This window comes from Rhodococcus sp. SJ-2, from assembly GCF_053750035.1.
Genome location: NZ_CM132340.1, coordinates 3,769,232 through 3,826,902 on the forward strand (window position 1 = coordinate 3,769,232; position 57,671 = coordinate 3,826,902).

Sequence of the window (57,671 nt, forward strand, 5' to 3'; positions counted from 1 at the left end):
GATGCGATCAGGTGCGGAAGAAATGCCTTGGTACCGTTGACGACTCCCCAGAAGTCGACGTCCACGACGCGCTCGAAGTCCTTGAACTCCGTGCGCTCGAACTCGCCGTGGTATGCGACACCGGCGTTGTTGTAGACCTGATTGACCACACCGAAGCGTTCGACGACCTTGTCTGCGTAGTCCATTACCTTTTCGCGCTGCGTGACGTCCAGGTGATCCGCAAGGACCTCGGCCCCGAGATCGCGCGCGCGACGCGCAGTTTCTTCCAGCCCTACGGTGTCGACATCGGACACGGCCAGCCGGGCGCCCTTCGCCGCGAGATTCAGCGCGAGGGCACGTCCGATTCCGGAGCCGGCGCCGGTGATGACGACGACCCTGCCGGTGAATTCACTCATTTTGCTGCGACCTCTCGGGTGGTGTCGGCTTCTGCGGTCTGTGCGGGGGTGAGTGCCGGGAGATCGGCAGTGGCGACGCTGCGGTACGCCTCGAGATCGAATTTCTTCGTCATGCTGCGGAATTCGAAGGTGAATCCCGGCCATACCGTGGTGTTGTTGCCGTGCTTGTCGAGATACCAGCTCGCGCAGCCGCCGGTGTTCCACACGCTCGATGCGAGAGCGTGCTGGAGGGTGCGGTTGTAGTCGGCCTGCGCGTCGTCGCGCACCTCGACGGTGCCGATACGGTGCTGGTCGATGGTGCGGATGGCGTCGACGAGGTAGTTGAGCTGCGATTCGATCATGTACACCATCGAAGTGTGACCGAGGCCGGTATTGGGACCGACGAGGAAGAACATGTTGGGGAATCCGGCGACGGTCGTGCCCTTGTATCCCTGCATGCCGCTGTCGTCGAACACCTCGGCGAGCGAACGGCCGTCCTTGCCGTGGATACCGGCGAACGTGGGGGAATCGGTGACGTGGAAACCGGTCGCGACGACAATCGCATCCACCTTGCGGGTGGTGCCGTCGTCGGTGACGACGCCGTCTGCCGTCACCTCGCTGATTCCAGCGGTGACAAGGTCGACGTTCGGCCGAGCGAGCGCCGGGTAATAGGCGTTGGAGATGAGCATGCGCTTGCAGCCGATCTTGAAGGTCGGGGTGACCTTGCGGCGCAGCACCGGGTCCGAGATCTGCCGGCGGATCTGGGCGCGTGCCGCGACTTCGAGGGGTTTCATGAACATCGGCGCCTTGGCGAGACCGACGACCTGTGTCTCGCGCGTCAGGTATTGGACGGCGCGGGAGAGGCGCTGGAAGCCCGGCACGTAGCGGAATGCGAATCGCTCGGCCTTGGTGTATTCGCGATCGGCGCGGGGGAGGATCCACGGTGCGGTGCGCTGGTAGACGTCGAGATGCGAGACCTTCCCGGCTATCGCGGGAATGATCTGGATGGCGGATGCTCCGGTACCGATCACGGCCACTCGCTTGCCCGCGAGGTCGGCGTCGTGGTTCCAGCGCGCCGAGTGGAAGATCTCTCCCTCGAAGCTGTCGATGCCTTTGATGTCGGGCAGTGACGGCTCGCACAGCGCGCCGACCGCAGAAACGAGGATCTTCGCGCTGAATGCGCCCTTGGTGGTCTCGACATCCCACCGAAAGGTCGTGGTGTTCCAGGTGGCGGACTGCACGTCGCAGCCGAAGACCGTGCGGCGGCGCACGTCGTATTTGTCGGCGACGGAGGCGATGTACGCCTGGATCTCGGGCTGGGGGGAGAACGAGCGGGTCCAGCCGGGATTGAGGGCGAAGGAGTACGAGTACAGGTTCGAGGGCACGTCGCATGCGGCGCCGGGGTAGGTGTTGTCGCGCCAGGTGCCGCCCACCTCGTTTCCGCGTTCGAGGACGAGGAAATCCTTGTCGGCGCGGGTCAGCTTGATGGCGGCGCCGAGTCCGGCGAATCCGCTGCCGATGATCAGTGTGTCGACCAGGCGAGGGTTCGGGTCGGCGGCGGTATTGTCTGTAACCGGAAGACTCATGTAACTCAGCGTAGGCACTTGTTGAGCGCGGGTCAATAGTCTTGTTGACTCTAATTCAGTAGAACTGATTGCATGGAAGCCGTGAAAGGCACCGACACCAAACGAAGAAGGCTCGGACCGGCAGAACGCCGCGCCCAGCTGATCGACCTCGGGATGCGGATGCTTGCGCAGCGTCCGCTCGACCAGATCTCCGTCGAGGACATCGCCGACGAAGCAGGAGTGTCGCGCGGGCTGCTCTTCCACTACTTTTCGTCCAAGCACGAGTTCCACGTCGAACTCGTCCGACACATCAGCCGCGACATGCTCGAATGCACTGCGCCCGACGAGACCCTCGAGCCCTTCGACATGCTGCGCGGCACCATCGTCGCCTACGCCGACTACGTGACCGAGCGGCGCGACACCTACGTGTCGATGCTGCGCGGAACCGCGAGCGGAGACCCGGACATGCGCGAGGTCTTCGAACAGACGCGCACCGCCATGGTCGAGCGAACACTTCGATATCTGCCGGCCATCGGGATCGAGGCCGGTCCCGCGGTCCGCCTCGCCGTACGCGGCTGGGTCGCCTTCGTCGAAGACATCACCATCGCGTGGCTCCGGGAGCCCGCCATCGACCGCGACCAGTTCATCGAACTTGCGGTCGGCGCACTTCCCGCCGTCACCTACGCGGCGGTCACGCTCGGTGGAACGGCGCGAGCCGGGTCGCTCGTCCCGAAGGACGAACCGACCCGGCTCGCATGAGAACCGTCATGCCCTGATCGAGCACGAACGGGGCTTGATCACAGTTCGAACGGCTACCTTCCCGTCGCTTCGCGCGCCCCTGTCAGCGCTCGAAAGCCTTGTCGAGGATTTCCTGCTGCTCGACCGCGTGCACCTTGCTCGAACCCGACGACGGCGCCGACATCGCGCGACGCGACACCCGCTTCACACCGGAAAGATGATCGGGAAGAAGCTCGGGCAGAGCGAGACCCAGGAACGGCCATGCACCCTGGTTGGCCGGCTCCTCCTGGACCCAGAAGAACTCGGACGCATTCGGGTACTTGTCGAGAGTTTCGGCGATCCGGCGACGCGGCACCGGGTACAGCTGCTCGACGCGGACGATCGCGATGTCGTCGCGGCCTTCCTTCTGCTTCTTCGCGAGCAGTTCCCAGTAGATCTTGCCCGAGGTCAGCAGCACGCGTGTGACCGTGGACCGATCCGCCGTCTCGTTCTCGTAGGGGATCTCTTCGAGGATCGAGCGGAACTTGCCCTGCGTGAAGTCCTCGACGTTGCTGACCGCAGCTTTGTTGCGCAGCATCGACTTCGGTGTGAAGACCACCAGCGGGCGGCGGATGCCGTCGAGGTGATGGCGACGCAGCAGGTGGAAGTAGCTCGCCGGGGTGGACGGGACTGCCACCGTCATCGAGCCCTCGGCGCACAGCTGCAGCCAGCGCTCGATACGACCGGAGGTGTGGTCGGGGCCCTGACCCTCATGGCCGTGCGGCAGGAGCATGACGACGTCGGAGAGCTGACCCCACTTGGCCTCACCGGACGAGATGAACTCGTCGATGATCGACTGTGCGCCGTTGACGAAGTCGCCGAACTGCGCCTCCCACAGCACCAGAGCCTCGGGGTTGCCCACCGAGTAGCCGTACTCGAAGCCCACGCCCGCGAACTCGGTCAGCGCCGAGTCGTACACCATGAAGCGGCCACCGTTACCGGAATTCGCAGCGAGCTCCGCGAGCGGGTTGTACTCCTCGCCGGTCTTGCGGTCGATGAGCACCGAGTGGCGCTGCGTGAACGTGCCGCGCCGTGAGTCCTGTCCGGCCAGGCGCACGAGTGCACCCTGCTCGGCGAGCGACCCGAATGCGAGGAGCTCGGCGTATGCCCAGTCGATGTGGCCCTCGCGGGACATCTCGCGACGCTTCTCGATCACCGGCTTGACACGCGGGTGCACGCTGAAGCCCTCGGGAACATTGACGAACGCATCGCCGATGCGGTCGAGGACCCCCTGGTCGACGGCCGTAGTCAGACGCGGTGCGGGCGTCTGGTCGAGCTCGACGGACTCGGACGGTTCCGGCTGGAACTTCTCGAGTTCGCGGACTTCGTTGAACACCCGCTCCAACTGACCCTGGTAGTCGCGCAGTGCGTCTTCGGCTTCCTTGAGCGAGATGTCGCCGCGGCCGATGAGGGCCTCGGTGTAGCTCTTACGGACGCTGCGCTTGGTATCGATCACGTCGTACATGGCCGGCTGAGTCATCGACGGGTCGTCGCCCTCGTTGTGGCCGCGACGGCGGTAGCAGATCATGTCGATCACGACGTCCTTGTGGAACGTCTCGCGGAAGTCCACGGCGAGCTGCGCAACCCACACGCAGGCCTCGGGATCGTCACCGTTGACGTGGAAGATCGGTGCGCCGATCATCTTGGCGACGTCGGTGCAGTACTCGGACGAACGCGAGTGCTCCGGCGCGGTGGTGAAGCCGACCTGGTTGTTGACCACGATGTGCACGGTGCCGCCGGTGCGGTACCCGCGCAGCAGCGCGAGGTTCAGCGTCTCGGCGACCACGCCCTGGCCTGCGAACGCGGCGTCGCCGTGCAGCAGCAGAGGCAGGACCGTGAAGCCGCTCTCACCCTTGTCGAGGATGTCCTGCTTCGCGCGGACGAGTCCCTCGAGAACCGGGTTGACCGCTTCGAGGTGCGACGGGTTGGCGGTGAGCGAGACCTTGATGTCGTTCTCGCCGAACATCTGGATGTAGGTGCCTTCGGCGCCGAGGTGGTACTTGACGTCGCCGGAGCCGTGGGCGGCCGACGGGTTCAGGTTGCCCTCGAACTCCGTGAAGATCTTCGAGTAGGGCTTACCGACGATGTTGGCGAGCACATTCAGGCGACCACGGTGCGGCATCGCGATGGCGACCTCGTCGAGCTGGTGCTCGGCGGCCTGATCGATGATGCTATCCATCATCGGGATGACCGACTCGGCGCCCTCGAGCGAGAACCGCTTCTGACCGACGTATTTGGTCTGAAGGAACGTCTCGAACGCCTCGGCGGCGTTGAGACGACTCAGGATGTACTTCTGCTGCGCGACCGTCGGCTTGACGTGGTGCGCCTCCACCCGCTCTTGCAGCCACTGCTGCTGTTCGGGCTCGAGGATGTGCGTGTACTCGATGCCGATGTGGCGGCAGTACGCGTCGCGCAGCACCGACAGCACGTCGCGCAGCTTCATCCGCTGCTGGCCGTGGAAACCGCCGACGTTGAACTCACGGTCGAGATCCCACAGGGTCAGGTCGTGAGTGGTGACGTCGAGGTCGGGGTGCGAACGGAACTTGTCGCGGACGAACTGCAGTGGATCGGTGTCGGCCATCAGGTGACCGCGGTTGCGGTACGCCGCGATCAGCTCGAGCACGCGGGTGTGCTTGTCGACGAGACCTTCCGGCACGTCCTTGCGCCAGCGAACCGGCTCGTAAGGAATGTGCAGCGTGTGGAAGATCTCGTCGTAGAACTCGTCGGAGATCAGCAGCTGATGGATCTGGCGGAGGAATTCGCCCGACTCGGCGCCCTGGATGACGCGGTGGTCGTACGTCGAGGTCAGGGTCAGCAGCTTGCCGATGCCCATTTCTGCGATGCGCTCATCGGACGCGCCCTGGAACTCGGCGGGGTACTCCATCGCACCGGCACCGATGATCGCGCCCTGGCCGTTCATCAGGCGCGGAACCGAGTGCACGGTACCGATGCCGCCCGGGTTGGTCAGCGAGATAGTGACACCGGAGAAGTCCTCACCGGTGAGCTTGCCGTCGCGGGCACGCCGGACGATGTCCTCGTATGCCGAGTAGAACTGCGCGAAGTTCATCGTCTCGCAGTTGCGGATAGCAGCGACGACGAGTGAACGCTGCCCGTTCTTGCCGGGCAGGTCGATGGCGAGGCCGAGGTTTGTGTGCGCAGGCGTGACGAGGTTCGGTTTGCCGTCGATCTCGGCGTAGTGGTTGTTCATGTTCGGGTACGCCTGGATCGCCTGGACGATGGCGTAGCCGAGCAGATGGGTGAACGACACCTTGCCGCCGCGCGTACGCGCGAGGTGGTTGTTGATGACGATCCGGTTGTCGAACATCAGCTTCGCCGGGACGGCGCGGACGCTGGTGGCGGTGGGGATCGACAGCGAGGCGTTCATGTTCTTCGCGACCGCACCGGCAGCACCGCGGAGAACCTTCTTCTCCTCGGTCGCGGGAGCAGTGGAAGGTGCGGCAGCAGCCTTGGGTGCCGGCTTTGCTGCGGCAGGCTTGGCAGCCGGGGCTGCAGGCGCAGCCTTGGCCGGTGCGGCCTTGGGCGCTGCGGTCTTGGGAGCGGAGCCGGCCGAAGCAGTCGTGGCGGGTGCGGACTTCACCGGAGCGGGCTTCTCGGGTGCCGTGGTGTCGGATCCGTTAACACCTCCTGCAACCGCTGCCTCCGGCGAGTAATCGGTCAGGAACTCGTGCCAGCTCGCATCCACGGACGACGGATCGTCCTGGAAACGCTGGTACATCTCGTCAACCAACCACTGGTTCTGTCCGAACTGTGATGTAGAGCTGCTGCTCACGGCAGTTGTTCGCCTCGTTTCTTTCTTCGGTACCCGATCGGAGCGCCTGTGGTTATGAGGCTAGCGCTTGGCATGTGACGATTCGAACCGATCGTTCATGCGCGAGAGCCACCTCACAATCTCGAGTCGACGGGGTCTCCATCGATGACGGTTCTCGCCCGCCGATTATTCCCTGTTACGTGCATCGCCGCAGCACTGACCCCGTTACAAATGCGAGCTGTGAGGGCTCGCAACCGGTTCGACCTTCTGCTCGGGCGTGTCGGTTGCAGCGTCAGGGACATCGGGGACGAGCGCTCCTGTCGCGAGCCGCCACAATGTGGTGTACAGACCACCCGCGCGATGCAGCGTCTCGTGCGGGCCGCTCTCGACCACTGCGCCACCGTCGATCACCACCACCAGATCGGCGCGAGCCGCGGTCGCCAGTCGGTGCGCGACGATCACCGCCGTCCGCGACCGGGCAAGCGAAGCACCGGCGTCGAGCACGGCCTGCTCGGTAGCCGGATCCAACGTGGCGGTCGCTTCGTCGAGCAACAGCAGATCGGGGTCGACGAGTTCGGCCCGGGCCAACGCGATCAATTGACGCTGACCGGCCGACAGGCCCTGCCCACGCTCACCGACGGGGTGCAGCATCCCTTGGTCGAGACCGGCGATCATGTCGAGGGCGCCCACCGCGCGTGCTGCGGATTCGATGGCGGAGCGGTCGGCGTCGGGTCGGCCGTACGCGATGTTGCTCGCCACCGTCCCGGTGAACAGATGTGCCTCCTGCGGCACGACGCCGAGCCGGCCCCGATACTCGGGTAGCCGGTATTCGCGCAGATCCGTCCCGTCGACCCGCACCGTGCCGGTCGTGGGGTCGTAGAAGCGGGCGAGCAGTTTGACGATCGTCGACTTCCCGGCGCCGGTGCGTCCGACCAAGGCGACCGTCGATCCCGGTGGGAATCTCAGGTCGACGTCGGCGAGCGCGTCGGTGTCGGCACCGCTGTAACGGAACCCCACACCGTCGAGACGAACGTCGCCGCGCAGATGCCCGGATACCTCGACGGTGCCCGCCGGGCCGGACTCGAGGGAGCTCTCGGTGGCCAGCAGATCGCCGATCCGTCGCAACCCGACGCGTGCCTGCTGGTAACCGTCGAACACCTGCGACAACTGCTGGATGGGTCCGAACAGCAGGTTGAGGTACAGGACGAACGCGATCAGGACGCCCGCGGTCGTGGCGCCGGACGAGACCTCGCGGGCACCCACGAACACGACGGCAGCCAACGCCAGATCCGACAGGAACGTGATGAACGGGAAGAACAGGGAGATCGCTCGCTGCGAACGCATGCGGCTGCGGCGGTACGCGTCGGCGCGCTGAGCGAACCGGCGTGCGGAGGTCTCCTCGCGACGGTACGCCTGCGCTGCACGGAGGCCCGTGATGTTCTCCTGGAAATCCGCGTTGACCAGGGATATTCGTTCCCGCGATATCGCGTAGGCCGCGCCCGAGATCTTTCGGAACCACAGTGTGGCCGCCACCAGCACCGGGATGACGCCGAGCACCACCAGCGCGAGCGTGACGTCGGTGATCAGCAAGGCCACCGAGATGCCCAGCAGTGTCAGCATGCTCACCACCGCGGTCGAGAGACCGGTCTGGATGAACTGCGACAGCGCGTCGACGTCGGTCGTCATCCGGGTCATGATCCGGCCCGACAGTTCGCGCTCGTAGTAGTCGAGGCCCAGTCGCTGCAGGTGTGCGTAGCTGCGTACCCGCAACCCGAACAGCACGCGTTCCCCGGCGCGGGCGGTGAGCACCGTCAGAACGGCAACCGTGGCCCATCCGAGCAGTGCGAGTCCCACACCCACCGCTGCCGCGAACCACAGCATGCCGGGATCGCCCGGCGTGACGCCGCGGTCGACGGCGAACCGCACGATCGACGGAAACGCGATGTTGATCGCGGACTCCACGGCAAGGCACACGATCACCGCCGCGAGCAGCCAGCGTACGGGGCGCAGCGTCCGTAGCAGCCGGAACTGCGGGTCGGGTCTGCGCAACGCACGTGACTGCAGGTCGGGGTCTGCGCCGGGTTGCTCGGTGGCCGGTGGCAATGCCGCCACAGCTGCGCGGAGTTCGGGGGTGGGCGCGACCGCGCCGAGCGCGCCGCTCATGGGGCCGCCCCCGCCGCGGCCACCACCGGGGCCGCGGCTTGCCGGGGTGACCGCAGCCTGCCTGCTCGGCGAATCGTCGTCGGACGAGGTCTGTGTCTCGGGCCACAGTGCGCGCACGCATGGGGAAACCCTCTGCTCGGGCGACGGGGCTCGTTCGGGGTCGACATCCGGTGCCGCACCCGTCAGCAAGCGGCGGAACACCGGGCTGCGCCGATCGAGTTCGTCGACGGTCCCGATATCGACGATCCTGCCGCCGTCGAGCACCGCGACACGGTCGGCGAGCGTCAGTGTCGAGCGGCGGTGCGCGAGCACCAGGGTGGTGCGGTCGGGTTGCTCGCGGAGCGCGGCGTAGATTGCGGCCTCGGTCTCGGCATCCACCGCGGATGTCGCATCGTCGAGGATCAGCACCCGGGGAGCCAGCAGCAGCGCCCTGGCCAGCGCGACACGCTGCCGTTGCCCACCCGAGAGCGTGAGACCGCGTTCGCCGACCACGGTGTCGTACCCGTCCGGCAGGGAGTCGATGAACTCGTCGGCGCGTGCCGCGACCGCCGCAGCGCGGATCTCCTCGTCGGTGGCATCGGGCCTGCCCAGCGCGATATTCGTCGCGATGGTGTCCGAGAACAGGAACGGCTCGTCGAACACGAGGCTCACCGCTTCACGTAGCCGGTCGGCGCGTAGGGCGGCCACATCGATGTCGCTGCCGTCCGACGTCAGGCATACCGTGCCTGCCGAAGGCGCATAGAAGCGCGGTGCGAGCAGCGACAGCGCGGTCTTGCCCGACCCGGCGGGACCGACGATCGCGACGGTCTCGCCGGGTAGCACCTCGAGGTCCATCCCACCCAGAACATCTCGACCCTCGCCGAAACCGAAGGTGACGCCGCGGAACGCGAGTCCGAGAGGTCCGTCGGGCAGCGGTACGGGATGCGGGGGATCAGCCACACCGGGCTCGGTGTCGATCACCTCGTACACCCTCTCGACCGCGGCACGCGAGAGCTGCGCCATGATCACGACCTGAGCCAAAGTACGGGTCGTTGCGCTCATCGTGGCGACATACGCGGTGAACGCGACGAAAGTGCCGACGGTGATCGTGCCCTGCAACGTGAGCCAGCCGCCGAGCGCGATCGTCGCGACCAGACCGAGTTGCGGGATCGCTCCCATCGGCGCGGCGAACCGCGCGTTGATCCGTGCCGCCCGCATACGCTCGGAGTACAGGATCCGGCCGTGGTCCTCGAGCTGGTCGACGGCGCGGTCCTCCTGGCCGAAGCCCTTGACCACCCGGACGCCGGTGACGGTTTCCTCGACGTGCTGCGCGAGGTCGGCGGCACGTTGCTGCGCTGACCATGTCGCGGCGAACACCTTCGGGCGGACCACGCGCACGATGGTCACGATGACGGGCACGGTGGCGACGGCGATCAGTGTGAGCAGCGGCGAGAGTGACGTCATGATCACCAGGGCCAGCACGAGCTGCAGCAATGCACCCGCCGACATCGGGACCATGGCAAGCAGACCTTGAATGAGCTGAAGGTCGGTGATCGAGCGCGACACCACCTGCCCGGTGCGGATTCGGTCCTGGCCGTGGCCGTCGAGCCGTTGCAGTGATCCGAGCAGGCGTAGCCGCAGGTCGTGTTGGACGTCCAGGGAGAGCCTGCCCGCCAGCATCCGCCGCCCGTACTGGCATCCGAATCGGACTGCCGCACCAAGCGCGATTGCGGCGGCCGCGAGCCCGATCAGGTTCGGGACCGACGTGAATTCGGTGGCCTCACCGGTGGCACTGTCGAGTGCGAGCTTGGTGAGCAATGGAAAGGCGATATCGATCAGGGCGGCGATCGCCGTGAGCGCGAGTGCTCCGATCGCCGTTCGCCGGTGGCGCATGCACTCTGCGCCGAGGCGACGGACCCAACCCTGATCGTGTGTGTCGTGTGGCATTTCTCCCGACACTAGCGCCGGCGTACGACAGCGACGCTCAGGTGAGATCGCGACTACGGGTGCGCCACCAGCCGAGCCCGCAGATCAACGCGGACCAGAAGATCAGAACGAGCGGGGCCAGCGGCCACGCCACCGGCATCTCGGTTTCGCCGGACAGGTCCACGACACCGAAGAGGGTGTACCAGGTGATCTGGGCCGGAAGGAATTGCGCGACGCCGCCGAGACCCATGCCGTGGAGCACGAGGGAGACGGTCAGCTCACCGAACGGGACCCACGCACAGACCGCGAGGACACTGCCCACCATCGAGCCGGTGAGCAATCCCAGACCTGAACCGATGAGCGCCCACAACACCGCGCAGAGCAACCCGGAGCCGAGGACACTCGCGATGCTGCCCAGGTCGGTGCCCGAGAAGCCGCCGCCGAACATGAGGATTGTCAGGGCCGACACGACCTCGGCGATCACGCAGTACAGGAGACCGAACAATGCTGCGGTCGTGTACTTCGAGGCGATCACCAGGTCGCGCCCGCGGGTGGTGAGGAAGGTGGTGATCACGGTGCGGTGCTGGTATTCACCACCGGAGTTGACGACCCCGAACAGCGCGGCGAACAGGAACACCAGGGCGAGGGCGAACGAGATCCCCACCGCCGCTGCGGCGGCCTCGGCGAACCCGGGCCCGAGGATGTCCTCGACCTGACGCATCACCGGGAGCGTGAGTGCACCGCAGAACACTCCCACCACCAGCGGTGCGATACCCAGAATCCACCAGTACCGCAGGCCGAGCACCTTGCGGAACTCGGCTGTCAACAATGCGGTCACGAGTGCCCTCCGGGTCCGGTCGGTGGATGCTGTACGTGCGGTCGGCCTTGGAAGTTCTGGCCGTCGGGTGGCGCGGCCATGTACTGACCGGACGTCATGGCGAGGAAGACCTGTTCGAGGTCGACATGCTCGACGCTCGTGCCGAACAGCGTGACGCCGTGTCCACTCGCCAGAGCGGCGATGCGTTCGGGTTCGACCCCCACGACGGCCAGCCGGCCGTCGGGCTGGATCTGCGCATCGGTGAAACCGGCCGCCGCGAGTGCCGTCGCCAGCTTCACGGGATCGGAGACCGCGACGAGCACGCGCGACCGGTAGGCGTTGCGAAGCTCCGCCATACTGCTCTGCATCACGAGTGACCCGCGGCTGATGATCACGAGGTGGTCGGCCATCTGCTCGACCTCCCGCAGAATGTGGCTCGAGATCAGGACGGTGCCGCCCTTCCTCGCGAACGTCACGAGAAAATCGCGAAGCCACGCCATTCCTTCGGGGTCGAGACCGTTGGCAGGTTCGTCGAGAACCAGGTAGCGCGGCTGGCCGAGGAGCGCGGTCGCCAATGCGAGCCTCTGGCGCATCCCGAGCGAGAACTCACCGACCCGCTGTCGCGCTGCGGAGGTCAACCCGACGAGGTCGAGCATCCGGGCTGCCCGTTCGTCGGGGACACCCATTGCCGCGCAGTATGCCTTCAGATGTGTCATTGCGGTGTGCTTCGGATGCGCACTGCGCGCATCGAGCACCGCACCTACGATCTGAGCGGGCTGTTCGAGCCGGTCGAACGGCACACCGTCGATGTATGCTGCGCCGGCGGTGGGCTTCACCAGCCCCGTCAGCATGCTGAGGGTCGTTGTCTTGCCCGAGCCGTTCGGGCCGAGAAATCCGGTGATGGACCCTCGGGGGACAGTGAAGCTCAGGTTCGACACGGCAGTGACATTGCGGAAGGTCTTGGTCAGGCCGTCCACCACGATCCCGGGAGGGGGCCCGCTTGCCTGTGCCGTGAAATGAGGCTGCCGGTGCGGCGTGTTCGCCGACGATGCTGTCACAGAAATGTTCCCCCGGTTACCTCTCGCGGTTGTGTCGTCGCGAGCATACGTGCAGGGAGTTTCGTCGCGAGTACCTCAGGTTTCCAACTGCGGTGCCGGGTGAGGCGGTAGCACGCTCTGCTCGGCAGGCCACGTCGCGGGAGGTGCTCCGAAGGCCTCACGGGCGTTGATGATCGTGCGCTTGCCGATCGTCCGGTTGCCTGCACCACCGATTGCAGCCCCGATACCGGCGGGCACGAGCTTGCCGAGGAGAAGCGCTCCCCGCTTGGCCGCGTACTTCCGGACGAATTTCTTCACGAGAGTGTTGTTCATCAGCTTGAGTTGTTTGCTGCCGACCTGGCCTGTCAGCGCCTTCGGCCAGTTCTTCAGCGACGTTCCGGTGGCCGCCGCGACGATCTCCTTGCCGGAATCACCGAGGGCGACCGCGAGCACCAGCGCGCGGCGCTGGTTGTGGTCATGGGGTTCGATTCCGTGCACCGCCGCGACAGCAAGGGTGAGCAGCGCTGAGGCTTCGAGGAAGAACACCGACTCCGCGCCGATCGCGCCGATGGCGGCGATGGTGCCGATACCGGGGAAAGCGGCGGTTGCGCCCGCTGCGGCACCACTCCCGGTGATGGTGGTGAGGAACTGCTTTTCGAGCCGCGCAATGATCTGCGCGGGCGACTCGTCGGGATGCGCGCGACGCAGCAACCCGACGTACTTCGCCACTGCGGGGCCTTGCAGCCGGCTGCCGTTGTCGAGCAGTGTGATGAGTGCACGTTCGATCGTGCCCCCCTCCAGGGGCTCACCGTTCTTGTCGACGGCGCCGCGCTTTCCACTCATTTCGATCCTTGTCGTGTGTCCGTCGGTGGCTACTCTGGAGATCGTGGCCCGGTCGTCAACTGTTGTCGGCATTTCCGAGGGCGCCAGGCGGCGGCCTGCTCCGTTGCTGCAACCCTACGTGCGTTGGTACGAAGGATATCGGCTGACGGGATTTCCGCCTGCGCATCATCTGGGCTTGTCGTCGCCGGATCTCACCGTCGTCCTCAGCCTCGACCGTCCCGTCGACATCACCAGGGCAGCCGCGCCGGGCCAGCCACCGGGCCGGTTCACCGCATTGGCGAGCGGTCTGGCCACCTCGGCGGTGACGATCGCGCATGACGGCAATCAGCACGGAATCCAGCTCGCGCTGACGCCCGCAGGAGCCCGCGCCCTGCTCGGCGTTCCGACATCCGCACTCGGTGCGTGGGTGGTCGACCTCGAGGATCTGTTGGGTCCCGACGCGCGGGAACTGCACGAGCGGATCGCAGCGACACCCCGGTGGCCGGAACGCTTCGCGATCCTCGACCGCATTCTCACCCGACGACTGGCAGGTGCCTACGATGCCGCGAAGATGGATGCGCGTGTGGCGCACGCCTGGGAGCAACTCGTGACCCACCCCGGCGCCGCGGTACGAGAGGTGGCCGACGAAGTCGGATGGAGCCGCCGCTATCTCACTGCGCGCTTCACCGCGGAATTGGGTGTCACGCCGAAAGAATCCGCGCGTATCGCCAGATTCGACCGATCGAAGGCGATGTTGCGCAGGCCCGAAGTACGTCTGCCGGATGTAGCAGTTCGCTGCGGGTTCTACGATCAGGCCCATCTCGCCCGCGAATGGCGTGAGTTCGCGGGTGTTCCGCCGTCGCGCTGGAGACAGGACGAGGTGTTCCCATTCGTCCAAGACTCCGACGCCCCTCCCGAAGAAGACTCTGTCCCATGACCAATACAGCAGCAGACCCGCATCGCACCGATACCGGCACCCACGCCCCGAACGTATGGCCGTGTCTGGCGTACACCGACGCGAGGGCCGCGATCGGCTTCCTCGTCGACATCCTCGGCTTCACCGAATCCGCATGCTACGGGGAAGGCAGCACCGTGGACCACGCAGAGTTGACGTGGCCGTACGGCGGCGGAATCATGCTCGGCTCCGCCGGCCGCGACACTCCCCTCGACCAACACGCCGACGCGGGATCGGTGTATCTCGTCGTGCCCGACCACGCCGTCGCCGATGCTCTCTACGACAAGGTCCGCACCTCGGCCGCGACCATCACCGTGGAGTTGCGCGACGAGGACTACGGTTCGCACGGTTTCTCGTGCCGCGACCCGCAGGGCGTGAACTGGAGCATCGGTACCTATGCGGGGCACGGATTCGGCGACTGACGATCACAGGCGACTGATAGTCACAGTGGAGTGTGATCCGACGGCACGGTCTCCTCTGCACGCGGCGGAGGAGGCGGTGTGCCGTCACCGAACGGCCGGCCGCCGAGCGCTTCCCGGCCGTGCGGCGTCAGCCAGCCCGACAGGTCGGGACCCTTCGGCACGATCTGTGTGGGATTCACATCGGTGTGCACGATGTAATAGTGCTGCTTGATCTGCACGAAATCTGTCGTGTCGCCGAACCCTGGCGTCTGGAACAGGTCGCGCGCGTAGCCCCACAGTGAAGGGAACGCGGTGAGTGGATTCCGGTTGCACTTGAAATGGCCGTGATAGACGGGATCGAACCGCGCGAGAGTCGTGAACAACCGGACGTCGGCCTCGGTGATCGTGTCGCCCACCAGATAGCGCTGGTCGGTGAGCCGCTCCTCCAGCCAATCGAGCCGGGCGAACAACCGGTCGAACGCGGCGTCGTACTTGTCCTGTGAACCGGCGAACCCGCACCGGTAGACGCCGTTGTTGACATCGCGGTACACAAGTTCGGCGACCTCGTCGATCTCGCTTCGCAGCGATTCCGGGTACAGGTCCGGTGCACCGTCGCGGTGGAACGCGGTCCACTCGGTCGAGAAGTCCAGTGTGATCTGTGCGTAGTCGTTCGTCACGACCTTGCCGGTCGGTACGTCGACGATGGCGGGCACTGTGATGCCCCTGGGGTAGTCGGGCTGTCGCGCGAAGTACGCCTCTTGGAGGCGTTCGATGCCCAGTACCGGGTCGACACCGCCGGGATCGAGGTCGAAGGTCCAGCTGCGCTGGTCGTGGGTCGGGCCGCACAACCCCAGCGACAGCGCGTCCTCCAGACCGAGCAGTCGTCGCACGATCAATGTGCGGTTGGCCCACGGACAGGCACGTGCCGCGACAAGACGGTAGCGGTCCGCTTCGACGGGGTATCCGTCGCGGCCGTCGGCGGTGATCCGCGTCGAGATGTAGTTGGTGTCGCGGGTGAACTCGGCACCCGGCGCGACGTAGCCGGCCTGCGTCGAGGATGTGTTGTCTGTGGCCTTGCTGGTCATGACACTCCCTGGAATCGAATTGGTCGCCGGGTCCGAACCGGTTACCGCGCCGACAGATGCACTGTGATGAGAGTGCCCCATTCGACGTACCCCGACACTGCCGCGAGCCCACGCGCCGAAAAATTGTCGCGGCGAGCTCGCCACAGAGGGATGAGGCCTGCATCGAGTGCGTCGTGCGTACACAGCGTCGCGACGGTGGCGCCGAGTCCCAGACGTCGATTCTCCGGTGTCGTGAGAACCCGCACATCAGCAAGAAGAGACTGAAGTTCGCGGTAGCTCGCGGCGGCGAGCGGCTGGTGGTCGTCGTCGAGCAGGACGAATGCACGATCGGGTACTGCGCCGCCGAGTTCGGTGCTGTCGTCGGGCGGACAGCGTCGAACCAGCTCGGCGAGGTCCGCCGGGGCGTGCGAGATCAAGGGGTCCTCGACGCGTATCGCATCCGCCCACTCCGGACACAGACCGAGCACTTCGGTGCGGGCCGCGTAACCCCGGGCTGCGACGCGCACGGTGCGCTCTTCTGCGGGCAGAGGGAGGGCGGTGACGGCGGACAGGGCGGGTTCGGGGCCCACCACCGCGACAGTGTTGCCGATGCTGAGCACTCGGACCGTAGTGGCCGTATCGTCCACTTTCGCCACGAGGACACCGGGCGAGAGGGCGTCGTCGGCGAGTCCGAGTTCGCGGCACCACGCGAGGGCCGCGATGCTCGAGAGATGGGGGTCCACGCGGATACCGTATCCCCAGACCGGGGAGAGGATGTGTTGTGAGATCAGGGGACGAGCCCGCCGTACCCGACGCTCACTGGGCGGCGCTCACCGCATTGTGCCTGGGCTTCTTCATGATTCTGGTCGACAGCACGATCGTGTCGGTGGCGAATCCGGCGATCATGCGGGCCCTGGACGCCGATCTCGAGAGCGTTGTCTGGGTCACCAGCGCCTATCTGCTCGCGTTTGCGGTGCCGCTGATGATCACCGGCCGTCTCGGCGATCGATTCGGGCAGCGCCGAATCTACTTGTCGGGTCTGGTGGTGTTCACCTTTGCGTCGCTGTGGTGCGGGATGTCGTCTTCGATCGAGGCGCTGATCACGGCGCGTGTGCTGCAGGGGTTCGGGGCCGCGCTGATGTCTCCGCAGACCATGGCGGTGATCACCCGTGTTTTTCCGTCGGACCGTCGCGGCATGGCGATGGGGATCTGGGGTGCGATCGGTGGAGTCGCAACTCTCGTCGGGCCGCTCGCGGGTGGAGTGCTCGTCGACGGGTTCGGCTGGGAATGGATCTTCTTCGTCAACATTCCGATCGGACTGGCAGGTTTCGTGCTGGCTCTCCGATTCGTGCCCGCCCTCCCGACTCAGGCCCACCGATTCGATGTGCCGGGGGTGGTGCTCAGCGGAGTCGGGATGTTCTTCCTGGTGTTCGGACTTCAGGGGGCTGGTGGGGAGCACCCGTGGTCGTCGAATGTGTGGACGAGTGTCGGCATCGGCGTCGTATTCCTGGTGATCTTCGTGTGGCATCAGTCGCTGGGGCGGGACGAACCGCTCGTGCCGCTGACGCTGTTCCGCGATCGGAATTTTGCACTTGCCAACATCGGGATTGCGTCGATCGGCTTCGCGATCACCGCCTTCATGCTTCCGCTGATGTTCTATGCGCAGGATGTCCGGGGGCTCGATCCCACCGAGTCGGCGTTGCTCATGGTTCCGATGGCAGTGTTGAGCGGTGCGTTCGCACCGTTCGTCGGACGCCTCGTCGATCGGGTGCACCCGCGGTATGTCGCGGGTCCCGGTTTCGCGCTGCTGGCCGTTGCGTTCTTGTGGCTCTCGCTGGCAATGACTCCGGACGCACACCTGTGGCAGTTGCTGATGCCGATCGGGCTGACCGGTTTCGCATCGGCGGGCATCTGGTCGACGCTGTCGACGACCGCCACCCGCAACCTCGATCCCCGGCTGGCGGGCGCAGGTTCCGGCGTCTACAACGCCACCCGGCAGTTGGGCGCGGTCCTCGGCAGCGCGGCGATGGCAGCAGTGATGGCTGCGTCGTTGTCTGGACGCGGTCTGGGAAACGGGTTGTCGCAGTTACACAGCATCGGTGAACTGCCCGGCTCGTTACGCGAGGCATATGCGGTGTCGATGGCGCACTCGATATGGCTTCCTGCGGCGGCATTGACGCTGGGTTTCCTCGCTTCGGCGTGCTTCGCACGTCCCCCGCGGACGGAGATCCGGAGTACATCGGAACGCAGTTCTCCGGCCAGAATGTGACCCACGCCATATAGTGCAGACACGGACGGTGTTGGGAGGTGGCAATGTCGCTGGCAGTCGTCGGGATATCCACAGGAGCGGATTGGCTGCGAAGTGAGCGCGCGATGCACCGTTCCGGAGGGATTCTGCACTACGACGATCTCGAACCGTGCCTTGCCGAAATGCTCGATCGCAGTGCGTTGCGGTATTCGCAACGTGTCGCTGCGGTGGACGGGGACGGACGCGCGATCACCTACCGCGACTTGTGGACCGAAGCGGCGAAGGTGGCGGGAGGGCTCCTCGATCAGGGCGTCGGTCCCGCCGACCGAGTCCTGGTGCATCATCGGAACGGCTTCGAGTGGCTCCGCGCATTCCTCGGGGTCGTACTCGCCGGTGGTGTGCCGGTCCTACCGGATCCCACGTGCAGCGACACCGAGATCGACTGGATGGCATTCGACAGCGGAGCGCTGCTCATCCTGGATGGTCCCCTCCCCGAAGGAGTTCCGTTCCTCGACGGCGGTGCCTCTCCCGACGAGCTCGCGCTGCTCTACTACGTCCGAGGCTGTGGCGGTGACCTGCGCGGCGTGGAACTGACCAACAGGAACGTTCTTTCGACGATCGAGGCCGTCGGACACGCCATGGACCTGGTGGACGAGCCCGGGCGTACGGTGATCACCGCGCCGCTGTCCACGGCGGTGGGATGCAGCGTGCAGTTACTCCCGACCCTCGCGTTCGGAGGGACCGTCGTCGCGGCTGGCGCGCGGGGGACCCGCGTGCCGTGGCGGCACCTTCGTGCGTCGTTCCCCGCTTCACGTTGTATCCGTGGGTGGGGCGTCGCGGAGACCGGTGGGATCGGTCTGCTACTTCCGTCGGAACATCGCCGCGGCCATCCGCGCAGTGTCGGTGTGCCTTTCGGTGGAATCGAGGTCGCGTTGCTCGGTCCCGAGGCCGAGAAGGGGAGGGGAGAACTGTTGTGTCGCGGACCGAGCGTCGCCCGCGGCTACTGGAACAACCCGGCAGCAACTGCCGAGATGTTCGACGACGGCTGGTTTCGCACCGGCGACCAGGTGTCCATCGACGCTGCAGGCTTCGTCAACCCTGTCGCAGTACGGGTGTCGTGACGTACGACCTCAGGTCGCAGTTCTTGTGATCTGGAGCGCTTCCGCAGGTCAGGTATCATTTCTCGGAGCCGTATGAGGGTGCATTGCCTTCACGGAGAGGCACACACCCGCTTGGAAAGGCAATGGGGCAATGGTCGAGGAAGGCGCGGTGCTGCACGAGCACGGCTTGGCGGAACTGCACGTGCACATCGAGGGAACCCTCGAGCCCGAGTTGATCTTCGCTCTCGCGGAACGCAATCGGATCGAGCTTCCGTACCGGGACCTCGATGATCTGCGCGGGCGATACGAGTTCGGCGACCTCGTGTCGTTCCTCGACCTCTACTACGCCAACATGGAAGTCCTGCGCACCGCCGAAGATTTCGCCGACCTCGCGCGCGCTTACTTCGCGCGGGCGGCGCGGGCGGGTGTCACGCGGGCCGAGTTCTTCTTCGATCCGCAGGCCCACACAGCCCGGGGAGTGGAGTTGCGCGAGGTCGTCGACGGTCTTGCCGACGCCGCTGCCGGTGCGCAGCGCGAGTTCGGGATCGACGCCGCGATGATCGCGTCGATCGTGCGCGATCGCCCGGTGGCCGAGGCGAACGACACCTTCACAGACCTGATGAAGATGCAGGCCCCGATCATCGCCCTCGGACTCGACTCGGCGGAGGTCGGTTACCCACCGTCACTGTTCGAGGACGTGTTCGCCCGTGCCCGCGCGGAAGGGCTGCGCATCACCGCGCATGCCGGCGAGGAGGGGCCGCCGGAGTACGTCCGGCAGGCACTGGATCTACTCGGCGCCGAGCGCATCGACCACGGCATCCGGTCACTCGAGGATCCCGATCTCGTCACACGTCTGGTGGAAGAGCAGATTCCGTTGACGGTGTGCCCGTTGTCGAACGTCCGGTTGCGAGTGGTCGATACGCTTGCCGATCATCCGCTGCGCCGCATGCTCGAAGCGGGATTGTCGGTGAGTGTGAACTCCGACGATCCGGCCTACTTCGGCGGGTATGTGGACGACGCATTCGCCGCTCTGCGAGAGCACCTGGGTTTGACGGACGACGAACGAACGGTCCTGGCGCGTAACTCGATGCGCGCAGCGTTCTTCTGATTCCGATCCGGTCCTACGCACCGAGTACGCGTCGTAGGCAGTCGTTGTCGAACATGCGCTGCGGATCGACGCGGTCGCGCACTGCGAGGACGTCGTCGAATCGGGGATATGCCTCGCTCAGTTCGGCGGCGGTGAGGCTGTGCAGCTTGCCCCAGTGAGGGCGTCCGCCGACGGATCGTGCGATGGCCTCGACTGCCGAGAAGTACTCGCGATGCTCGCCTCGATGGAACTGGTGCACCGCGACATAGGCGGTGGCGCGCCGATGGGCGGTGGACAACCAGACGTCGTCCGCGGCCGCGAATCGCACTTCGATCGGAAACCCGATACGCAGATCGGTGCGGCTCAGCCAGGTGGCGATCTCCTCCAAGACCGCGGGCAGCGCCTCGACCGGTATCGCGTACTCCATCTCCTTGAACCGCACACGCCGCTTCGACGCGAACACCCGGTGGCTCTGATCGGTGTAGGTGCGCTCCGACAGCGCGCGCGCCGACACGGAATTGAGTCCGGGGATCAACGAGGGTGCCCGGGTGCCCAGGTGCTGGAAGGCGTTGAACACACCGTTGGAGAGGATCTCGTCGTCGACGAATCCTCGAATCCGGCCGACGGGGTCGACGGGCGTGGCTCCGGGCAGCCGCGTGTTGGTCTTGGTGAGCACGCCGTCGGTGTGAGGGAACCAGTAGAACTCGAAATGGTCGGCGCGAAGCCTGTCGTCGAGGCTGTCCAGCGTCTCGCTCAGTGAGGACGGCGTCTCGTGGGCACGCAGGCGGAACGCGGAGACGCACTCGAATGTCACGCTGGAGAGAATGCCGAAAGCCCCGATCCCGAGCCGGGATACCTCGAACAGGTCGGGGTTGTGCTCGGGCGAACACTCGACGATCGATCCATCGGCGAGGACCGTGGTCACCGCACGAACCTGCGCTGAGAGGCCGGTGAAATCCGTGCCCGTTCCATGCGTTCCGGTGGAGATCGCTCCCGCGACGGATTGGACGTCGATGTCGCCGAGGTTGGACAACGCAAGACCGAGTGCCCACAGTTCTTCACTCAGCTCGTGCAGGCGCGTCCCCGCCCGTACGCTCACGAGCGCGCCGGTGGCAGTGGGTGAGACCGCCTCGACCCCGGTCATCCGGTCGAGTGAGATCAGAGTGCCGTCGGTGACCGCGACCCCGGTGAACGAATGGCCTGCGCCGACGGCTTTGACCCGCCGGCCGTGTTCGGCGGCGCGCACGATCACTGCTGCGAGTTCGGGCGTGCTGCCCGGTGTGTCGAATCGTTGAGGGCTGGCGTGCTCGTTTCGTGCCCAGTTGTGCCAGGTCGCCATGTCCCCATGATCGACCTGGACACGCGTTCAGGTCAATAACCCGCTCGGGCGCGTGTCCCGAACTACCATCGGGACATGTCGAACCGGTTGCCTGCGGACGAGCGTCGAACCCAACTCGTCGAATCTGCACTGGAACTCGCCGAAGGGGGTGGCGTCGGCGCGGTCACCGTCAGGGCAGTTGCGGAAAATGCCGGGGTGTCGCTGGGCGTGGTGCACTACTGTTTCGACAGCAAGGAAGCCCTCGTCGTCGCGATGGCCGAGAGGCTGATTCAGCAACTTGCCGACACCATGCGCACCGCGTTCGACATCCCCAACGACGAACCGGCGCCGCAGGGCGTTCGCGGTCTGCGGGAACTGCTGTTCAAAGGGCTCAGTGCTGCGTGGCCGTCGATCGAGGCGACTGCAGGCCGTCAACTCCTCACCTACGAGATCACCACCTACTCGCTTCGTCACCGCAATGCGGGCGCGCTCGGTGGCGACATCGCCATGCAGCAGTACCGCATCATGGACGAGCAGGCGCACGCGTTCCTCGCAGCGTGTGCCGAGCAGACCGCGACGATGTGGACGGAGCCGATCGAATCCGTGGCGCGTACCGCGCTCGCACTCATCGACGGCTTCACGCTGCGCTGGCTCGTCGACCGGGAAAGCGATTCGATCGTCAGCGAACTCGACGACATGGCGGCGATCATCGCGGCCCGCGCCGTCGACAGGTCATGACACCCACCTCCACACCGATGGGACAACCATTGAGCACCGCTGTACCCGACAGGACTGTCGTACCCGGCAACACCACTGTTCTCGACCGTCTCGATGCGGCGACGCCGGATCTGGATCCACCCTTCGCAGCACTGGACCTGACGACATTGCGACACAATGCGGACGATCTCGTCCGTCGCGCGTCAGGCACTCCTGTACGGGTCGCGAGTAAGTCGGTGCGTTGCCGGGCTGTGCTCGAGGAGGTCCTCGGTACAGGCCTCACCGCGCAGGGTGGATTCCGCGGGATCATGGCGTACTCGTTGCGGGAAGCGCTGTGGCTCGTCGAACGTGGTGCCCGCGACATCCTGCTCGGATATCCGACCGTCGACCGGGCGGCGCTCGCGGAACTCGCGGCGAACCCCGTCGCGCTCGGATCCGTGGTCCTCATGATCGATGCTCCCGCCCAGTTGGATCTGATCCGAAATTCCATGGGTACCGGAGCTGTCCGGCCGCGGGTGTGTCTCGATGTGGATGCATCGCTGCGTGTCGGCCCGGTACACCTCGGGGTGCGGCGGTCGCCGTTGCGCACCCCCGATCAGGCGGCGGAACTCGCACGGATTGCTACGGCAGGCAATTTCGACGTCGTCGGAGTCATGTTCTACGAGGCGCAGATCGCAGGACTGCCCGATTCGTCGCTGCCCGTCCGGGTGGTCAAGAGAATGTCGGCGAAGGAACTCGCCACACGGCGCGGCGCTGTGGTCGAAGCGGTCCGTGCCGTCTCCGGGGATCTCGAGATCGTCAACAGCGGCGGCACCGGCTCGCTCGAGGTGAGCTCGGCCGACCCAGTGGTCACCGAGGTCACCGCCGGGTCGGGCCTGTACGTACCGACGCTGTTCGACACCTACGACGCCTTCACACCGAATCCTTCCTTGTTCTTCGCACTGTCCGCCGTCCGCAAGCCTGCGCCGTCGATCACCACTCTGTTCGGTGGCGGGTACATCGCGTCGGGACCACCGGGCTCGAGCCGTGTTCCCCGGCCGATCCGGCCCGCAGGCCTGAAGCTTCTACGCAACGAGGGTGCAGGCGAGGTGCAAACGCCGGTGCACGGCCGCTCCGCATCGGATGTCCCGATCGGAGGGCGGGTGTGGTTCAGACATGCGAAGGCGGGAGAGTTGTGCGAGAGATTCGCACATATCCAGGTCGTCGAGGCCGGAGTATGCACTACCGTTCCCACCTACCGCGGTGAGGGGCGGTGCTGGTGAAGGGATGACGGTGGTGAGCGAATAATGCACCCATGCCGTTCTTCGACGGGGCCGCCGGCCGCATCCACTACCGCACCTGGAATATCGACGATGCGTCGGTGGGTGTCGTCTTCGCACACGGATTCAGGCAGCACACCGCCGATTACCACCGGTTCGCGGCGGGGCTCGGTGCCCGCGGTATCGCACTGTGGGGCATCGATTTGGCCGGGCACGGATTGTCCGAGGGTGAACCCGGGGTCCCGGGATCCGTCGAAGCGCACGCAACCGATCTGTTCGAGTTGACGGTGATCGCGGAGGACGCCGGGATACCGCTGGTGCTGATGGGGCATTCGCTCGGCGCTGCCTCGGCGCTCACGCTGCTGCGCACCGAGGCCGACCGATTCCGGGCCGCGGTCCTGTGTGGGCTCCCGCGCTCGGCGACGCGGCCCGAGTTCGCCCGGGCGCTTGCCCGATCCCGTCTGCCCGTCCTCGCCGTACACGGCCTCGACGACCGGCTCGCCCCCGTCGAACCGGTGCGGGCATGGGCCATGGAGGTACCGAATCTGCAGTTCGACGAGTATCCCGATGCGGGGCACGATCTGCTTCATGAACCGGTCCGTCGTGCCGTCACCCGTGATATCGCAGAGTTCGTCCTCGACGTCACCGCGCGGCCCTGAACGCTTCCTTCGGACGAACGAGGGTGCCGTCCATCTCGGCCAGGCGAGTGGACGGCACCCTCGTTCGTGAAGTGCCCTGGATCAGGACGGCAGATCAGGCGTAGATCGCCTCGATAGCCGCGCCGTGCTTGTCGTGGATGATGTTGCGCTTGAGCTTGAGCGTCGGGGTCAGCTCGCCGGTCTCGATCGAGAAGTCGGTCTCGAGGATGCGGTACTTCTTGATCGCCTCGGCCTTCGACACCTTGGCGTTCGTGGCCGCCACGGCCGAGTCGATCTCGGCGATCAGGTCGGGGTTCTTGATCAGGTCTGCGATCGCGGTATCCGCAGGCAGGTTGTGGCGTTCGAGCCAGCCCGGGAGGGTCTCCGAGTCGATGGTGATGAGTGCACCGATGAACGGCTTCGAATCACCGACGACGAGGACCTGGCTGATCAGCGGATGCGCACGCAGGGAATCCTCGAGGATCGCGGGTGCGACGTTCTTGCCGCCTGCCGTGACGAGCAGTTCCTTCTTGCGTCCGGTGATCGAGATGAACCCCTCGGCATCGATCGTGCCGATATCGCCGGTGTGGAACCAGCCGTCGCGGATCGAATCGGCAGTGGCCGCGTCGTTCTGCCAGTAGCCGTCGAAGACCACGGGTCCCTTGAGGAGCAGTTCGCCGTCCTCGGCGATCTTCGCGGAATGCCCGTTGAGGGGCCGCCCCACCGTGCCGACCTTCTGATGTTCCGGGGTGTTCATGACGATGCCGCCCGTGGTCTCGGTCAGACCGTAGCCTTCGAACACCGTGACGCCGATACCGCGGAAGAAGTGACCGAGACGCGCACCGAGAGCGGCGCCGCCCGACACTGCGCGGGTCGCGTTGCCACCGAGTGCATCGCGCAACTTGCCGTAGACGAGCTTGTCGAACACCGCGTGCTTGGCCTTGAGCACGAGGCCGGGGCCACCCGATTCGAGTGCCGTGCTGTACTCGATCGCGGTCTCGGCAGCCTTGTCGAAGATCTTTCCCTTGCCGCCGTCGTACGCCTTCTGCTTCGCGGAGTTGTAGACCTTCTCGAACACGCGCGGAACGGAGAGGATGAAGTTCGGCTTGAAGGCGGCGAACTGGTCGAGCAGTGTCGTCAGATCCGATGTGTGGCCCACCGTGACCTTGTGGTCGAACGACGCGAAGGAGATCAACCTGGCGAATACGTGGGCGAGGGGCAGGAACAGCAGCGTGCGCTGTCCGGGCTCCATCGAATCGGGCAGCCCGAGGTGGGCGGCGGTCGACTCGGCGAAGAAGTGACGATGCTTGAGCTGCACGCCCTTGGGCTTGCCGGTCGTGCCCGAGGTGTAGATGAGGGTGGCAGCGGATTCCGCGTTCACCTGCTTGCGGCGTTCGTCGACCTGCTCGTCGGTGAGTGCAGCGCCGCGCGCGGTGAGTTCCTCGATTGCGCCCTTCGAACCCGAGGCCGGATCGATCTGCAGGAGCTCGCGCACGGTCGGCGCAGCCTCGGCGACCTCGCGAACGACATCGGCCTGCTCGGTGTTCTCGACGACGAGCAGGGATGTTCCCGAGTCTTCGAGGATCCACTTCGACTGGTCGGCTGCGGAGGTCTCGTAGATCGCGACAGTGGCACCGCCCGCGGTCCAGATCGCGTAGTCCAGCAGAACCCATTCGTAGCGGGTGCTCGAGAGGATCGCGACACGGTCGCCCAGCTCGACTCCGGACGCCATCAGGCCTTTCGCAACGGCGCGGACCTCGGCGGCGAACTGGACTGCCGTGACCGGAACCCACTTGCCGTCGATGAGGCGCTCGAACGGCACGAAGTCGGGTGACTCCTTCTCGTGCCGGAACACCGAATCTGCCATCGACACGTCGTCCGGAATCGCGAACGACTGCGGAACGGCAATCTCACCCATCTGTGACCCCTCCATCTTTTTGAACTTGCGGTGTGCATTGCATCACAAAATGTCCGCTTCCGCACCACCCGTGCTGCCGGTTTTGAGAAGTTTCAGAGTTCATTGTGCGTGATCTGCGACACGAAAGCTACCCGCAGGTAGCTTGACGCTCACCTCAGGTTCGGGTCGTTCACGTGTTGTCGCGCAGGACTCCGGCGGCTTCGTCGTCGCTCAACTGATGGAAGTCGGAATAGGCCGCACCCACGGAGTCGTGGTCCTTCGGGACCCATGGGCAGATCACCTCGTCCGCGTCCCGGCCTACCCGGCGCACGGCTTCCGGTGAGGCAATCGGAACGGCGAGCACCACCCGCACGGCACCGGCGGCGCGTGCGGCAATGCATGCGACCGCCGCGGTTGCTCCGGTTGCCATGCCGTCGTCGACGATGACGGCGGTGCGTCCGTCCAGCGCGACACGCTCGCGACCGGAACGCAGCAGTGCACCACGACGTTCCAATTCGATCTGCTCGCGCTCCTGCACGGCTTCGATGGACTCGGTACCGATCCGGGTGAGCCGAACAATCTCATCGTTGAGGACCCGGATGCCACCCTCGGCGATTGCCCCCATGGCAAGTTCGGGTTGCCAGGGCACCCCGAGCTTGCGGACGACGAGGACGTCGAGGGGAGCGCCGAGAGTGCGGGCGACTTCACGGGCCACGGGCAGACCGCCGCGGGGGAGCGCGAGAACGACGGTGTCCGCTCCACGCAGATGCTCGACCGAGCGGGCGAGCCGCCGGCCTGCTTCCACGCGTGAGGAGTACCGCCGCACCACCCCAGTATGAACCCGGCCCGGTGTCGACTCTCCCGTTCGGTCCGGTGCCGACTCTCCCGGTGGGAACGGTGAGCATGCTCCGCCGCTCTACCAGCGGGTAGAGTCCGGGATCGAGGGTCCTCATGAGTGCCGACACACGCCTGCTCGGGGCGTGTTTCGGCACACTCTTGCGTGGGTGTGGCACGGAAACGGCGTGCCATCCGATAAACTGCTGGTCAAATGAGTGAAATCGAAAACGCCCCCGACCAGGAGACCGCATCCCTCACGTTTGCCGATCTCGACATCGACGACCGTGTGCTGAAGGCCCTTTCGGACGTGGGTTATGAGTCCCCGTCGCCGATTCAGGCGGCAACCATCCCACCACTGCTGGAGGGTCGGGACGTCGTCGGTCTCGCTCAGACCGGCACCGGTAAGACCGCCGCGTTCGCAGTGCCCATCCTCTCCCGGATCGACACGTCGAAGAAGCGGCCCCAGGCGCTCGTGCTCGCGCCGACCCGTGAACTCGCGCTGCAGGTCGCAGAGGCTTTCGGGAAGTATTCGTCCCATATCCCGGGGTTGCACGTGCTGCCCATCTACGGCGGCCAGGCCTACGGTGTCCAGCTCTCCGGGCTGCGTCGCGGTGCGCAGGTCATCGTCGGCACCCCCGGTCGTGTGATCGATCACCTCAGTAAGGGCACCCTCGACATCTCGGAGCTCGAGTTCCTCGTTCTCGACGAGGCCGACGAGATGCTCACGATGGGCTTCCAGGAGGACGTCGAGCGGATTCTCGCCGACACCCCCGAGACGAAGCAGGTCGCGTTGTTCTCGGCGACGATGCCAGGTGCGATCCGCCGGCTGTCGAAGCAATACCTGAACGATCCGCAGGAGATCACGGTCAAGTCGAAGACCACGACCTCCTCGAACACCACCCAGCGCTGGGTGCTCGTGTCGCACCAGCGCAAGCTCGATGCGTTGACCCGGATCCTCGAGGTCGAGTCGTTCGAGGCCATGATCATCTTCGTCCGGACGAAGCAGGCCACCGAAGATCTCGCCGAGCGACTCCGCGCCCGGGGCTTCTCCGCCGCGGCCATCAACGGCGACATCGTGCAGGCGCAGCGTGAGCGGACCATCGGTCAGCTCAAGAGCGGTGCGCTCGACATCCTGGTCGCGACCGACGTCGCGGCCCGTGGTCTCGACGTCGAACGCATCAGTCACGTCGTCAACTACGACATTCCTCACGACACCGAGTCGTACGTTCACCGAATCGGACGCACCGGTCGTGCAGGACGCAGCGGCGACGCGTTGCTGTTCGTGGCGCCGCGTGAACGGCACCTGCTCAAGTCGATCGAGCGGGCCACCCGCCAGCCGGTCACCGAGATTCAGCTGCCCAGCGTCGACGACGTCAATGCACAGCGTGTGGCCAAGTTCAACGACTCGATCACCGAGGCGTTGACGTCCGAGCACCTCCAGCTGTTCCGCACGTTCATCGAGGATTACGAGCGCGAACACGATGTTCCGCTGGCCGACATCGCGGCTGCGCTGGCTGTGTTGTCCCGCGACGGCGATTCGTTCCTCATGGAAGAACAACCGGAGCCCATCGCCCCGGCTCGTCGTGAGCGTGAGCCGCGTGAGCGTCCGCCCCGTCGTTTCGACGACGGCCCCAAGGTCGGTCGCGACGGTCAGGAGATGGCGACCTACCGCATCGCAGTGGGTAAGCGGCACCGGGTGCAGCCGGGCGCGATCGTCGGTGCGATCGCCAACGAAGGCGGCCTGCGCCGCGGCGACTTCGGGCATATCAGCATCCGTGCCGATCACAGCCTCGTCGAGCTCCCCAAGGACCTCCCGCAGCAGGCCCTCGAGGCGCTGCGCGCCACCCGGATCTCCGGTGTGCTGATCCAGCTTCAGCGCGACACCGGAGCGCCGGGCGGGCGACCCGCGGCGTATCGCGGTGGTGATCGTCGCGGCGGAGACCGACATGGAAGCGACCGCGGAGACCGCGGGGGCGATCGTCGCGGTGGCCGTAAGGACTACGGCAGCGGCGACTTCACCCACCGCAGCGATCGCGGTGGCCGGGGAGGCTACCGCGACTGAAAGTCGCTCACAGAGAATCGATCACGGCGCCTCCGCCAGCGTATCGGCGGTGGCGCCGTCGATCGATTCCCGGATGATGTCGGCATGACCTGCATGCCGGGCCCACTCTTCGATCTGATGTAGCACCAGGAACCGCACGGTGAACGGCACGCCCTGATCGAGCCAGACCGCAGCCCCCGCGGGAATCGTGACGATGCGGTCGAGGTCGGATTCCGCGCGCAGCTTTTCGGCGAAACGGTCGGCGGTGGCGTCGAGGCGTGCCACCTGGTCGGCGACGGATTCGTCGTCGTCGACCTTCCATCCGGCCATCCACGCTTCGACCGGATCGGTGGTGCGGCTCTGCTCACCGGAGATCCGGTCGATGGTGGCCTCGAGTCCATCGATCAGATGATTCAGCAACGATGCCAGGCTCATCTTCGATGCACTCGGGATGTCGCGTGCCTGTTCTGCGGTCAGCCCGGACAACGATCCACGAAGTCCGGCGAACTGGTTTCCGAGGATTGTCAGCAGCAGTTCGGCTTCTCGTTCGGTTTGTATCGTCATGGGTGAAGTATCGGCGCATTCGCGGACACCTTCGGTCCGGAATCTGCGAACTGGGTTCGATACAGTTCGGCGTAGCGTCCCCCGGCAGCGAGCAACTCCTGGTGCCTGCCGCGTTCGACGATGCGGCCCGCCTCGACCACGAGAATCTCATCGGCCGCCCGGATCGTCGACAAGCGGTGAGCGATCACGACCGAGGTGCGACCCGCGAGTGCCTCCGTGAGTGCTTCCTGCACAGCGGCTTCGGACGTCGAATCCAGATGCGCGGTCGCTTCGTCGAGTATCACCACACGTGGCCTTGCCAGAAGCAGACGCGCAATGGTCAATCGCTGACGTTCACCACCGGAGAGGCGGTAGCCGCGTTCCCCGACGACCGTGTCGAGACCACTCGGCAGACTTCGGATCAGTTCGTCGAGCCGCGCGCGGCGCAAAGCGTCCCACACCTGCTCTTCGGTGGCGTCGGGCCGGGCCAGAAGCAGATTCCCGCGTACCGTGTCGTGGAACAGGTGGCCGTCCTGCGTGACGAGGCCTACCGTGTCCCGGAGAGAATCCGCCGTCAACGTGCGCACGTCCGTGTCGCTGAGCAGCACAGCTCCCGCATCGACGTCGTACAACCGCGGAATCAATTGCGCGATCGTGGATTTCCCCGCCCCGGAGGATCCGACGAGCGCGACCATCTCGCCTGGCTCGACGCGGAACGACACGTCGTGCAGTACCGTCTCACCGCCGCGCGAGTCGAGCACCGCAACTTCTTCGAGCGACGCGAGTGACACCTTGTCGGCCGAGGGATATGCGAACCCCACGTCGCGCAACTCCACTGAGACGGGGCCGTCCGGAACGGGCTTCGCGCCGGGGATCTCGCGGATCAGTGGGGTCAGGTCCAGGATTTCGAAGACACGCTCGAAGCTCACCAGCGCGCTCATCACGTCCATTCGCGCGCTCGCCAGCGCGGTCAGCGGGGCATACAGGCGAGTGAGCAACATGGCCATTGCCACGACCGAACCCGGATCGAGCTGCCCGCGTAGCGCGTAGAAGCCGCCGAGTCCGTAGACCAGAGCCAGCGCGAGAGCGGAGACGAGCGTCAGGGCGGTCACGAACACGGTCTGGAGCATCGCGGTGCGAACCCCGATGTTGCGGACCCGTCGGGCGCGCACCGCGAACTCGGATGATTCGTGGGCGGGACGTCCGAACAGCTTGACCAGCGTGGCGCCCGGTGCCGAGAACCGCTCGGTCATCTGTGTGTTCATCACCGAGTTGTGGTTGGCCGCTTCGCGGCTCAGTTGCGCGAGCCTCGCCCCCATCGTGCGTGCGGGAATGATGAAGATCGGCAACAGCAACAGTGCCAGCAGGGTGATCTGCCACGAGATACCGAACATGACGACAAGGGTGATCACCAGTGTGACGATGTTGCCTGCGACACCGGACAGTGTGTCGCTGAACGCGCGCTGCGCGCCGATTACATCGTTGTTCAGTCGCGACACGAGTGCGCCGGTGCGGGTGCGGGTGAAGAACGCGATCGGCATGCGCTGCACATGGTCGAAAACGGTCGTACGCAGATCGAGAATGAGATCCTCACCGATGCTGGACGACAGCCACCGGTTCACGATGCCCAATCCGGCCTCGACCAGCGCGATCGCCGCGATGACGATCGCCAGCCATACGATCACCGACAATGCGGCATTGTCGACGATCGCGTCGACCACACGTCCCGCGAGAACCGGTGTCGCGACACCCAGTGCCGCGATGAGCACACTCAGAATCAGGTACGCAGAGATGTTGCGTCGGTGTGGTCGCGCGAACGCGCCGATTCTGCGCATCGTTGCGCGCGAGAACGGGCGCCGATCGCTCTCGGCGTGCATCGCGTTGTACATCGCGTTCCACGCCGTGACTTCCATGCTCATGAGTGAATCCTCCTCGGGTCGCGCTCGACGTTAGAACCTCGAGCGCGCTCGAGGTCAAGCGTATGCGCACGTCCTGACGAGCATCCTGCACAGAATCGCGGAAGAGCAGAACAACGTCGTCCGCTGGACCGAATTCGACCGCGGTGGTCATTTCGCGACGATGGACCTGAGCTCCTCGTCGGGGACCTCCGTGAAGCTCAGTTCGCTACGTCGATCACCAGGCGGGTGGGTTCGGTGAGGGCAGTGACCGAGAACGGGGTGTCTGCGGCGGCCACCCCGATGAACGACTGCGTCACGCCCTCGAAGACACCCGATCCGTTGACCTCGACGACGGATCCTCCCGACGGTCCGAGCACCGGATTGGGACCCGAATACGGTTCGACACCGCTGTCGAACGGATACGCCGAACCGTCGATGAGAACCTGAATCACGGCGCTGCCCGCGAGGGGGATCTCGTTACCGCTGCCGTCCTGCACCGCCTGGTCGACGTAGCCGACACGCCAGCCCGGAGTGCCCTGCCCACCCATTTCGTACACGACACGGTCGAAGCCTTCATGCCGGCCGGTGCGGATATCGGTGACGGTGAGTTTCGCGCCGTCGCCTGCGGGGGAGATCTTGTCTGCCGTGTCGGTGGGGATCGTCGACGGAGCATCCGGTGCGTCGACCTCGGTCTCGATGGACACGGCAGGTTCGGGCGCGGGGTCTCCGTTGGCAGTGCACCCCGCGAGAACCAACGCGGCGGCGGTGACGGCGAGGGCGTGACGGGTGCGAAGCATGCGACTCATGATACGGCGTGACATCGCCGGATCGGGGGAGGCGCGGTCAGGCCTTGACGCGGCCGGATGTGAGTCGCACACTTCGACACACGATGATTTCAACACTCGGTGAATTGAGTGGACCATGAACGACACTTCCCCCTCCCTCGCCATCGACATCCATGACCTGCACGTCCGGCGCGGCACCCACCGGGCACTCGAAGACGTGAATGTGAAGATCGCGCGCGGCTCGATCACCGGGTTGCTCGGACCGTCCGGTTGCGGAAAGACGACCCTGATGCGTTCGATAGTCGGCACTCAGATCGTCGAATCCGGCAGTGTCACGGTGCTCGGGCGGCCTGCGGGGTCCGCGGCCCTACGCCGACGTGTCGGGTATGTCACCCAGGCGCCGAGCGTGTATCTCGATCTGTCGGTCACCGAGAATGTCTCCTACTTCGCTGCGCTCTACGGCCGGAGAGGCTCCGCCGTGGCCGACACGATCGCCGCAGTCGGTCTCACCGACCACGCACGCAATGCTGCGAGCGCTCTGTCGGGCGGTCAGCTCGGACGCCTGTCGCTCGCGTGTTCGCTCGTCGGAGCCCCCGAGCTTCTCGTACTCGACGAGCCCACCGTCGGGCTCGATCCGGTCTTGCGTGCTGAACTGTGGGAGCACTTCCGAACCCTGGCGGCGAGTGGCACCACGCTCCTTGTCTCGAGCCACGTCATGGACGAAGCCGACCACTGCGACGAACTCGTCCTGCTCCGGGAGGGCCGGTTGATCGCGCAGCTCACCCCCGGAGAATTGCGTGATCGGACGGGGGAGTCGGGCCTCGAGAACGCCTTCCTCCACCTGATCCGAACCTCGTCGGGAGCATGATCATGAGCGCCGTCATCTACGCCGCCACCACCACCCGCATTCTTCGGCAACTCCGATCCGACCATCGCACGGTGGCCATGATCGTGTTCGTGCCGAGTCTGCTGATGATCCTGCTGTACTTCATGTACCAGAACGCACCCGTCGGGCCGGGCGGCTTCTCGCTGTTCGATCAGATCGCCGTGACCATGCTCGGGATCCTCCCATTCGTCGTGATGTTCCTGGTCACGTCCATTGCGATGCAACGAGAACGAAGTTCGGGCACACTCGAGCGGCTTCTGACCACACCGCTGACGAAACTCGATCTGCTCGCCGGATACGGTAGCGCGTTCTCACTCGCCGCTGCGCTCCAGGCCGGATTGGCGTGCGCCGTGGCGTTCTGGCTGCTCGGTGTCACCAGCGCCGGATCGGTGGCGTGGGTGCTCGTGACAGCCGTACTCGTCGCAGTACTCGGTGTGTCGCTGGGGTTGTTGTGTAGTGCCTTCGCGCGCACCGAATTTCAAGCGGTGCAGTTCATGCCCGTGCTCGTGATCCCGCAGTTCCTGCTGTGCGGTCTGCTCGTCCCGCGCGATCAGCTTCCGGACTGGCTGCGCTGGATCAGCAATGTGCTCCCGCTCAGCTATGCAGTGGAAGCGCTGCAGGAGATCACCAGGAACCCGGGAACGACCGCCGTCATGGTGCGTGACCTCATCGTGGTCGCGGTCTTTGCCGCGGCAGCGCTCGCTCTCGGCGCCGCGACACTGCGCCGCCGGACGCCGTGACCACCGAGTCGCGGGGCACACGGCGTCCGGGACGGCGTCCCGGCACATCCGGTGCCCGCGACCAGATCCTCGGTGCCGCGCGAGAACTGTTTGCCGCCAACGGCTTCGACAAGACCACCGTGCGCGCTGTTGCTGCACGCGCGCGCGTGGATCCTGCACTCGTCCATCACTATTTCGGTACGAAGATCGAGCTGTTCACTGCGGCCATCGAGCTGCCCGTCGATCCCCGCGAAGTCCTCGCGCCGGTGTACGAGACACCGATCGAGGAGCTCGGTCACGCACTTGCCTCAGCTCTGATCGGAGTGTGGGAGTCCCCGTATCGCGACGCGGCGGTGGCGATGTTCCGCGCACAGATCGCAGGTGGCGACACCGGGCTGATCCGGACGTTCCTGCTCGAGGTCGCGCTCGAACCGCTCCTCGGCAGGATCGACATGCCCGAAGGTACCGGCCGGTTGCGGGCCGAATTGGTGGCTACCCAGATGACGGGGGTGATGTTGGTGCGCTACGTCCTCGGGTTCGAGCCGTTGGCTTCGTTGCCGTCCGAGCAACTCATCGAGATCATCGCGCCGACAGTTCAAGGCTATCTCACGGGCGAGCTACCCGACGGCGCCGGATCGGATCACCAGGCCACGGCTCCGTGACGGTCGATGAACATCCCCGCCGGGGACTCGGCGGTACACGCCTCGATGATCGCGTCGGTACCCTCCTCGACCGATTGTGGGCCGGAGAAGCCGTTGAACGCAGTCGCCGTGTAGCCAGGGTCGACGGCCACGACACCCACATGGGGCAGTGCTTTCGCATACATGGTGGTCACCATGTTCAGGGCGGCCTTCGACGACTGATACACGAGGCCGTGGAAGGTCGATTCGATCCGTGCGGGATCATTCGTGACGGCAAACGAACCCATCCCGCTCGACACCATCACCAACCGCGGCGACGGGGACTGTCCGAGCAGCGGCAGGAATGCATGGGTCACGCGGACCGGCCCGAGCAGGTTCACCCCGAACACCGGAAGGAAATCGGTGGGGACGGTGTCGGCGGGTGTAGTGAATCGGCCCGCGATACCGGCGTTGTTGAGCAGAACATCGAGACCGGTGTCGGACTCGGACACCGTCCGGTATGCGGCGGCGACCGAGTCGTCGCTCGTGACATCGAGTTCGACGACGCGGACATCGGCGTCGGGGCTGTCGACTCTGATTTTCCCCGCAACGTCGTAGCCGGCTTCGAGAGTGCGCACGCCCATCCAGACGGTGTGTCCGGCGGTGGCAAGACGACGGCAGGTTTCGGCGCCGAGGCCTCCGTTGGCGCCGGTGACGAGGACTGTGGATGCATGGTGAGTGGTCATGTCATCACGGTCGCCCGATGGTTCGCGTTGTACCAGGGCCGGACGATCGTGGGATCGGCTGTACTACCCATATGCCACGACAAGACGTCATGCTGGATTCCATGGCGATCAACCGCACCGAACTGGCGGCAGTGCTGCGCCATGCTCGCGAACTGATCACGCCGGGCGAGGTCGGTCTGCCGTCAGGTGTGCACCGTCGCACCCCCGGGTTGCGCCGCGAAGAGGTGGCGATGCTCGCGGGGATCAGTGTCGACTACGTCGTCCGACTCGAACAGGGGCGCGGATCGGTTCCGTCAGCGCAGGTGCTCGGAGCACTGGCCAGGGCGCTACGACTCGATCTCGACGGACGCAACCAGTTGTTCCATCTGGCAGGTGTTGCGCCTCCCGGCCCGGGCGCGATCGACATGCATGTGCGGCCCAGTGTGCTGCGCCTGATCGACCGGTTCGCAGACCTGCCTGTCGTGGTGATGAGCGCGAAGGGTGATGTCCTCGCGTGGAACGCGATGGCTTCTGCGCTGCAGGGTGATTGGTCGGCGCTGCCACCGCATCGCCGGAATATCAACAGACTGCGGTTTCTCCCTGATCCAGCGGATCCTCGGATGAGCACGGTCGGCGCAACCGAGGAGGAATTCGAGGCGACGGCGGAGCAATCGGTCGGGAGTCTTCGGTCTGCGGCTGCCCGCTACCCCGACGACACGGGCTTGACCGCGCTCGTGCATGAATTACGGAGCAGGTCGGAGCACTTCGCCGAGTTGTGGGGCAAGGGCACCGTGGGTGGGTGGCGGAATCACACGAAGACGGTGAATCATCCGGCGTTGGGCCCGATCGTTCTCGACTGCGACGCCCTGCACATCCCGGATGTCGACCAATCGGTCATCGTGTATTCGGCTGCACCCGGTACACACGCCGCGGAGTCGCTCGCGTTGCTACGGGTTCTGGGTGTTCACGAATTGTCCTCCAGGTAGACCAGGCCGTTGCCGTCGGGGTCGGCGAAGGAGAACATCGCCGGTACGCCCTCCATCCGGATCAGATCGTCATTGTGCAGGGTGGTCCCGGATGCACGGATCGCGTCGTGTGCGGTTCGAGCGTCGGAAGTACCCAAGCGGATCGCGACCGGGATCTCGCTGTCTCGCGGGAGGAGCAGCAACGAGACGGCCGAACCGGGCGGGGCGACCTCGACCAGCCGTGCTCCAGGCCAGATCTCGATGTCGGTGCGGAGTTCGCACCCCAGTACTTCGGTGTAGAACTTCAGCGCGGCGTCCTGGTCGGCCACCGGAACCGACACGCTCAGCACTTTCGTGGTCATCGTCATGTTCGGGTAGACCGCACGGGAGACCGGAATTCATCACGGCGACAGTCGCCGGATCGGGAACCACCGCTCAGGATGTCTGCTCGCGCACGTAGGCGATGTCGTCGGCGAGTCCGGCCGCGGGTGTCTCGAGGATCACCGGCGCATTCGCCTTCAACGCGACCTCGGTGAGCAACTGCGGGTCGATGGTGCCGTCGGCGAGATTCGCGTGGCGGTCGCGGGCGGAATCGAACTCGTCGCGAGAGTTGTTCAGATGTACGAGATCGATGCGACCGATCAGCGCCCGTACCCGTTCGACGGCGTCGACGAGATCCTCACCTGCCGCCCACGCGTGGCATGTGTCGAGGCAGAACCCGACGTCGTAGTCGCCGATCACATCCCACAGCCGGCCGATCGCGTCGATGTAGCGGGCCATCGCGAAATCCCCGCCGGCGGTGTTCTCGACGAGGATCGGCACCGCGAACCCGCCTTTGTCTTCCTGCCTCTCGAACAGTTTGCGCCAGTTCTGCACACCGGAGGCCACGCTCTCGCCGTCGCGGACGTGCCCGCCGTGCACCACGAGGCCGAACGCGCCGATCTTCGCTGCGGCGTCGGCGTGCTCCGCGACGGCTTTCCGCGACGGCATACGAAGCCTGTTGTTCAGGCTCGCCACGTTGATGACGTACGGCGAGTGCACCACGACGTCGATCTCGGACGCCAGGATCTGCTCTGCACGAGGGTGCTCACCCGGCGTATGCCATTTCTGCGGGTCCGACAGAAACATCTGCACCAGATCCGCGCCGAGCCGTTCGCCCTGGCCGATGGGATCGTCGTCCTGTCGGACATGAGCACCTATCCGCATGCTTTCCAGGCTAGCGCCGAACCGCAGTGCCCCGGGTGATTACGCTTCGGGACGTCCGACCGGGATATCCGCACCCAGGTCGCCGGCCTCGTCGTCGCCGTGACCGCACGTGCAGCCGTCACCGCAGCCGCCGCCACCGCACGGCCCGGCATACGAGATGTCGTCGGCGTCGCAGTCGAGGACACCACCGAATCGCGCTGCGAAATCGTCGTCGAGTTCGTGTGTGAGGTCGTGGATCTCGTCGATCAGGTTGATCAGGTGCTGCGGCGCGAACGGATCGGCGTCGAGGATCGTGGAGACGAGTAGGTGCCCGTCCTGGATGGTGAAACGCAGCCGCGCCCACTCACCCGACAGGTCGGCCAGCTGATCGGCGGCCTTGGAACGGTCGGCGAGCTCACCGAGCAGCGACGACCAGATGTGCAGCTGTGGGCCGTCCTCCGCGACCGTCACATACACACCGAATCCGTGGACAGGAATTGCGATGTCGCCGTCCTCATCGGTTTCCGGCGCGCTGCCGAGCAGCTCGGTGAGCGCACGGATGGCCAAGTCGCGAAGTTGCGTGTACTCCTCGGTCGCGATGGCAAGCGCGCCGTCGATACGGAGCGGCTCGGCGGCGATGGTGCCCTGGCCGTGATCGTGGCCGTCGTGGTTGTGCTCGCTCATGCTGTCCTCGCTCGTGGTGCTCGCGGACCGGCTCGGTCCAGGTGTCGGGTAGAGCGTAGGCGATTGTCGCTGTCGGTGTTCCGGTGAGCAGGACCGGCGGACGCCCGAAAGTTGTGAGGTCTGCTTCCATGCGGGTTCCGAGACAGGGAGGTCGCCGCATGGGCACATTGGCCGGCAAGGTCGCGTTCATCACCGGAGCAGGACAGGGCGTAGGGCAGGGCGTCGCGTTCGCATTGGCGCGGGAAGGAGTCGCCATCGCGGTGACCGGCCGAACGGAGTCGAAACTCGTCGACACGGTCGAGAGCATCCGTGGGTTCGGGGGCGTCGCCGAACCGATCGTGTGCGACATCTCCGATACCGAGCAGATCGGCGCTGCGGTGGAGCAGACCGTGGACAAGCTCGGGGGAGTGGACATCCTTGTCAACAACGCGAGCCTGAACCCGCTCGGACCGGTCCTCGACCTGACGCCCGAACTGATGACGAAGGCCTACGCATCCGGGCCCATTGCATCACTCCACGCGATGCAGGCAGTGCATCCGATCATGAAGCAGCGTGGCGGCGGATCGATCGTCAACATGGTGTCCTCGGCCGCAGTGCGGTGGGACATGAGCGGCTACGGGGGATATGCCTCCGTCAAGGAAGCACTGCGCAGCCTCACGCGGGCCGCCGCCGCCGAATGGGGTGTCGACGGCATCCGGGTCAACGCGGTCGCACCGCACGCCATGTCGCCGGGATTGCAGTGGTGGACCGAGAACCGGCCAGAGGAAGCTGCAGAGTTCATCAAGAGCATCCCGCTGCGTCGTATCGGTGATTGCGAGGAAGACATCGGACGAGCCGTGGTATGGATCGTCGGCGACGACGCCCGCTATCTCACGGGCGCCACCATCCCCCTCGACGGTGGCCAGGCGCGCTGGAGCTGACCTCCCTGATGGGCGCGATCGCAAAATCAGGGGAGTCCCCGATGGTGCGTCGAAGCATGACGGGGAAGGATGGTGCGCATGCCATCGCATTCGGCCCCCGCTGCCCGAGCCCAGAACCTGAAGAAGATCTACGGAACAGGTGAAACCGCTGTTCACGCCCTCGACGGTGTGACCGAGGATTTCGCTGCCGGTGAGTTCACCGCGATCATGGGCCCGTCCGGATCCGGCAAGTCCACCCTGATGCACTGCCTTGCCGGACTCGACAGTGCGACGTCCGGCGCGGTGCTCATCGGCGACACCGACCTCACGACGCTCTCCGACAAAGCCATGACGCAGCTGCGTCGCGACCGCATCGGCTTCGTCTTCCAGGCGTTCAACCTCGTGCCCACACTGACGGCGCTCGAGAACATCACGCTGCCGCTCGACATCGCAGGCCGCAAGGTGGACCGCGAATGGCTCGACACCGTCGTCGGCAGGCTCGGGCTCGGGGACCGTCTCGACCACAAGCCCGGCGAACTGTCCGGGGGCCAGCAACAGCGTGTCGCGTGTGCGCGTGCGCTGGCAGGCAGGCCGGAGATCATCTTCGGCGACGAGCCCACCGGCAACCTCGACTCGCACTCGTCCGGCGAAGTGTTGTCGATCCTGCGTGCCGCGGTCGACGAGTTCGAGCAGACCGTCGTGATCGTCACCCACGATCCGCGGGCAGCCGGATACGCCGACCGCGTCGTATTCCTTTCCGACGGCCGCATCGTCGACGAGATGCGCGACCCGACCGCCGAATCGGTACTCGACCGCATGAAGCAATTCGATACCGCCGCCACCGCCCGCGCAGCGAAGTAGGAGCCGGCGACCATGAGTGGGAATCCCATCCGCAAGGTTGCGCTGCGCAACCTCGCCGCACACAAGGTGCGGCTCGCTCTGACGGTGCTGTCGGTGGTACTCGGCACCGCCTTCATCACCGGGTCGTTCGTGTTCACCGACACCCTCCAACGCACATTCGACGACATCTTCGGTGATGTCGCCAAGGGCGTCGACGTCCGTGTCAGCAGCGAAGAATTCGGCTCGAGCGGTGTCCCCGTCGACGACATCGGCCGGGTGGACGCCCTCGGCGGCGTCGAACGCACGGCGCCGACGATCAGCGGCGGGCTCATCGTGCTCGGCTCCGACGGCGCCGCGATCCAGACCGGTGGCGCACCGGCAGAAGGCTCCGCGTGGTTCCCGCCCGAGGAAACGGTCGGCGAACCCTTGCAGTTCACCGAAGGCACACCGCCTGCTGAAGTCGGGCAGATCGCGCTCAACACGAGCGCGGCCGAACGCGGCGACCTGGCGATCGGCGACGCGACGAAGGTCCTGACCATGTCTCAGGGCATGGTTCCCGTCACGGTGAGCGGAATCTACGACCTCGACACCGACACCGGTGGATACATCGGTGCGCTGTTCACCGAGCAGCAGGCGAGCCAGTTGTTCACCGACGGCAAGCACGTCCAGTTCCTCGACGTCGTCGGCGACGGTTCGATGAGTCCGGAAGCGCTGCGTGACGAGGTCGCTGCCGCGTTGCCCGACATGAAGGTGCAGACCGGCGCCGAAGTCACCGAGGAAACCCAGGATCAGGTGTCCGAAGCATTGAGCTTCCTCAACTACTTCCTGCTCGCCTTCGGCGCCATCGCATTGCTCGTCGGCACGTTCATCATCTACAACACGTTCTCCATGATCGTGGCCCAGCGACTACGCGAACTCGCTTTGCTGCGTGCCATCGGCGCGAGCCGTAAGCAGGTCGGGCGGTCGGTCACTCTCGAAGCGCTCGTCGTCGGTGTCATCGGCAGCGCGATCGGGATCGCAGCCGGTGTTGCGCTCGCGTACGGACTCCGCGCAGCGCTCAATGCCGCGGATCTCGGGCTCCCGTCCGGTCCGCTGCAATTGTCGCCGCGCACCGTGATCGTCGCGCTGCTCGTGGGTGTCATCGTCACCGTCGTCAGTGCCTACGCGCCGGCGCGGCGCGCCATGCACGTGCCGCCGGTTGCCGCGATGCGCGAGGAATCCACCGCATCCGTGGAGTCTCTGAAGATCCGCACGATCGCCGGGGTGGTCGCCGCGGTTGCAGGTGCCGTGCTCGTCGCGGTCGGCGCGCAACGCGCCGGAGGCGGCGCCGCCGCAACTGTCGGTCTGGGCGCGTTCGCGCTCATCCTCGCCGTACTGTTCGCGGCACCTGCCTTGTCGCGACCCGTCGTGAAGGTTCTCGGTGCGGTGTTCGCGCGGCCCTTCGGCGCGGTCGGGCGCTTGGCCCGTACCAACGCGACCCGTAACCCGCGTCGCACCGCTGCGACTGCCTTCGCCCTGACACTCGGCCTGATGCTCGTGTCCGTCATCGGTGTGTTCGGCTCGTCCGCGAAAGCAAGCGTCGACGCGCTCGTCGACACCGGCGTGAAATCCGAGTTCGTGCTCACCGGGCCACCGATGTTCGGACTGCCGATCGCGGCCGAGGACGCCGCACGCGGTGTCGACGGGGTCGTGGAAGTGGTGTCCTCGCACGGCGTGCAAGCGACGATCGACGATGAGCCCGCGTACGGGACAGCGGTGACGGGTGGTTCCATCCAGGACGTCCTCACACTGGAGATGAAGGAGGGCACCGACGCCGTCACGGGCAACCAGATGGTCGTGTCGGAGAGCGCCGCGTCGGACAACGGCTGGCAGCTCGGCACCACGGTGCCGCTCACGAGCAAGGACGGCGAGACGGTCGATACCAGCGTCGTCGGGATCTATGCGGACAATCAACTCATCGGTCCGTGGATCGTCTCGACGGAACTGTACGAACAGTTCACCCCGGTGGCGTCGCGATCGGCGCAGGTCGTGCTCGTCAACACCGCAGCCGGAGCCGATCCGGAGTCCATCCGGACGGGACTCGAGGACGCCACCAAGGACCTCGTCATCGTCCAGGTGATGGACCGCGAGCAGTTCAAGGGGCAACAGGCCCAGCAGATCGACATGCTCCTCGCGATCCTCTACGGACTGCTCGCACTCGCTGTCGTCATCGCGATCCTCGGCATCGTCAACACACTCGCATTGTCGGTCGTCGAGAGGCGACGCGAGATCGGCATGCTGCGCGCTGTCGGAATGCAACGTGCACAGGTCAGACGCACCATTTACATCGAGTCGTTGCTCATTGCGGTGTTCGGCGCCGTCGTCGGTCTCGTGCTGGGGCTGGTATTCGGCTGGGCATTCGTGAGCACCCTCGCCGATCAGGGACTCGACCGGATCTCGGTGCCCTGGGGCCAGGTCGTGGGCATGCTCATCGGTTCCGGCGTGGTGGGCGTGCTGGCCGCGCTGTGGCCGGGACACCGAGCCGCGAAGACCCCGCCGCTGGAGGCCATCGCCGATGTATAGCGAAAGGTTGTCCACAGGCAACTGATTCATCCACAGATACCGGCCCGGGGACCCCTCCCCGGGCCGGTAGTCGTATGTGCCCCCTATGCTTTCGCAACAGGGGGTGGAAACGACATGAATCTGCGCGATCTGGCAGGGTGGGATCCGGACGCATTGGAAAGTCTCGGAACCCACCTCGGCGAGAGTGCCGAGGAACTGGACCGCATCGCCGGTGATATCCGCCGAGTTGTCACGCTCGGGGGTGCCTGGACCGGTGACGCCGCGGACGCCGCGGTGATCTCATCGCAGTCGTTCATCGATGCGGTTGGCGTTCAGTCTGATTCGTACCGCAGAGTGATTGCGTGCGCAGCCTGGGTGGTTCCGCAACTGCGCGCTCTGCATGCCGAACTCGTGGCGGCATACGCCTGGGCGGACGAACGCGGCCTCGTCATCGGATTGGACGGTGCACTCACCGAGGTGCCAGGTCGTGCCGGAGTTGCACCCGACGCAGACCGCAATATACTGCGGGCGAAACTCGACGCCCTGCTTCTTCGCGCACAAAAACTCGCCGATGAAGCGGCATCTATGCTCTCGCGGGTCTTTCCGGAGGAAGGCTCGGTATCCGCAACGGAATTCGTCCATGTCTCGACAAGATTCCCCGAGATCGGGCCAGTGCCCGGTCCCGGAGCCGATCCGGAACAGGTCGCCGCCTGGTGGAACGGCCTCACTCCCTCCGACCGCGCCGTGCTGCTCACCGAATACCCGGAACGGATCGGCGGTCTCGACGGAGTACCCGCCGAAGTCCGCGACCTCGCGAACCGAGCCCTGCTCGGAATCGAACGTGAACGATTGACGGGCGTTGCCCTGAAACTTCAAGACGAGCTGGCGGGCAATCTGTTCGGTGGTTTACTCTCCAATGCCGATGCGGGGCTCGAGCAGACCCTGAACAAACTCGACGCACTCGATGCGATAGACCGCACACTCGCACTGGACGATCGTCGGCTGCTTGCGCTCGACATGTCCGGTCGCGAGGCGATGGCCGCGGTTGCGGTCGGCGACATCGATACCGCCGACCACATCGCAGTTTTCACCCCGGGCGCAGGATCGACCGTGCAAGGCAATCTCCACGGCTACGACCAGCAGGTGTCCGGTCTGCGCGACGAAGCGCAACGAGAACTCGGGCGTGTCGACCGAGGGTCCGAGTCCGTCGCAGCGGTCACCTGGATGAACTACCAGGCACCGCATTTCGGTTGGGGCCTCGCATTCACCGAACGCAGTCCTGTCTCGGATCTGTCTGCGACGCTGGCCGCACCGCGCTTGGCGACCTTCCTCGACGGACTCGACGCATCTCGCCCCGACTCGCCACCGAACGTGACTACGATCGGTCATTCGTACGGAGCGCTCGTGACGAGTCTTGCGTTGCAGCAGGGCGCGGAGGCCGGCAGGGCGGTCTTCGTCGGCGCTGCCGGACTCGGCACCTCCGACCTCGACACACTCGGCATGGCTCCGGGGTCGATGTACTTGATCGAAGCGGACGAGGACCTCATCGCCGATACCGGAATCTTCGGTGGGGATCCCAGTCGAATCCCGGGTTTGACCCGTCTGTCCAGCGATGCGGGAGAAGACCTTTCGGGAGACCCGCGTACCGCCTCTGTAGGGCACAGCTCCTATCTGACGCCCGGTTCCATGAGTACCTACAACATCGCGGTCGTCATCGCAGGCACCGCCGACGAACGGGGTGTCCGATGAGCGAGATTTCTGTTCTCCACGTATGCATTGCTGCAGCGGCGCTGCTGACAACGACCGGATGCGCGACAGCGAGCCCCCGCGCTGTCCCCGAGCCGGTCGCCGATGACAGCGGCGCCGCGGTCGAGTACTACCTCCAAGTCCAGCACGACGTCATGGATGCACTTTCCGAGGAGTTCCCCGACCTCGAATTCTCCGAGAAGTACGCGCGCACGAACGCGGGGTGCACCCTCGCCGACGGCACACACGGGATGTCGGTGCATCTGCCTATTCAGGGGAGCTCGCAGCCCGTGCCCGTCGCCGATCTGCAGCGCGCCGCGGACCTGTTCGAACGCACCGCCGCCCGCGCGGGCTTCCACGGACGCCACGTCCTTCCACCCGACACAGGCTTCTCGATGCGGATGTTCGCAGCCGACGGCTCCTACATCACCTTCGGCAGCTATGTGGCAGCGATCGTCGGACTGACCGTCGGGTGTTACCGGATCTGAGGGTCGAGTTCGGCTAGGCTCGTGCAGTCCGTGTCGATCTTGGCGAAGAGGCGGTGACGATGCGCCCTGTGCTCGGCGTAGCCGTCGATGACGGTGAAGTCTCCGCGGTTCTTGTCGACGCCGACGTTCCGCAGCTCGGCCCCTTCGATTCGCAGCGCTGGGCAGCCGAACCGGAGGGATCGGCGGCCGACGCCGTCGCGCGGGCCGTGACCTCGATGGCGCAGCGGGCCGAGAACGCATCGCTGACTGTCGGCATGATCGGTCTCGTCGAGTTGCCGGACGCTGCCGCCGACACCGATTCGGTCGCGAATGCTGTCCGCGCGGTGAGCGAGGCACCCGTCGAAGTGGTCCCACTCGACGTCGCACGCCTCGCATACTTGGCGGGCGCACCCGAACTCACCGGCACACCTGTCCTGGCACTCCACACCCGTACCGGCGGTGTCGAGTCCGTGTCGATCGTCGACACCCGACCCCGGACGGTGCTCTCGTCGGTCGTGCGCGGCGACGACCTCACCGGCGCACCCGACGCCCTGCCCGACACCGTGGATGAAGCACTTGCCAGGGCCGGCGTCTCCCCGGCAGCGCTGGTATTCCTCGACCTGCGCCCCGGCGACGCGGTGCCGGCCCGGGAACTCTCCACGATCCTCGGTGTTCCGTTCGTGACTCCGCACGGTGTGCCGTGGCACCGCGCGACGGGAGCCGCCCTTGTCGCCGCGCGTCGTAGCCGAGTGCAGCCCGCTGCTGCTGCTGCGGCAGGTACGGCGTCGATCCATCGAAACCTCGTCCTCCTGTTCGTCGTCGTCGCTCTCGTCGCGATGCTCGGTGGGGGGCTGGCCCTCGCCATGGGCGGGTTCGAAGATCGGAGCGGTTCCGAAGGGCCGGGCGGGTCCGCGGAACGAAGCGAGGTGCTCGGCACCACCGACTCCACGCCTGGAACGGACACCCCGCAACTGTGGGATCGGGACGCACCGCACTCCGATCCCCGCAACGCGGGCAGTCCGGACGATGCCGGCGCAACTCGGACCCCGGCATCACCGGGCAGCGATCCGTGCGGCGCGGCGCAGCCGGCGTCGTGGCCCGCACGCGGCTCCGATCCCGCCCCGAGCCCGGCCCCGGAACCTACTGCGGAGCCGACGCCGCCCTGCGACCCACCGGACGATCCGGCGCCCTGACCACGGCCGATCGGTCGCCCGGGATGATCGCTGCACGGCGGGGCGTTGATATCCCACATGGATGTTGCGCTGTCGCTGCTGGACCGCTCCCGCACACGGGAGGGGCAGGACGACGCGTCCGCACTACGCCAGACTCTGTACCGCGCGGAACTCGCTGAAGCGGCCGGATACCAACGGTTCTGGGTCGCGGAACATCATGCGGTGCCGGGAGTGGCCTCCGGCGCCCCGGCCCTGCTGATCCAGGCCATCGCCGATCGGACGCGCCACATCCGGGTCGGGTCGGCCGGTGTGATGCTGCCCAACCATCAGCCGATCGTCGTCGCGGAACAATTCGCCGTGCTCGAGGCGCTGCACCCGGGGCGGATCGATCTGGGTGTCGGGCGGTCCCTCGGCTTCACCACGCCCATTCGCGAAGCCTTGCGCACCACCCGCGCCGAGCCGGACGATTTCGCCGCTGATATCGACGAACTGCGCGCCTATCTCGACGACACGGCGCCGGTGTCGATCAGGCCCCGGGTGGCGCAACCACCGCCGCTGTTCGTGCTGGGGACCGGCGCCGGCCTCCAGGTGGCAGCGCGTCTGGGGCTACCGGCGGTCGTCGCGGGCCCGATCCTGACGCAGGGGCCCGCACCGTTCGAACGTTATCGCGCCGACTATCGACCCAGCGAAGCAAATCCCGAGCCGTACCTGGTGATCGGCGCCGACATTCTCATAGCCGACACCGAAGCGGATGCCGCCGATCTGTTGCTGCCGGAAGGGTGGGCGATGGCACTCTCCCGCGAGCGCGGCTACTTCCCGCCGCTGATGCAGCTCGAGTCACTGCGCGACCTCCCCGTCACGGTGCGCCGACAGCGGATCCTCGACGACACCGCTGCCTCGGCGATCGTCGGCACCGAGGACCAGGTCGCCGAACAGATCGAGAAACTCGTCGAGGAGACAGGCGCGGACGAGGTGCTGAGTTCGGCATCCACCTTCGACCTCGATGCGCTCTATGCGTCCGATGCGCGGCTAGCGCGACTCTTCGGCGTGGGCGGGCAGAGTGCGGCCCCCGCAGCTCGCATCGCCTCCGCGTCGGAGGCCACCATCACCGCCGCGAACCGCGTCCGGTAATCGCCGAGATCGTCACCGACCGACCCCACTACCGCGACGACGGGCACCGAACCGCTGCGCGCCAGGACGGCCGAGATGATCTTTCCTGCGCGGGATTGTCCGTCGAGTCGTCCCTCGCCGACCACCACGAGGTCGGCGGTTGCGAGCGACTCGTCGAATCTCACGACGTCGAGCACATAGTCGGCACCGGGGCGCAGTGTTGCGCCGACACCCGCCCACATGCCTCCCGAAAACCCGCCGGCAGCACCTGTCCCATCCACTCTTCGTGGATCGCGCGGCAATGCCTCGGCAGCCTCGTGCAGTCGTCTCGTCAGCAGCTCGACGGTTGCGGGATCGGCGCCCTTCTGCGGGCCGAAGACCCGCGCGGCGTCGGTGTATCGGGTGGTGACATCCGTGAGTACGGCGACGGAGGCGGAGCCGAGTCCACCGGCGTCGTCGATCGCGGCGAGCGCTCCCAGGCCACCGTCGGTGGTGGCCGATCCGCCCGCGGCCACGACGATCTGTCGCGCACCGCGCTTCGCCGCCGCGGCCATGATCATCCCGGTGCCGTACGTGTCTGCCGTAACGGCATCGCGAACACCGTTGTGCGTGGTGGTGATTCCACTGACCGTGGCGAGTTCGACGATGGCGGTGCCGTCGGGGGACAGGCCGAAGAATCCGTGGCACGGCACCCGCCACGGGTTGACGGCGTCGACGTCGACACGTTCGAGACCGAGCGGGACCGTGAGGACGTCGAGGGTGCCCTCACCGCCGTCGGCGAGGGGCATGCAGACCGTCTCGTGACCCGCGGATACCGCTCCCGCGGCGATCGAGTCGGCCACCTCGGCGGCGGTGTAGGTGCCCTTGAAGCTGTCGGGTGCGATCAGGATCTTCACGCGCGGACGACCCACTCGAACGCCTCGGCCTCCGACCGCGCTCCCTGCCGGGCCCGGGACCGATTGGGTTCGTCCAGTTCGGCGACGATGTTCTCGCCGAGCCGGACGATATCTGCGAACACCTCCGGTGAGAGCCACGACGGGCGGGTCGCGAAGAGCAGATCCTCACTCGCGGTGTTGCCGCTTGCTCCGGGCGCGAACGGGCACCCTCCGAGCCCTCCGAGCGCCCCGTCGACGACGTTCGCACCCGCTTCGGCAGCGGCGAGGCTGTTCGCGACGCCCAGGCCCCACGTGTCGTGGCCGTGGTAGACGATCCGACGGTCCGGCGACTCCGCGCGGACGCGCGAGACGAGCGCGCTGACCTGCTGCGGGACGGCTTGGCCGAGAGTGTCCGCGACCACGATGTCGGCCGATCCGTCGGCCCGCGGGTCGCACGCGATCTCGAGGACGCGGTCGGGGTCGATCGGCCCGTCGAAGGGACAGGTGAACGAGGTCGCCAGACAAAGCTGGATGCTGCCGCCCGCGTTGTGGGCCAGTTCCACGGCGGCGGGCATCGCTGCGAGGCTGTCTTCGGTGTCGCGGCCGATGTTCGCGCGGTTGTGCGAATCGGACACCGAGAAGCAGTACTGGAACCGCCGAGCTCCTGCAGCGAGTGCCTTCTCCACGTGTCGCGGGGTGGCCACCCAGATCCAGCAGCGGTCCAGTTCTTCCTCGGTGAGCGCCGACACCAGCTCGAGACTGTTCGCCATCGTCGGCACCAGATCGGCGCGTGCGAGCGACCCGATCTCGAGCTCGGGTATCCCCGCGGCGAGGAGAGCGCGCACGATCTCGACCTTGCGCTGTGTCGGGAGCAGTTTGCCGGTGAGCTGCAGTCCGTCGCGCAGCGTCACATCCCGCAGGATCACCTCGTGCCCGCTCGGGGGTGTATCCACGTCGTGCCTCTCATTCCTCGCCTGTCGTGCCGAGTATCCTCGCGCCGCGATTCGTACACCAGTTGGGGACACACCGCCCGGGTGTTGCCGATTTTGTGACAGGTGACACTATCGTTGCGACCTGGATGGGGACTTGCCGGAAGGTATTTGAGAAATGGGAGCGTTCTTCGGGAAAGCGTTGCTGTGGTGTGCGCTGCTGGCTGGGCTGATCGGATCCGGGATCGCCGTATATGCCTTGCATGTGAACGGGGCGGTGGGCTCGCTCATCGTTGCCTCGGTCGCGGGGCTCGTGCTGTTACGTCTGCGTGCGGACGTGGTGGAAGGGGAGCCCGGCGACGAAGCCCCCCGCGACGCGGCGGTGACCTGACGTCGACCCGACGTCGCGGGGCTGCACCGCACCGGGCTCGATCGCTGCTGCGCGCCCGTGCGCTTGTCTGCGAGAGTGCGGTTTCGATCGGTATGCTGAGCGGTCGGGCGTCCTCACGGACGTCCCGCACGGAGGGACCCGCGACGGTTCCCGCAGGACGTCGAAGAGGAGCATCGGTTCGTGTCGCTGTGGTCACGTGCGCTTTCGGTCGATGAACTCGACGACCGAACCTGGCTCGAGCTCATGCCCTGGCTCGATCGCTACGGCTCTGCGCGCACCGCAGCGTTGACTGCGCTCGCGCCGACACCGGCTTGGTGGGAATCGCAGTCACCGGCGCAGACCGCCGCCGAAACCGAGATCCCGGAGCTGTGTGCGGAGCTGTCCCGGATCTACGTCACCGACCACCCCGAACTGCGGTTCGCGGACGGCCTGATCCGCACCGTCGAAGTAACCGTGGACGCCCTCGATCTCGGGATGTCGGCCGCGACGATCATTGGGCGTCTGCCGCACGCCCCCACCACCGCGGAGCTGTTCAGCCGCAGCCCCGCCGATCTGTTCGACGTACGGGGCGCAGACAGCCACGCAGTCTATGAAATCGTCTGCGCGGCTCTCGTACTCACGGTGCTTCGCGACCCTGCAACCCTCGTTCCCGAAGAATCGGCAGCACCTGTTCCTGCGCTTGCACTTCTCGTCGACGACCTCGCTGCCGTTGCCCGGTGGCAGACGCTGTGCGGACAGCGGGATCGACCGTTGCTCAGCATCGGCCTCGACGCGGGTGCTCCGGAGGAGATCCAGGAAGCGGTCGCACGCCTCGGGGCGGTCGCCGCCCGAGATCTCCCTGTGGGGGCGCCTGCCGACCCGGTGGCCGAACTCGCCGACTATGTTGGCTCGTTGCCCGCCGCCGAACGCGAGACCTTGCGGCGTCGCATCCACAATGAGGACGACGTCGATGCGTCCCAGCCGTCGACGTTCCCGTTCGGCACCGCGGTGGGTGACTTCCTGGCGGCGTTGCGCACCGACGTCCGACCGGTCGCCTCGTTCCACCGCATCGTGCGCGATCGCCCCGTGCTTGCGCAGGTGGTCCCAGGGCTCGACGCGCCGCTGTGGAAGGTCCTCGACCGGCTCGACGACCGCTGCACCGTCGCCGACGGATGGATCGCCGTGCCCGACCTCGCCGAGGCGGAGAAGCAGACCCGGGCGTTGCTCGGCGAATTCGAATCCGCCAACGCAGTGGTGCAACCCGCAGAGGTCGCAGCGATCTGGCACTTGCCCGCCGACGAGTTCGAATCGTGGCTCACGCACTGCGGAACCACCATGTTCGACGGCCGGATCCTCACACCCCAGGACACCGTCGCAGGGCGCGCTGCGCAGATCCTCGAGGTGGTCGGCGACCCGCTCTCCGTCGAAACGCTCGTCGCCCGCATGGACGCGAACATCGATATTCACAGCGTTGTCGAAGAACTCTCCGACGACGACCGGTTCACCGTCACCGAAGACGACGGACTGTGGGGCCTACTCGAATGGGAGACCGATCCCGTCACCGCGATCGGGAGGCGCATCGCGCGACTCGTCGACGGAGCGGCCGGCTCGATCGAGCTCGACAAGGTGGCCGAAGCGCTGGTCCAGCGGTTTTCGATCTCCGATGCGTCCGCGCGGATATTCGCGGCGAGCGGGGATTTCGAGGTCGTCACCGAGTGTGTGCGCCGTCGACGCCGCACCCATGTGCCCGCACTGCCTCCTGAGCGCACCAAACGCCTGTACCGCCTCGACGAACACTGGCGACTGCGGATTCCCGTCACCCGCGACCACATCCGCGGCGCCGAGGTACCGCTTCCGTCTGCCGTCGCGGGTATCGTCGGCTGCGATCCCGGTGCCGAGACCGTGTTGAAGTCGAGGCTCGGCCCCCAGGTCCTGCGGTGGACCGGCCCGATTCCGCAACTTGCGTCGGTGCGTCGGTTCCTGGACGAGATCGGTATCGACGAGTACGGCGAGCTGTTCTTCGAATTCCGCTCGGACGGCCGGTTCGACGTTCTGCCGTTGCGCACGTTCGCCTCGAATGCAGATCCGCTCCGTAAAGCGCTTGCACTCATCGGTTACACAACGCCGGAGGTCGTGCCCGAGGCGGGCATCGCAGCGGCGTTCGCGACGGCAATCGGGCTCGACGGTGAGACGCGCCCACGCCGTATCCTCAGCGCCTACCGTGCACGTCACGAAGCCGAGGTGGTCTCGTTGCTCGAGAGCGCATGGGTACGGGTACCCAGCGGTCAGGATCGTCCCCGGTCGTGAGGTGTGAGGCCGGCTGGTGCATCGGGGGTGCCTCGTAGGACGATGGTGCACATGAACGACCTGCCGAATCCCGACTCTTCCGGCGTGATCCCTGCGGATGCGATCGTGCGTGCGCTGGCGGGTGCCGTCGGATCGGTCGAAGCCGCGATCGTCCGGCTCAGAGGCGAGGACGCCGACCCCGACATGGTGGAGAAGGTCTTGGCGGCCGCCGGCGCTCCCGATCTCGGTGACGTCGTCGTCCACCACAATGCGCTGACACGTGCGATCGCGATCGCCGATCATCGTGGATCGCTTCCCGAGGAGGAATGGGCCGCGATCGCGGAACTCGGTCCGCTGCTGTCCGTCGCGGTCCAGCGGCTCCGCGCATACGCCGTCGCGCACCTCGACCGGGTCGAGCCCGAGATCCCCGTCTCGGCGCACGTCGCGTTATTGCTCGCCCTTGCCGACGAAGGTCGATTCGGGGAAGCGTTGCAACTGCTCGTGCTGGTCGAGGACGCCGAGACGATGTGGCAGCGCCTGAGCATCGAACGCGCCTGTACCGCTGAACCGGACCGACTGAGCGAAGTGCTCAGTGCTGCACGCACCCTTCTCGCCGAGCACTTCGAGCAGGACGGAGAGCTACTCCGCCGGGGTCGCCGCGCACTCGCCCGCCTCGCCGAGGGCACTCCGCTCGAAGTCGTCAGGCGTTTGTCCTCGCCCCGAACCACGCGCACACTTGCAGGATTGCGAGACGACCTCGAAGATTTCCGTTCGGCATGCCGTGCCGATACGGCAGGATGGCTCGTCGACGAGGACCCTGAGATCGCCGACGCACTCGATTCGATCGACAGCCCGCTCAAGTCGGTGGGCGGCGTCCTGGGCCGAAGCCTTGCGAAGGTGTCCGACGCGCGCAACCGCGGAGGCGAGAGCGATGACGAGGGCGAAGCCGAGGAGTCCGTTTCCGAACGAAACTAGTCAGCCGAAGTTGGCGTTCAGAGCACTCGGCGGAGCAGGAACTCGAGCGCGACGCGCTCGAACGCCTCCTTGGCTTCAACCATCACCCAGTGGCCGCAGTTCGGGAAAATATGAAGCTCGGCATTGGGTGCCAATCGAAGCGGCACGAGTGGCATGTCGGGCGGGCACTGCCGGTCATCGAGCCCCCAGGTGAACAGGGTCGGGCACTGAACCTTCCGCATCATCGACCAATACGGCGGTGCATCGGAAGCCTCGAGCGCGCGCTGCTGCGCGGCAGCTGCTTGGGATCCGTACATCGCGGCAAGTGTCTTATGGGAAGCTGGGTCCTTCGCTGTCTCCCACCGCTCTTCGATACGTTCCTCCGTGACCACGGCAGGGTCGTAGACCATGCAGTTGAGCCATCTCACCAGCTTCTCGCGACTGGGTTCGTCAGCGAAGTCCCGCAGCAGCCGAGTGCCTTCACTCGGAGCCTGGCTGAAAATGTTCGGACCGACACCGCCAATAGATATGAGCTTTGTGACTCGGTCGGGATGCTGCATCGCGACCTGGACGCCAACGACCCCGCCCATCGAATTACCGATGATCGCAGCAGATTCGATACCGACCGCATCCATGAACCGAGTCACCGACGCAGCGGCCGTGACGACTGGGAGGCCGTCCACCGGATCACTCACACCGAACCCCGGAAACTCCAACACGTAGCAATGGAACTGCTGCGCGAGCGCGGTGAGGTTTTCGCGGAAGTTACGCCATCCACTGACTCCGATCCCCGAGCCATGCAACAGCAGCAGAGGCGGACCGTCGCCGGCCTCGTGATACCGCAGCACCCCTTCGTTGGTGACGACCTCCCGCTTGCTCTCCTCGTAGCCAATTTCCTCTGCTTGGTATTCGATCGTCATGGGCATGCAGCTCCTCCCTCAGTAGCGACGGGCGAGTCGTCGTGGTGCGCCCACGCCTCGTGGCGGGGGCATCTTTGGCTTCGTCTTCCGTCGAGTGGCAGAGAGAAGGGTAGCAACTAGTTGTTATATAACAAGAGTTTTCTATGAAATGTCATATTGATACGGTTTCGGTTACGGCGCTGCATCTCCGAGAGTTCAGGCTTCGGACCAGCCGGATTGGGACCGTCGAGGGCGGCGCGTGGAAACGTGCTGTCGGCGCGGTAAGCGAACTGGCGCATGCCCGGAGGAGACAATAACCTGATCCATCGAAGTATGCGCAGATAGAGGAGAAGCATTCGTGACGAATGAGGCCGGCAACAACTCGCTATCCGAGGTGCTCGACGACCGCCTCGGAACCCACATTCGGCGAATCGCACGGCTGATCATCGACGCGAAGGCTTCTGCGCTGCGTCCGCTCGATCTCACCGTGCCGCAGTACGCGACCCTCCTGTCGATCAGGCACCTCGAGCCAACCTCTGCGGCGCAGCTCGCACGAACTGGGATGGGCACCCCGCAGGCAACCGGCACGATGTTGTCCACTCTCGAGAGTAAGGGCCTCATCAGCCGTCGACCGTCCCCGATGCATCAGAAGCTTGTAGAGGTACGGCTGACCACGCTGGGAGCGAAGGCCATCGAGGAGGCCGATGACCTCGCTGCGGGTATCGAGGCCAAGCTGCGCGCCGGCATCGGCGAAGATCTGTTCGAGGGTGTCCTCAGAATTGAACGGATCGCGAAGGATCTACTGCAATAGCTCCTCGCTGTAGGCCCCCCGGCGCACGTGCCAACGGAAAGGATATTGCGCCGATGCAACACGTCACCGAAGCAAGTGCCAACTCCCCGCTGGGATGGCGAGTTCCGAACGCTGCGGTGCCTTCGCCCACAATCACGCTGGTGCAGAGAGCTCATCGCTGACTATCGCAGCGCATTGCAGGTCGACCCGACGTGGGGAGGATCGACGCCCACACCCTGACTCGTTACCAGCGGCACGGTATAGGTGGCGAAGGCCGACACCTAGGGTGCGTATCTGCGAGGTCGTGCACGCGGGACAGTAGTGGAGCCGATATCTCGGCCGTCCGGAACGAATGGACGCCGCCTTCGCCGCTACCCTGGGTGTGATTTCATGGCTATCGCCACTGCTGTTGTCCACGAACCATTTCCGCTCTCGCCCGCGCAGCGCGGGCTGTGGTTCGCCCAACAGCTCGCGCCCCATGTACCGATTTGCATCGCACAGTACGTCGACATCCGTGGACCGCTCGACGTCGACGTGTTCCGCCGCGTCTCGCTCGTCGCCGCGCACGAGTTCCAATCGGTGTTCCTCCGCGTCATCGAGATCGGCGGCGAACCCCATCAGGTGGTCGCGCCGCCTCCCGATGCCGAATCGGACGTGCACGATTTTCGTGCGGCACCCGACCCGGCAGCGGCCGCACGCAAGTGGATGGATCAGAACCACACTGCCGGAATCGATCTGAACGAAGGCCCGCTCGCCGAAGCCGCTCTGCTTCAGGTCGCGGACGACCGGTACTTCTGGTACACGCGCATCCACCACATCGCGCTCGACGGGCATGGTGCCGCGACGATGGTCGATCGGGTCGCCGAGTTGTACACCGCTGCGGTCGAAAACCGCGAAGCCCCGATGAATCGCGCCGCAGACCTGCGCACCCTGCAACAGATCGACGATGAGTACCACGCCTCCCGCCGGCACCAGCAGGACCGTAACCACTGGGCGGAGCGCCTCCACATGCGGTCGGCCGCAGTCACGCTCACCGACAAGGTTGCAGCGCCCTCGGTACGCAGCAGGGTCGTCCGTGCAGCGCTCACCGAGGACACGGCCGACCGGCTGGGGGCGTCCGGAGCCGACGCTGCCGCGCGGATCGTCGCGGCATTTGCGTGCCACCTCGCGCGCACCACCGGGCGAAAGGAAGTACTGGTCGACATCCCCGTGTCCGCGCGCACCACCGCGGTGCTGCGACAGTCCGGAGGCATGCTCGCCAACGTCGTCCCCGTGCTTGCGTCGGTTCGCACGGATGACACCGTGGGCACTCTCGTCGGCCGGATCCGGCTCGAACTCACCGGCGCGCTGCGGCACCAGCGAGGAAACGTCGAGGACATCCTTCGAGAGCTGGGCGCGGACGCCGCTGCCCGCAGGATCTCGTCGCCCGTCGTCAATGTGATGCTCTTCGACCGGGAATGGCGATTCGGGCCCTGCACGGCCGACTTCCACATCCTCACCGCGGGGCCGGTGCCGGACATCATGGTCAATATCTACCGCTCCGGCCATCCGCCGCAGACGATCGTCGAGGTCCGCGCCAACCCCGGCCGCTACACCGACGACGAAGCGGAAGCGCACCATGCGCGGCTCGTCGATCTCATCGGTGCGTTCGTGTCCGCGTCGTCGGATGCGCCGCTGACCGGCATCGGGGCGATCGACGTGCCCGGTGCTGTCCGCGGCGCAGCGGGGGAGCCCGGCATGACGATGCCCGAGGTCCTCTCGGCCGCCGTCGCCGCGAATCCGCAGGGTGTCGCGGTGCAGTGCGAGGACCGCACCGTCACCTACGCCGAACTCGACGCTGCCTCGGACCGGATCGCCCACGCCCTTCGCGTTTCGGGGGCCGGGCCGGAGACAGTCGTGGCCGTCGCGATCGCTCGGTCGATCGAATCGGTGGTGGCGGTGTGGTCGGTGGTCAAGAGCGGCGCAGCGTTCGTGCCTGTCGACCCCTCGTACCCCACCGAACGGATCGAACACATGCTCACCGATTCGGCTGTGGCGGTGGGCCTGACGACACCGGAGTTCCGCGCGGCGCTGCCGGACGGGGTTCGATGGCTCGAACTCAGGGACGGCCTACCCACCACGGAACTCACTGCGTCCGCACCTGCGGCTGTGCACTCCGACGGAGCGGCGTACCTGATCTACACATCCGGCTCGACCGGGATTCCCAAGGGCGTCACCGTCACCCATCGCGGCATCGCCGACCTGGTCGCCGAGCAGCGCGACCGCTTCGGTGGGCGCCTCGACGCCCGTGTGCTGCACTGCGCCTCTCCGAGCTTCGATGCGTCCGTGTTCGAAATTCTTTGGGCGACCGGAAGTGCGGCGCGTCTGGTCGTGGTGCCGCCCACCGTGATGGGCGGCGACGAACTCGGAGAGATTCTGCATCGACACGATGTCACGCACGCCGTGCTCACGCCTACGGTGTTGTCGACGGTGCCGCGACTCCCGAGGTCCCTGCACACGCTGGCCGTGGCGGGCGAAGCCTGCCCGGACGAACTCGTCGAACGCCTGGCCCCCGGCCGCACTCTGATCAACGGCTACGGGCCCACGGAATCGACCGTCATGTCGAACGCTGCGACACTCGTTGCCGATGCGCCCGTGACGATCGGCGGGCCGGTCCGCGGATTCACCGAAACCGTCCTCGACGACCACTTGCGTCCCGTCCCCGTCGGTGTGGCCGGGGAACTGTACGTCTCCGGCCCGGCGCTCGCGCGCGGCTACCGCAACCGCGGGGCGCTCACCGCGACACGGTTCGTTGCAGCGCCCCACGGCGTACGCATGTACCGGACCGGCGACGTGGTGCGCTGGAGGCGACTGCCCGACGACACCCTCGTGCTCGATTACGTGGGCCGCTCCGACTTCCAGATCAAGATCCGGGGGATCCGGGTCGAACTCGGTGAGATCGACGCAGCGCTGCTCCGGCATCCCGGCGTTGCCGCGGCCGTGACGGTCGGGCGCCCCGATCCTTCCGGTGTTGTCGTTCCGGTCTCGTACGTCATTCCGGGCTCGGGCGAACCCGACGCTCGTGAGCTCACCGCATACCTGCGCGGCTGCGTGCCGGCTCATCTGGTGCCCGCCGTGATCGCGCCGCTCGACGCGCTTCCGGTCACCCCCGTCGGGAAACTCGACCGCGACGCTCTCCCGGAGCCGGTGTTCGGTACCGGGACCACCGAGTTCGTCGCACCGGAGGGAAGCGCCGAACGCGCGGTCGCGGAGGTGTTCGCCGAGGTCCTCGGTCTGGTGCGGGTGGGTCGTCACGACCATTTCTTCGACCTCGGGGGTAATTCGCTGAGCGCGACCCGCGCGGTCGCCCGTGTCAATGCCGCGCTCGGTGTCCGGTTCGGGGTCCGCGACCTGTTCGACGCACCGGTTGTCGCAGAACTCGCAGCCCGCGCAGACACCGTTGTGCCTGACGCCGAGGCCCTCGCGGCCGTGCCCCGCCCCGAGCGAATCCCGCTCGCACCCGCTCAGCAGCGAATGTGGATCGTCAACCAGGTCGACACCGCGTCGCCCGTGTACAACGTTCCCATCGCGTTGCGCGTGATCGGTGAGCTCGATCTCGATGCGCTGAACGCGGCTTTCGCGGACGTCGTCGCGCGACACGAACCGCTGCGCACCCGCTACCCGGTGTCGGATTCCGGGCCCTACCAGGAAGTTCTCGACCACGCGGCGTTCGATTTCACACCCGTGCCCGTACCCGGTGAAGACGGCATGCTCGAGGCGCTTCGCGAACTCGCGTCCGAGGGGTTCGACGTGAGTCGCGATATTCCGGTGCGCACCGCGCTGCTGCAGGTCGGGGCGGTCGAGCACGTGGTGGTGCTGGTCGTGCACCACATCGCGGCCGACGGCGCATCGACACTGCCCCTCGCTCGCGACACGATGCTTGCCTACACTTCCCGGGCGCGCGGGCACGGCCCCGAGTGGGCCCCGCTGCCTACGCGCTACACCGACCACGC

47 protein-coding genes and 1 pseudogene (2 of these 48 running past the window's edge) are annotated in these 57,671 nt (G+C 66.1%); 26 read left to right on the forward strand and 22 right to left on the reverse strand.

Going from position 1 to position 57,671, the window contains the following annotated elements; all coding sequences use genetic code 11:
- Positions 1-395: the start of an SDR family NAD(P)-dependent oxidoreductase gene (locus ACSYG9_RS17800; protein WP_440123785.1), read on the reverse strand. 433 nt of this gene lie to the left of the window's left edge; 395 of the gene's 828 nt are visible here — the first part of the coding sequence; it begins with the start codon at positions 393-395; the stop codon falls past the left edge of the window.
- Positions 392-1,960: a flavin-containing monooxygenase gene (locus ACSYG9_RS17805; RefSeq protein WP_454839359.1), complete on the reverse strand. Its 1,569-nt coding sequence runs from the start codon at positions 1,958-1,960 to the stop codon at positions 392-394. The genes ACSYG9_RS17800 and ACSYG9_RS17805 overlap by 4 nt, the downstream gene beginning before the upstream one ends.
- Positions 1,961-2,032: 72 nt before the next feature.
- On the opposite strand from ACSYG9_RS17805, the gene ACSYG9_RS17810 reads away from it, so the two are divergent.
- Complete coding sequence (locus ACSYG9_RS17810; protein WP_440123787.1) at positions 2,033-2,698, forward strand: TetR family transcriptional regulator; 666 nt, start codon at positions 2,033-2,035, stop codon at positions 2,696-2,698.
- An 82-nt stretch (positions 2,699-2,780) separates the two neighbouring features.
- Here the strand turns inward: ACSYG9_RS17810 and ACSYG9_RS17815 are convergent, their stop codons facing one another.
- The 5 genes from ACSYG9_RS17815 to ACSYG9_RS17835 all read right to left on the reverse strand — a co-directional run bounded on the left by ACSYG9_RS17815 (position 2,781) and on the right by ACSYG9_RS17835 (position 13,250).
- On the reverse strand, positions 2,781-6,506 hold the full coding sequence (locus ACSYG9_RS17815; RefSeq protein WP_440123788.1) for a multifunctional oxoglutarate decarboxylase/oxoglutarate dehydrogenase thiamine pyrophosphate-binding subunit/dihydrolipoyllysine-residue succinyltransferase subunit: 3,726 nt from the start codon (positions 6,504-6,506) through the stop codon (positions 2,781-2,783).
- A 204-nt stretch (positions 6,507-6,710) separates the two neighbouring features.
- Entirely contained in the window at positions 6,711-10,574 is a 3,864-nt protein-coding gene (locus ACSYG9_RS17820) for an ABC transporter transmembrane domain-containing protein (RefSeq protein ID WP_440123789.1), read from the reverse strand.
- A 37-nt stretch (positions 10,575-10,611) separates the two neighbouring features.
- Positions 10,612-11,391: an ABC transporter permease gene (locus tag ACSYG9_RS17825; protein WP_440123790.1), complete on the reverse strand. Its 780-nt coding sequence runs from the start codon at positions 11,389-11,391 to the stop codon at positions 10,612-10,614.
- Entirely contained in the window at positions 11,388-12,347 is a 960-nt protein-coding gene (locus ACSYG9_RS17830; RefSeq protein WP_440127700.1) for an ATP-binding cassette domain-containing protein, read from the reverse strand. Before ACSYG9_RS17830 ends, ACSYG9_RS17825 begins: the two co-directional genes overlap by 4 nt.
- 156 nt (positions 12,348-12,503) lie before the next feature.
- Positions 12,504-13,250 (reverse strand): hypothetical protein, encoded by a 747-nt coding sequence (locus tag ACSYG9_RS17835; RefSeq protein WP_440123791.1) that lies wholly within the window; start codon positions 13,248-13,250, stop codon positions 12,504-12,506.
- Positions 13,251-13,293: 43 nt separating this feature from the next.
- Between ACSYG9_RS17835 and ACSYG9_RS17840 the strand changes: the two genes are divergently transcribed.
- A complete protein-coding gene (locus tag ACSYG9_RS17840) occupies positions 13,294-14,166 on the forward strand; it encodes a helix-turn-helix domain-containing protein (protein ID WP_440123792.1) in 873 nt (290 codons plus the stop codon).
- Positions 14,163-14,606, forward strand: a complete 444-nt coding sequence (locus tag ACSYG9_RS17845; protein ID WP_454839360.1) for a VOC family protein — start codon at positions 14,163-14,165, stop codon at positions 14,604-14,606. The genes ACSYG9_RS17840 and ACSYG9_RS17845 overlap by 4 nt, the downstream gene beginning before the upstream one ends.
- Positions 14,607-14,626: 20 nt before the next feature.
- Here the strand turns inward: ACSYG9_RS17845 and ACSYG9_RS17850 are convergent, their stop codons facing one another.
- The gene (locus tag ACSYG9_RS17850) at positions 14,627-15,670 is read right to left on the reverse strand and encodes a glutathione S-transferase C-terminal domain-containing protein (RefSeq protein ID WP_440123794.1); all 1,044 of its coding nucleotides are present in this window, start codon (positions 15,668-15,670) and stop codon (positions 14,627-14,629) included.
- 41 nt (positions 15,671-15,711) lie between these two features.
- Entirely contained in the window at positions 15,712-16,392 is a 681-nt protein-coding gene (locus tag ACSYG9_RS17855; RefSeq protein WP_454839362.1) for a GNAT family N-acetyltransferase, read from the reverse strand.
- Positions 16,393-16,505: 113 nt separating this feature from the next.
- On the opposite strand from ACSYG9_RS17855, the gene ACSYG9_RS17860 reads away from it, so the two are divergent.
- From ACSYG9_RS17860 to ACSYG9_RS17870, 3 genes are all read left to right on the forward strand, one after another.
- Positions 16,506-17,918, forward strand: a complete 1,413-nt coding sequence (locus ACSYG9_RS17860; RefSeq protein WP_454842990.1) for an MFS transporter — start codon at positions 16,506-16,508, stop codon at positions 17,916-17,918.
- Positions 17,919-17,962: 44 nt separating this feature from the next.
- A complete protein-coding gene (locus ACSYG9_RS17865) occupies positions 17,963-19,018 on the forward strand; it encodes a class I adenylate-forming enzyme family protein (protein WP_454842991.1) in 1,056 nt (351 codons plus the stop codon).
- A 130-nt stretch (positions 19,019-19,148) separates the two neighbouring features.
- Positions 19,149-20,105, forward strand: a complete 957-nt coding sequence (locus ACSYG9_RS17870) for an adenosine deaminase (protein WP_440123797.1) — start codon at positions 19,149-19,151, stop codon at positions 20,103-20,105.
- Between the two features lie 13 nt (positions 20,106-20,118).
- Here the strand turns inward: ACSYG9_RS17870 and ACSYG9_RS17875 are convergent, their stop codons facing one another.
- Entirely contained in the window at positions 20,119-21,423 is a 1,305-nt protein-coding gene (locus ACSYG9_RS17875; protein ID WP_454839364.1) for a D-arabinono-1,4-lactone oxidase, read from the reverse strand.
- Positions 21,424-21,498: 75 nt separating this feature from the next.
- Between ACSYG9_RS17875 and ACSYG9_RS17880 the strand changes: the two genes are divergently transcribed.
- The 3 genes from ACSYG9_RS17880 to ACSYG9_RS17890 are packed head-to-tail and all read left to right on the forward strand — an operon-like array spanning position 21,499 to position 24,037.
- Positions 21,499-22,140, forward strand: a complete 642-nt coding sequence (locus ACSYG9_RS17880; RefSeq protein WP_440123799.1) for a TetR family transcriptional regulator — start codon at positions 21,499-21,501, stop codon at positions 22,138-22,140.
- Positions 22,141-22,157: 17 nt separating this feature from the next.
- Positions 22,158-23,381, forward strand: a complete 1,224-nt coding sequence (locus ACSYG9_RS17885; RefSeq protein WP_454842992.1) for an amino acid deaminase/aldolase — start codon at positions 22,158-22,160, stop codon at positions 23,379-23,381.
- 32 nt (positions 23,382-23,413) lie between these two features.
- Complete coding sequence (locus ACSYG9_RS17890; RefSeq protein ID WP_440123800.1) at positions 23,414-24,037, forward strand: alpha/beta fold hydrolase; 624 nt, start codon at positions 23,414-23,416, stop codon at positions 24,035-24,037.
- A gap of 94 nt (positions 24,038-24,131) precedes the next feature.
- Here the strand turns inward: ACSYG9_RS17890 and ACSYG9_RS17895 are convergent, their stop codons facing one another.
- Both ACSYG9_RS17895 and ACSYG9_RS17900 read right to left on the reverse strand, forming a co-directional pair.
- Positions 24,132-25,934 carry an AMP-binding protein gene (locus ACSYG9_RS17895; protein WP_440123801.1) on the reverse strand — a complete coding sequence of 601 codons (1,803 nt, stop codon included), beginning with the start codon at positions 25,932-25,934 and terminating at the stop codon, positions 24,132-24,134.
- Positions 25,935-26,103: 169 nt separating this feature from the next.
- Positions 26,104-26,739: a phosphoribosyltransferase family protein gene (locus tag ACSYG9_RS17900; RefSeq protein WP_440123802.1), complete on the reverse strand. Its 636-nt coding sequence runs from the start codon at positions 26,737-26,739 to the stop codon at positions 26,104-26,106.
- Positions 26,740-26,961: 222 nt separating this feature from the next.
- Between ACSYG9_RS17900 and ACSYG9_RS17905 the strand changes: the two genes are divergently transcribed.
- Positions 26,962-28,812 carry a DEAD/DEAH box helicase gene (locus ACSYG9_RS17905; RefSeq protein ID WP_454839365.1) on the forward strand — a complete coding sequence of 617 codons (1,851 nt, stop codon included), beginning with the start codon at positions 26,962-26,964 and terminating at the stop codon, positions 28,810-28,812.
- A gap of 21 nt (positions 28,813-28,833) precedes the next feature.
- On the opposite strand, the gene ACSYG9_RS17910 is transcribed toward ACSYG9_RS17905, so the two are convergent.
- The 3 genes from ACSYG9_RS17910 to ACSYG9_RS17920 all read right to left on the reverse strand — a co-directional run bounded on the left by ACSYG9_RS17910 (position 28,834) and on the right by ACSYG9_RS17920 (position 32,029).
- Positions 28,834-29,355, reverse strand: a complete 522-nt coding sequence (locus ACSYG9_RS17910) for a mycothiol transferase (protein WP_454839366.1) — start codon at positions 29,353-29,355, stop codon at positions 28,834-28,836.
- Complete coding sequence (locus ACSYG9_RS17915; protein WP_454839367.1) at positions 29,352-31,253, reverse strand: ABC transporter ATP-binding protein; 1,902 nt, start codon at positions 31,251-31,253, stop codon at positions 29,352-29,354. The genes ACSYG9_RS17910 and ACSYG9_RS17915 overlap by 4 nt, the downstream gene beginning before the upstream one ends.
- Positions 31,254-31,450: 197 nt before the next feature.
- Positions 31,451-32,029, reverse strand: a complete 579-nt coding sequence (locus tag ACSYG9_RS17920; protein ID WP_247272982.1) for an AMIN-like domain-containing (lipo)protein — start codon at positions 32,027-32,029, stop codon at positions 31,451-31,453.
- 124 nt (positions 32,030-32,153) lie between these two features.
- Here ACSYG9_RS17920 and ACSYG9_RS17925 point away from each other — a divergent pair, with 124 nt between their 5' ends.
- Genes ACSYG9_RS17925 through ACSYG9_RS17935 form a run of 3 tightly spaced genes read left to right on the forward strand, consistent with a single transcriptional unit; the run spans position 32,154 to position 34,284 of the window.
- On the forward strand, positions 32,154-32,885 hold the full coding sequence (locus ACSYG9_RS17925; RefSeq protein WP_454839369.1) for an ABC transporter ATP-binding protein: 732 nt from the start codon (positions 32,154-32,156) through the stop codon (positions 32,883-32,885).
- Between the two features lie 2 nt (positions 32,886-32,887).
- Positions 32,888-33,643, forward strand: a complete 756-nt coding sequence (locus ACSYG9_RS17930) for an ABC transporter permease (protein ID WP_440123807.1) — start codon at positions 32,888-32,890, stop codon at positions 33,641-33,643.
- On the forward strand, positions 33,640-34,284 hold the full coding sequence (locus ACSYG9_RS17935; RefSeq protein WP_454839371.1) for a TetR/AcrR family transcriptional regulator: 645 nt from the start codon (positions 33,640-33,642) through the stop codon (positions 34,282-34,284). Before ACSYG9_RS17930 ends, ACSYG9_RS17935 begins: the two co-directional genes overlap by 4 nt.
- On the opposite strand, the gene ACSYG9_RS17940 is transcribed toward ACSYG9_RS17935, so the two are convergent.
- On the reverse strand, positions 34,263-34,988 hold the full coding sequence (locus ACSYG9_RS17940; protein WP_454839372.1) for an SDR family NAD(P)-dependent oxidoreductase: 726 nt from the start codon (positions 34,986-34,988) through the stop codon (positions 34,263-34,265). The two genes, ACSYG9_RS17935 and ACSYG9_RS17940, sit on opposite strands and share 22 nt — an antisense overlap.
- A 101-nt stretch (positions 34,989-35,089) precedes the next feature.
- On the opposite strand from ACSYG9_RS17940, the gene ACSYG9_RS17945 reads away from it, so the two are divergent.
- Complete coding sequence (locus ACSYG9_RS17945; RefSeq protein ID WP_440123810.1) at positions 35,090-35,953, forward strand: MmyB family transcriptional regulator; 864 nt, start codon at positions 35,090-35,092, stop codon at positions 35,951-35,953.
- On the opposite strand, the gene ACSYG9_RS17950 is transcribed toward ACSYG9_RS17945, so the two are convergent.
- The 3 genes from ACSYG9_RS17950 to ACSYG9_RS17960 form a co-directional block, all read right to left on the reverse strand.
- Positions 35,932-36,294 carry a VOC family protein gene (locus ACSYG9_RS17950; RefSeq protein ID WP_440123811.1) on the reverse strand — a complete coding sequence of 121 codons (363 nt, stop codon included), beginning with the start codon at positions 36,292-36,294 and terminating at the stop codon, positions 35,932-35,934. The genes ACSYG9_RS17945 and ACSYG9_RS17950 overlap by 22 nt on opposite strands.
- A gap of 73 nt (positions 36,295-36,367) precedes the next feature.
- Positions 36,368-37,138, reverse strand: a complete 771-nt coding sequence (locus ACSYG9_RS17955) for a deoxyribonuclease IV (RefSeq protein WP_440123812.1) — start codon at positions 37,136-37,138, stop codon at positions 36,368-36,370.
- A gap of 39 nt (positions 37,139-37,177) precedes the next feature.
- Positions 37,178-37,801: a T3SS (YopN, CesT) and YbjN peptide-binding chaperone 1 gene (locus ACSYG9_RS17960; RefSeq protein WP_440123813.1), complete on the reverse strand. Its 624-nt coding sequence runs from the start codon at positions 37,799-37,801 to the stop codon at positions 37,178-37,180.
- Positions 37,802-37,959: 158 nt separating this feature from the next.
- Here ACSYG9_RS17960 and ACSYG9_RS17965 point away from each other — a divergent pair, with 158 nt between their 5' ends.
- The 7 genes and pseudogenes from ACSYG9_RS17965 to ACSYG9_RS17995 all read left to right on the forward strand — a co-directional run.
- Positions 37,960-38,721 (forward strand): SDR family oxidoreductase, encoded by a 762-nt coding sequence (locus ACSYG9_RS17965; protein WP_440123814.1) that lies wholly within the window; start codon positions 37,960-37,962, stop codon positions 38,719-38,721.
- Between the two features lie 78 nt (positions 38,722-38,799).
- Positions 38,800-39,561, forward strand: a complete 762-nt coding sequence (locus ACSYG9_RS17970) for an ATP-binding cassette domain-containing protein (protein WP_440123815.1) — start codon at positions 38,800-38,802, stop codon at positions 39,559-39,561.
- A 12-nt stretch (positions 39,562-39,573) separates the two neighbouring features.
- Positions 39,574-42,102 (forward strand): ABC transporter permease, encoded by a 2,529-nt coding sequence (locus tag ACSYG9_RS17975; RefSeq protein WP_454839374.1) that lies wholly within the window; start codon positions 39,574-39,576, stop codon positions 42,100-42,102.
- A 114-nt stretch (positions 42,103-42,216) separates the two neighbouring features.
- Entirely contained in the window at positions 42,217-43,830 is a 1,614-nt protein-coding gene (locus ACSYG9_RS17980) for an alpha/beta hydrolase (protein WP_454839376.1), read from the forward strand.
- A complete protein-coding gene (locus ACSYG9_RS17985) occupies positions 43,827-44,315 on the forward strand; it encodes an LppA family lipoprotein (RefSeq protein ID WP_440123818.1) in 489 nt (162 codons plus the stop codon). The genes ACSYG9_RS17980 and ACSYG9_RS17985 overlap by 4 nt, the downstream gene beginning before the upstream one ends.
- 59 nt (positions 44,316-44,374) lie before the next feature.
- Complete coding sequence (locus ACSYG9_RS17990) at positions 44,375-45,487, forward strand: hypothetical protein (RefSeq protein WP_454839378.1); 1,113 nt, start codon at positions 44,375-44,377, stop codon at positions 45,485-45,487.
- Between the two features lie 57 nt (positions 45,488-45,544).
- Positions 45,545-46,507, forward strand: a pseudogene (locus ACSYG9_RS17995) (MsnO8 family LLM class oxidoreductase); the annotation flags it as partial.
- Here the strand turns inward: ACSYG9_RS17995 and ACSYG9_RS18000 are convergent.
- Positions 46,477-47,472 (reverse strand): glycerate kinase, encoded by a 996-nt coding sequence (locus ACSYG9_RS18000; protein WP_454842993.1) that lies wholly within the window; start codon positions 47,470-47,472, stop codon positions 46,477-46,479. The pseudogene ACSYG9_RS17995 and the gene ACSYG9_RS18000 sit on opposite strands and share 31 nt — an antisense overlap.
- Entirely contained in the window at positions 47,469-48,377 is a 909-nt protein-coding gene (locus ACSYG9_RS18005; RefSeq protein WP_440127704.1) for a hydroxymethylglutaryl-CoA lyase, read from the reverse strand. Before ACSYG9_RS18005 ends, ACSYG9_RS18000 begins: the two co-directional genes overlap by 4 nt.
- Before the next feature lie 181 nt (positions 48,378-48,558).
- On the opposite strand from ACSYG9_RS18005, the gene ACSYG9_RS18010 reads away from it, so the two are divergent.
- From ACSYG9_RS18010 to ACSYG9_RS18020, 3 genes are all read left to right on the forward strand, one after another.
- Positions 48,559-48,771 (forward strand): hypothetical protein, encoded by a 213-nt coding sequence (locus ACSYG9_RS18010; protein ID WP_440123820.1) that lies wholly within the window; start codon positions 48,559-48,561, stop codon positions 48,769-48,771.
- 180 nt (positions 48,772-48,951) lie between these two features.
- Positions 48,952-51,057, forward strand: a complete 2,106-nt coding sequence (locus ACSYG9_RS18015; protein WP_454839380.1) for a hypothetical protein — start codon at positions 48,952-48,954, stop codon at positions 51,055-51,057.
- 51 nt (positions 51,058-51,108) lie between these two features.
- Entirely contained in the window at positions 51,109-52,011 is a 903-nt protein-coding gene (locus ACSYG9_RS18020; protein WP_440123822.1) for a hypothetical protein, read from the forward strand.
- 17 nt (positions 52,012-52,028) lie between these two features.
- Here ACSYG9_RS18020 and ACSYG9_RS18025 read toward each other — a convergent pair whose 3' ends face one another.
- Positions 52,029-52,916, reverse strand: a complete 888-nt coding sequence (locus tag ACSYG9_RS18025; protein WP_440123823.1) for an alpha/beta fold hydrolase — start codon at positions 52,914-52,916, stop codon at positions 52,029-52,031.
- Between the two features lie 331 nt (positions 52,917-53,247).
- On the opposite strand from ACSYG9_RS18025, the gene ACSYG9_RS18030 reads away from it, so the two are divergent.
- On the forward strand, positions 53,248-53,700 hold the full coding sequence (locus ACSYG9_RS18030) for a MarR family transcriptional regulator (protein WP_440123824.1): 453 nt from the start codon (positions 53,248-53,250) through the stop codon (positions 53,698-53,700).
- A gap of 369 nt (positions 53,701-54,069) precedes the next feature.
- Positions 54,070-57,671, forward strand: the 5' portion of a protein-coding gene (locus ACSYG9_RS18035; RefSeq protein WP_454839382.1) for an amino acid adenylation domain-containing protein. It continues 3,319 nt past the right edge of the window; only the first 3,602 of its 6,921 coding nucleotides appear in the window; it begins with the start codon at positions 54,070-54,072; its stop codon lies off the right edge, out of view.

Excerpts from the sequence above, each read along its gene's own strand:
- ACSYG9_RS18020 (WP_440123822.1), top strand. The coding sequence starts at position 51,109 with ATGAACGACCTGCCGAATCCCGACTCTTCCGGCGTGATCCCTGCGGAT.
- ACSYG9_RS17850 (WP_440123794.1), bottom strand. The coding sequence starts at position 15,670 with ATGACCAGCAAGGCCACAGACAACACATCCTCGACGCAGGCCGGCTAC.
- ACSYG9_RS17905 (WP_454839365.1), top strand. The coding sequence starts at position 26,962 with ATGAGTGAAATCGAAAACGCCCCCGACCAGGAGACCGCATCCCTCACG.
- ACSYG9_RS17960 (WP_440123813.1), bottom strand. The coding sequence starts at position 37,801 with ATGAGCGAGCACAACCACGACGGCCACGATCACGGCCAGGGCACCATC.
- ACSYG9_RS17945 (WP_440123810.1), top strand. The coding sequence starts at position 35,090 with ATGGCGATCAACCGCACCGAACTGGCGGCAGTGCTGCGCCATGCTCGC.
- ACSYG9_RS17955 (WP_440123812.1), bottom strand. The coding sequence starts at position 37,138 with ATGCGGATAGGTGCTCATGTCCGACAGGACGACGATCCCATCGGCCAG.
- ACSYG9_RS17915 (WP_454839367.1), bottom strand. The coding sequence starts at position 31,253 with ATGAGCATGGAAGTCACGGCGTGGAACGCGATGTACAACGCGATGCAC.
- ACSYG9_RS17805 (WP_454839359.1), bottom strand. The coding sequence starts at position 1,960 with ATGAGTCTTCCGGTTACAGACAATACCGCCGCCGACCCGAACCCTCGC.
- ACSYG9_RS17975 (WP_454839374.1), top strand. The coding sequence starts at position 39,574 with ATGAGTGGGAATCCCATCCGCAAGGTTGCGCTGCGCAACCTCGCCGCA.
- ACSYG9_RS17930 (WP_440123807.1), top strand. The coding sequence starts at position 32,888 with ATGAGCGCCGTCATCTACGCCGCCACCACCACCCGCATTCTTCGGCAA.
- ACSYG9_RS17890 (WP_440123800.1), top strand. The coding sequence starts at position 23,414 with ATGCCGTTCTTCGACGGGGCCGCCGGCCGCATCCACTACCGCACCTGG.
- ACSYG9_RS17820 (WP_440123789.1), bottom strand. The coding sequence starts at position 10,574 with ATGCCACACGACACACACGATCAGGGTTGGGTCCGTCGCCTCGGCGCA.
- ACSYG9_RS17910 (WP_454839366.1), bottom strand. The coding sequence starts at position 29,355 with ATGACGATACAAACCGAACGAGAAGCCGAACTGCTGCTGACAATCCTC.
- ACSYG9_RS17895 (WP_440123801.1), bottom strand. The coding sequence starts at position 25,934 with ATGGGTGAGATTGCCGTTCCGCAGTCGTTCGCGATTCCGGACGACGTG.
- ACSYG9_RS17925 (WP_454839369.1), top strand. The coding sequence starts at position 32,154 with ATGAACGACACTTCCCCCTCCCTCGCCATCGACATCCATGACCTGCAC.
- ACSYG9_RS17870 (WP_440123797.1), top strand. The coding sequence starts at position 19,149 with ATGGTCGAGGAAGGCGCGGTGCTGCACGAGCACGGCTTGGCGGAACTG.
- ACSYG9_RS17880 (WP_440123799.1), top strand. The coding sequence starts at position 21,499 with ATGTCGAACCGGTTGCCTGCGGACGAGCGTCGAACCCAACTCGTCGAA.
- ACSYG9_RS18025 (WP_440123823.1), bottom strand. The coding sequence starts at position 52,916 with ATGCCCATGACGATCGAATACCAAGCAGAGGAAATTGGCTACGAGGAG.
- ACSYG9_RS17990 (WP_454839378.1), top strand. The coding sequence starts at position 44,375 with ATGCGCCCTGTGCTCGGCGTAGCCGTCGATGACGGTGAAGTCTCCGCG.
- ACSYG9_RS17810 (WP_440123787.1), top strand. The coding sequence starts at position 2,033 with ATGGAAGCCGTGAAAGGCACCGACACCAAACGAAGAAGGCTCGGACCG.
- ACSYG9_RS17835 (WP_440123791.1), bottom strand. The coding sequence starts at position 13,250 with ATGAGTGGAAAGCGCGGCGCCGTCGACAAGAACGGTGAGCCCCTGGAG.
- ACSYG9_RS17865 (WP_454842991.1), top strand. The coding sequence starts at position 17,963 with ATGTCGCTGGCAGTCGTCGGGATATCCACAGGAGCGGATTGGCTGCGA.
- ACSYG9_RS17885 (WP_454842992.1), top strand. The coding sequence starts at position 22,158 with ATGGGACAACCATTGAGCACCGCTGTACCCGACAGGACTGTCGTACCC.
- ACSYG9_RS17845 (WP_454839360.1), top strand. The coding sequence starts at position 14,163 with ATGACCAATACAGCAGCAGACCCGCATCGCACCGATACCGGCACCCAC.
- ACSYG9_RS17950 (WP_440123811.1), bottom strand. The coding sequence starts at position 36,294 with ATGACCACGAAAGTGCTGAGCGTGTCGGTTCCGGTGGCCGACCAGGAC.
- ACSYG9_RS17875 (WP_454839364.1), bottom strand. The coding sequence starts at position 21,423 with ATGGCGACCTGGCACAACTGGGCACGAAACGAGCACGCCAGCCCTCAA.
- ACSYG9_RS17920 (WP_247272982.1), bottom strand. The coding sequence starts at position 32,029 with ATGCTTCGCACCCGTCACGCCCTCGCCGTCACCGCCGCCGCGTTGGTT.
- ACSYG9_RS17970 (WP_440123815.1), top strand. The coding sequence starts at position 38,800 with ATGCCATCGCATTCGGCCCCCGCTGCCCGAGCCCAGAACCTGAAGAAG.
- ACSYG9_RS18010 (WP_440123820.1), top strand. The coding sequence starts at position 48,559 with ATGGGAGCGTTCTTCGGGAAAGCGTTGCTGTGGTGTGCGCTGCTGGCT.
- ACSYG9_RS17985 (WP_440123818.1), top strand. The coding sequence starts at position 43,827 with ATGAGCGAGATTTCTGTTCTCCACGTATGCATTGCTGCAGCGGCGCTG.
- ACSYG9_RS17860 (WP_454842990.1), top strand. The coding sequence starts at position 16,506 with ATGATTCTGGTCGACAGCACGATCGTGTCGGTGGCGAATCCGGCGATC.
- ACSYG9_RS17980 (WP_454839376.1), top strand. The coding sequence starts at position 42,217 with ATGAATCTGCGCGATCTGGCAGGGTGGGATCCGGACGCATTGGAAAGT.
- ACSYG9_RS17965 (WP_440123814.1), top strand. The coding sequence starts at position 37,960 with ATGGGCACATTGGCCGGCAAGGTCGCGTTCATCACCGGAGCAGGACAG.
- ACSYG9_RS17940 (WP_454839372.1), bottom strand. The coding sequence starts at position 34,988 with ATGACCACTCACCATGCATCCACAGTCCTCGTCACCGGCGCCAACGGA.